The organism is Glutamicibacter sp. NPDC087661 (assembly GCF_044743275.1).
GTDB lineage: Bacteria > Actinomycetota > Actinomycetes > Actinomycetales > Micrococcaceae > Glutamicibacter.
This window is the reverse complement of the sequence record NZ_JBIUWE010000003.1, coordinates 54998-112668: the sequence shown is the minus strand read 5'-3', so window position 1 is coordinate 112668 and position 57671 is coordinate 54998. Positions and strand designations below refer to the sequence as shown.

At 61.2% G+C, this 57671-nt stretch carries 48 protein-coding genes, 1 pseudogene and 3 riboswitches (2 of these 52 running past the window's edge); of the genes and pseudogenes, 26 read left to right on the top strand and 23 right to left on the bottom strand.

The window, feature by feature from the left end:
- The 5 genes in view from ACIOTN_RS09815 to ACIOTN_RS09795 are tightly spaced (each overlapping or abutting the next) and all read right to left on the bottom strand, a layout consistent with a single transcriptional unit that may run on beyond the window.
- Positions 1 to 1141: the 5' portion of a hypothetical protein gene (locus ACIOTN_RS09815; protein ID WP_402735253.1), read on the bottom strand. 176 nt of this gene lie to the left of the window's left edge; only the first 1141 of its 1317 coding nucleotides appear in the window; its start codon is at positions 1139 to 1141; its stop codon lies off the left edge, out of view.
- A complete protein-coding gene (locus ACIOTN_RS09810) occupies positions 1138 to 2523 on the bottom strand; it encodes a hypothetical protein (protein ID WP_402735252.1) in 1386 nt (461 codons plus the stop codon). The genes ACIOTN_RS09815 and ACIOTN_RS09810 overlap by 4 nt, the downstream gene beginning before the upstream one ends.
- Complete coding sequence (locus tag ACIOTN_RS09805) at positions 2520 to 3338, bottom strand: heme ABC transporter ATP-binding protein (protein ID WP_402735251.1); 819 nt, start codon at positions 3336 to 3338, stop codon at positions 2520 to 2522. The genes ACIOTN_RS09810 and ACIOTN_RS09805 overlap by 4 nt, the downstream gene beginning before the upstream one ends.
- A complete protein-coding gene (locus ACIOTN_RS09800; RefSeq protein WP_134781187.1) occupies positions 3335 to 4474 on the bottom strand; it encodes an iron ABC transporter permease in 1140 nt (379 codons plus the stop codon). Before ACIOTN_RS09800 ends, ACIOTN_RS09805 begins: the two co-directional genes overlap by 4 nt.
- Positions 4471 to 5577 carry a hemin ABC transporter substrate-binding protein gene (locus tag ACIOTN_RS09795; RefSeq protein ID WP_402735250.1) on the bottom strand — a complete coding sequence of 369 codons (1107 nt, stop codon included), beginning with the start codon at positions 5575 to 5577 and terminating at the stop codon, positions 4471 to 4473. Before ACIOTN_RS09795 ends, ACIOTN_RS09800 begins: the two co-directional genes overlap by 4 nt.
- A 378-nt stretch (positions 5578 to 5955) precedes the next feature.
- Between ACIOTN_RS09795 and ACIOTN_RS09790 the strand changes: the two genes are divergently transcribed.
- The 3 genes from ACIOTN_RS09790 (at position 5956) to ggt (ending at position 9637) form a co-directional block, all read left to right on the top strand.
- Positions 5956 to 6624, top strand: coding sequence for a heme oxygenase (biliverdin-producing) (locus ACIOTN_RS09790; protein WP_402735249.1), 669 nt, complete (start codon positions 5956 to 5958; stop codon positions 6622 to 6624).
- Positions 6625 to 6733: 109 nt separating this feature from the next.
- Positions 6734 to 7597 (top strand): NAD(P)H-binding protein, encoded by an 864-nt coding sequence (locus ACIOTN_RS09785; RefSeq protein ID WP_402735248.1) that lies wholly within the window; start codon positions 6734 to 6736, stop codon positions 7595 to 7597.
- Positions 7598 to 7813: 216 nt separating this feature from the next.
- Entirely contained in the window at positions 7814 to 9637 is a 1824-nt protein-coding gene (gene ggt, locus ACIOTN_RS09780; RefSeq protein ID WP_402735247.1) for a gamma-glutamyltransferase, read from the top strand.
- Positions 9638 to 9721: 84 nt separating this feature from the next.
- Here ggt and ACIOTN_RS09775 read toward each other — a convergent pair whose 3' ends face one another.
- Positions 9722 to 11125, bottom strand: coding sequence for an LLM class flavin-dependent oxidoreductase (locus ACIOTN_RS09775; protein WP_402735246.1), 1404 nt, complete (start codon positions 11123 to 11125; stop codon positions 9722 to 9724).
- 57 nt (positions 11126 to 11182) lie between these two features.
- Positions 11183 to 12514 carry an acyl-CoA dehydrogenase gene (locus ACIOTN_RS09770; protein ID WP_402735245.1) on the bottom strand — a complete coding sequence of 444 codons (1332 nt, stop codon included), beginning with the start codon at positions 12512 to 12514 and terminating at the stop codon, positions 11183 to 11185.
- 15 nt (positions 12515 to 12529) lie between these two features.
- Positions 12530 to 12621, bottom strand: a riboswitch (SAM riboswitch).
- Positions 12622 to 12888: 267 nt separating this feature from the next.
- Positions 12889 to 12990, top strand: a riboswitch (SAM riboswitch).
- Between the two features lie 5 nt (positions 12991 to 12995).
- Between ACIOTN_RS09770 and ACIOTN_RS09765 the strand changes: the two genes are divergently transcribed.
- The 4 genes from ACIOTN_RS09765 to acs all read left to right on the top strand — a co-directional run bounded on the left by ACIOTN_RS09765 (position 12996) and on the right by acs (position 17777).
- Positions 12996 to 13817, top strand: a complete 822-nt coding sequence (locus ACIOTN_RS09765) for an ABC transporter ATP-binding protein (protein ID WP_402735244.1) — start codon at positions 12996 to 12998, stop codon at positions 13815 to 13817.
- A gap of 85 nt (positions 13818 to 13902) precedes the next feature.
- Positions 13903 to 14925, top strand: a complete 1023-nt coding sequence (locus ACIOTN_RS09760) for an aliphatic sulfonate ABC transporter substrate-binding protein (protein ID WP_402735243.1) — start codon at positions 13903 to 13905, stop codon at positions 14923 to 14925.
- 69 nt (positions 14926 to 14994) lie between these two features.
- The gene (locus ACIOTN_RS09755) at positions 14995 to 15759 is read left to right on the top strand and encodes an ABC transporter permease (RefSeq protein ID WP_402735381.1); all 765 of its coding nucleotides are present in this window, start codon (positions 14995 to 14997) and stop codon (positions 15757 to 15759) included.
- Positions 15760 to 15815: 56 nt separating this feature from the next.
- Positions 15816 to 17777: an acetate--CoA ligase gene (acs, locus tag ACIOTN_RS09750; protein ID WP_402735242.1), complete on the top strand. Its 1962-nt coding sequence runs from the start codon at positions 15816 to 15818 to the stop codon at positions 17775 to 17777.
- An 80-nt stretch (positions 17778 to 17857) separates the two neighbouring features.
- Here acs and ACIOTN_RS09745 read toward each other — a convergent pair whose 3' ends face one another.
- A complete protein-coding gene (locus ACIOTN_RS09745; protein ID WP_402735241.1) occupies positions 17858 to 19729 on the bottom strand; it encodes a BCCT family transporter in 1872 nt (623 codons plus the stop codon).
- 663 nt (positions 19730 to 20392) lie between these two features.
- Here ACIOTN_RS09745 and ACIOTN_RS09740 point away from each other — a divergent pair.
- Positions 20393 to 20821, top strand: a complete 429-nt coding sequence (locus ACIOTN_RS09740) for a Fur family transcriptional regulator (RefSeq protein ID WP_402735240.1) — start codon at positions 20393 to 20395, stop codon at positions 20819 to 20821.
- A gap of 103 nt (positions 20822 to 20924) precedes the next feature.
- Positions 20925 to 23108: a catalase/peroxidase HPI gene (katG, locus tag ACIOTN_RS09735; RefSeq protein ID WP_105657950.1), complete on the top strand. Its 2184-nt coding sequence runs from the start codon at positions 20925 to 20927 to the stop codon at positions 23106 to 23108.
- Between the two features lie 98 nt (positions 23109 to 23206).
- Here the strand turns inward: katG and ACIOTN_RS09730 are convergent, their stop codons facing one another.
- The 3 genes from ACIOTN_RS09730 to ACIOTN_RS09720 form a co-directional block, all read right to left on the bottom strand.
- The gene (locus ACIOTN_RS09730) at positions 23207 to 23836 is read right to left on the bottom strand and encodes a methylated-DNA--[protein]-cysteine S-methyltransferase (RefSeq protein WP_402735239.1); all 630 of its coding nucleotides are present in this window, start codon (positions 23834 to 23836) and stop codon (positions 23207 to 23209) included.
- Entirely contained in the window at positions 23833 to 24330 is a 498-nt protein-coding gene (locus ACIOTN_RS09725) for an RNA polymerase sigma factor (protein WP_402735238.1), read from the bottom strand. Before ACIOTN_RS09725 ends, ACIOTN_RS09730 begins: the two co-directional genes overlap by 4 nt.
- Positions 24331 to 24442: 112 nt before the next feature.
- Positions 24443 to 25003, bottom strand: coding sequence for a histidine phosphatase family protein (locus ACIOTN_RS09720; RefSeq protein ID WP_332595233.1), 561 nt, complete (start codon positions 25001 to 25003; stop codon positions 24443 to 24445).
- A gap of 111 nt (positions 25004 to 25114) precedes the next feature.
- A riboswitch (SAM riboswitch) is annotated at positions 25115 to 25209 on the top strand.
- A gap of 115 nt (positions 25210 to 25324) precedes the next feature.
- On the opposite strand from ACIOTN_RS09720, the gene ACIOTN_RS09715 reads away from it, so the two are divergent.
- From ACIOTN_RS09715 to ACIOTN_RS09705, 3 genes are all read left to right on the top strand, one after another.
- Positions 25325 to 26698, top strand: coding sequence for an O-acetylhomoserine aminocarboxypropyltransferase/cysteine synthase family protein (locus tag ACIOTN_RS09715; RefSeq protein WP_402735237.1), 1374 nt, complete (start codon positions 25325 to 25327; stop codon positions 26696 to 26698).
- Positions 26698 to 27192, top strand: a complete 495-nt coding sequence (locus tag ACIOTN_RS09710; protein WP_105657946.1) for a CoA-binding protein — start codon at positions 26698 to 26700, stop codon at positions 27190 to 27192. The genes ACIOTN_RS09715 and ACIOTN_RS09710 overlap by 1 nt, the downstream gene beginning before the upstream one ends.
- Before the next feature lie 587 nt (positions 27193 to 27779).
- Positions 27780 to 28007: a hypothetical protein gene (locus tag ACIOTN_RS09705; RefSeq protein WP_146112981.1), complete on the top strand. Its 228-nt coding sequence runs from the start codon at positions 27780 to 27782 to the stop codon at positions 28005 to 28007.
- A gap of 44 nt (positions 28008 to 28051) precedes the next feature.
- Here the strand turns inward: ACIOTN_RS09705 and ACIOTN_RS09700 are convergent, their stop codons facing one another.
- The 5 genes and pseudogenes from ACIOTN_RS09700 to ACIOTN_RS09680 all read right to left on the bottom strand — a co-directional run.
- Positions 28052 to 28315, bottom strand: coding sequence for a hypothetical protein (locus ACIOTN_RS09700; RefSeq protein ID WP_332488338.1), 264 nt, complete (start codon positions 28313 to 28315; stop codon positions 28052 to 28054).
- 557 nt (positions 28316 to 28872) lie between these two features.
- Positions 28873 to 29181, bottom strand: a complete 309-nt coding sequence (locus tag ACIOTN_RS09695; protein ID WP_402735236.1) for an ATP-binding protein — start codon at positions 29179 to 29181, stop codon at positions 28873 to 28875.
- Entirely contained in the window at positions 29178 to 29573 is a 396-nt protein-coding gene (locus tag ACIOTN_RS09690; protein WP_402735235.1) for a hypothetical protein, read from the bottom strand. The genes ACIOTN_RS09695 and ACIOTN_RS09690 overlap by 4 nt, the downstream gene beginning before the upstream one ends.
- 33 nt (positions 29574 to 29606) lie before the next feature.
- Entirely contained in the window at positions 29607 to 30323 is a 717-nt protein-coding gene (locus ACIOTN_RS09685; protein ID WP_402735234.1) for an amidase domain-containing protein, read from the bottom strand.
- Between the two features lie 26 nt (positions 30324 to 30349).
- Positions 30350 to 31424: pseudogene (locus ACIOTN_RS09680) on the bottom strand (IS3 family transposase); the annotation flags it as partial.
- A gap of 111 nt (positions 31425 to 31535) precedes the next feature.
- Here ACIOTN_RS09680 and ACIOTN_RS09675 point away from each other — a divergent pair.
- From ACIOTN_RS09675 to ACIOTN_RS09615, 13 genes are all read left to right on the top strand, one after another.
- A complete protein-coding gene (locus ACIOTN_RS09675) occupies positions 31536 to 32012 on the top strand; it encodes a GNAT family N-acetyltransferase (RefSeq protein WP_402735233.1) in 477 nt (158 codons plus the stop codon).
- Between the two features lie 249 nt (positions 32013 to 32261).
- Positions 32262 to 33029, top strand: coding sequence for an AraC family transcriptional regulator (locus ACIOTN_RS09670; protein WP_402735232.1), 768 nt, complete (start codon positions 32262 to 32264; stop codon positions 33027 to 33029).
- A gap of 162 nt (positions 33030 to 33191) precedes the next feature.
- Positions 33192 to 33989, top strand: a complete 798-nt coding sequence (locus ACIOTN_RS09665) for an ABC transporter ATP-binding protein (protein WP_402735231.1) — start codon at positions 33192 to 33194, stop codon at positions 33987 to 33989.
- Between the two features lie 220 nt (positions 33990 to 34209).
- Complete coding sequence (locus tag ACIOTN_RS09660) at positions 34210 to 35103, top strand: ABC transporter substrate-binding protein (RefSeq protein ID WP_332595362.1); 894 nt, start codon at positions 34210 to 34212, stop codon at positions 35101 to 35103.
- 12 nt (positions 35104 to 35115) lie between these two features.
- Positions 35116 to 37257, top strand: a complete 2142-nt coding sequence (locus tag ACIOTN_RS09655; protein WP_402735230.1) for an iron ABC transporter permease — start codon at positions 35116 to 35118, stop codon at positions 37255 to 37257.
- A 165-nt stretch (positions 37258 to 37422) separates the two neighbouring features.
- Entirely contained in the window at positions 37423 to 38409 is a 987-nt protein-coding gene (locus ACIOTN_RS09650) for a peptidase C39 family protein (RefSeq protein ID WP_332595360.1), read from the top strand.
- A 1177-nt stretch (positions 38410 to 39586) separates the two neighbouring features.
- On the top strand, positions 39587 to 40363 hold the full coding sequence (locus ACIOTN_RS09645) for a DeoR/GlpR family DNA-binding transcription regulator (protein WP_402735229.1): 777 nt from the start codon (positions 39587 to 39589) through the stop codon (positions 40361 to 40363).
- Complete coding sequence (locus ACIOTN_RS09640; protein ID WP_402697482.1) at positions 40360 to 41340, top strand: 1-phosphofructokinase family hexose kinase; 981 nt, start codon at positions 40360 to 40362, stop codon at positions 41338 to 41340. The genes ACIOTN_RS09645 and ACIOTN_RS09640 overlap by 4 nt, the downstream gene beginning before the upstream one ends.
- Positions 41337 to 43355: a fructose-specific PTS transporter subunit EIIC gene (locus tag ACIOTN_RS09635; protein WP_402697480.1), complete on the top strand. Its 2019-nt coding sequence runs from the start codon at positions 41337 to 41339 to the stop codon at positions 43353 to 43355. Before ACIOTN_RS09640 ends, ACIOTN_RS09635 begins: the two co-directional genes overlap by 4 nt.
- Positions 43352 to 45040, top strand: a complete 1689-nt coding sequence (ptsP, locus tag ACIOTN_RS09630; protein ID WP_402735228.1) for a phosphoenolpyruvate--protein phosphotransferase — start codon at positions 43352 to 43354, stop codon at positions 45038 to 45040. The genes ACIOTN_RS09635 and ptsP overlap by 4 nt, the downstream gene beginning before the upstream one ends.
- 52 nt (positions 45041 to 45092) lie before the next feature.
- Positions 45093 to 45371, top strand: coding sequence for an HPr family phosphocarrier protein (locus ACIOTN_RS09625; RefSeq protein WP_402735227.1), 279 nt, complete (start codon positions 45093 to 45095; stop codon positions 45369 to 45371).
- 129 nt (positions 45372 to 45500) lie between these two features.
- A complete protein-coding gene (locus ACIOTN_RS09620; RefSeq protein ID WP_402735226.1) occupies positions 45501 to 46805 on the top strand; it encodes an MFS transporter in 1305 nt (434 codons plus the stop codon).
- Between the two features lie 103 nt (positions 46806 to 46908).
- Positions 46909 to 47670 (top strand): polysaccharide deacetylase family protein, encoded by a 762-nt coding sequence (locus ACIOTN_RS09615; protein WP_332488359.1) that lies wholly within the window; start codon positions 46909 to 46911, stop codon positions 47668 to 47670.
- 19 nt (positions 47671 to 47689) lie between these two features.
- On the opposite strand, the gene ACIOTN_RS09610 is transcribed toward ACIOTN_RS09615, so the two are convergent.
- The 5 genes from ACIOTN_RS09610 to ACIOTN_RS09590 form a co-directional block, all read right to left on the bottom strand.
- Positions 47690 to 48121 (bottom strand): SRPBCC domain-containing protein, encoded by a 432-nt coding sequence (locus tag ACIOTN_RS09610; protein ID WP_166650869.1) that lies wholly within the window; start codon positions 48119 to 48121, stop codon positions 47690 to 47692.
- A gap of 142 nt (positions 48122 to 48263) precedes the next feature.
- Positions 48264 to 48638, bottom strand: coding sequence for a hypothetical protein (locus ACIOTN_RS09605; protein WP_105657927.1), 375 nt, complete (start codon positions 48636 to 48638; stop codon positions 48264 to 48266).
- A gap of 132 nt (positions 48639 to 48770) precedes the next feature.
- Positions 48771 to 50399 (bottom strand): hypothetical protein, encoded by a 1629-nt coding sequence (locus tag ACIOTN_RS09600; protein ID WP_402735225.1) that lies wholly within the window; start codon positions 50397 to 50399, stop codon positions 48771 to 48773.
- Positions 50400 to 50422: 23 nt separating this feature from the next.
- Positions 50423 to 51706, bottom strand: a complete 1284-nt coding sequence (locus ACIOTN_RS09595; protein ID WP_105657925.1) for an AAA family ATPase — start codon at positions 51704 to 51706, stop codon at positions 50423 to 50425.
- A 135-nt stretch (positions 51707 to 51841) separates the two neighbouring features.
- Positions 51842 to 53497 carry a thiamine pyrophosphate-dependent enzyme gene (locus tag ACIOTN_RS09590; RefSeq protein ID WP_105657924.1) on the bottom strand — a complete coding sequence of 552 codons (1656 nt, stop codon included), beginning with the start codon at positions 53495 to 53497 and terminating at the stop codon, positions 51842 to 51844.
- A 368-nt stretch (positions 53498 to 53865) separates the two neighbouring features.
- On the opposite strand from ACIOTN_RS09590, the gene ACIOTN_RS09585 reads away from it, so the two are divergent.
- Positions 53866 to 55395 (top strand): sodium:solute symporter, encoded by a 1530-nt coding sequence (locus ACIOTN_RS09585; RefSeq protein WP_388024616.1) that lies wholly within the window; start codon positions 53866 to 53868, stop codon positions 55393 to 55395.
- Between the two features lie 93 nt (positions 55396 to 55488).
- Here the strand turns inward: ACIOTN_RS09585 and ACIOTN_RS09580 are convergent, their stop codons facing one another.
- Complete coding sequence (locus ACIOTN_RS09580) at positions 55489 to 56469, bottom strand: TIGR00730 family Rossman fold protein (protein WP_388024617.1); 981 nt, start codon at positions 56467 to 56469, stop codon at positions 55489 to 55491.
- A gap of 192 nt (positions 56470 to 56661) precedes the next feature.
- Positions 56662 to 57671 carry the 3' portion of an adenylosuccinate synthase gene (locus ACIOTN_RS09575; protein ID WP_402735224.1) on the bottom strand. It continues 280 nt past the right edge of the window, so 1010 of the gene's 1290 nt are visible here — the last part of the coding sequence; the start codon falls outside the window, past its right edge; its stop codon occupies positions 56662 to 56664.

The following is a 57671-nucleotide window of genomic DNA, read 5'->3' as shown; positions in this document are numbered from 1 at the left end:
TGTGGTTCGACGCTTGAAGCACCGTGGTGCCCAGCCCGGGTAGTTCTGCCAGCGGGGCTTGGAGTGCCGCCGCTGCTTGTTGCAGGATGTTCGTCGTCGTGGTGTCCGACAGCGAACTTCCCCCGCCCAACGTGGTGTCGTTGGAATCCTCTGTGCTCCCGGCGGTTTCGTCTTGCGCCTCGGGAGTGCTTTCCGTGCCGGCTTCCGGTTTCTCCAGCACCAGGTTCTGCGGCGTGTAGCTGATGTACACGTCGCTGGCGACTTTCGCCGCATCGCGCTTGCCGCCGGTGGAGAACCAATATCCGGCCTGACCGGTCTTGGCGTTGAAATCGATCCAGCTTTCAGGGAAGGAACCCCACCAGTCGCCGGTGCGCGACTGCGCGGCATCGGCCGTGCCATTCGTGGCCACCGACTTGTACGCTGGCGTGGTGATGATCCCCTTCTTGCCCAGGACCACCTGGGGAAGGTCTGCCATGGTGATGCTGGTGTCGGCGAGCTTGGTCCATTTGGAGGTGTCGTTCATGTCCGACCCGAAGCCGCTGGCCGTGGCGGTCAATTTGCCCTGGCCGTTGGACACGCTGAGCACCGGGTCCGAAAGCGACCAGTAGGTCATGCCGCCGTACATCGCCAGCGTGAAGGAGCCCTTCCAGGAGATCCGTGCGGTGCCTTTGGCGGTGTCGACGCTTCCCTTGCCCTTCTCGATGACCACTTGGGCGCCGGTGCCGGACTCGTCGTAGCCGGTGCCGACCTCGCGCCCCGAGGCATCCTGGCATTTGGTGTCCCAGGAATCGAGCGCCCATTCGCCTCCGGCATCGGGCGCTTCGATGCGCGAGTTGCCGTCCTTGGACTTGTAGAACCCGTCGGATTCAGCCCAGGTCCGGCTCGTCCCGGCATCCCCGGCGATCCCGGCAGACAGGAAATTGCAGCCGCCGAAGAACGAACCGGAGGTCATCTCGGTGTTGACTCCCCAGCGGAACTGGGCATCGGTCACCTCGAAGGTGCCAGCGTCCGGGATGACTACCTGGACATCGATCTGTTCTTCGCCGCTGCCGTGGCCAGCGTGGGCCGCCACCGGTGCGAACAGCGAGCCCAGCAGCAAGGGTGTTGCCATGACGGCGGCCAGCCGGCGTCGCACGCTCATACGTGTTCCTTGTGAGGGGATTCTTCCAGCCGGTCCAGTGCTGTGGTCTCGGGATCTGCGTGCTGCGCCGCGGCGGGAGCCTTGATTGCCCGCGAAGGCTTAACGCGCCGCTTGCGGGTTGCCGGGCGCTGGGCTGGCGCGGCAGTTGCCGACGTGGCCTTCTTCCGTTGCCCCTTGCGGGTCAAGGTCGTGATCAGCGAACTGAGCACCAGCAGGAGCAGCACCGCGGCGGTGGCGATGACTGCGATCATGGCCCAGCGCATCCCTTCCTGGTTTCCTTTATCGGCCACGGGCAGCAACGCGGAATCAGCCATCACGCTGAATTCAGCCTCGACGCTGTTGCCTGAACCGGCGCCGGTGAGCTTGAGCTTGTGCGTGCCTGCGGTCATGTCGGAAGGAACCTGCACGGCACCTGCGATTTCGCCGAACTGGCCCGCCGTGATCGGCCCGGCGGCCGTCAGCCCGGAGGACAGGGTGGCCACGACCTGCTCGCCGGCGGCGAATCCCCGGCCGGTGAATCCCAACGATCGGCCGGCGATGACGGTCTGCTGTTCCAGGCCCAAGGCCGGTTCGCCGGCGGCGACGGCCGTCAGCGGCTCTCCGGCACCAGTTTCCTGCGCTTCCTTGGACGTCCCTGGGGCTTGGGATCCTGCTGCGCCGCTGCCCTGGCCTTCAGCGCCGGGGTTCTGCGTGGCGGTTCCTTCCGGGGTCCTGGTGGTTGGCACAGAATTCTGCGTGGAATTCTCCCGCGCGGCACCGTTCTGCGTACCACTGTTCTGCGCGGCAAAGGCGGAAGCCGCGAAGGAAATCGGCTGGAATGATTCATTGCGGCCATTGGACACCCCGTGGGCGCCGAAGGTGATGATGCCGCACTGCACCTCTCGGCAGTCGACAGTTGTGCTGCCGCCGGATGCGCTGGCGGCGGTGAAGGTCGGTCCGGGGATCACCATGGACAACTTGAAGGTGCCATTGGCGGAGAGCACCCCGCCGTTGGCGCTGTCTGCGGTGCTGGATCCGGGGAAGGCGACGAAGCGCTGGTAGCCCTTGTTGTTCTTGGACTGGGAGTCGGCCACGTAGAAGAAATCCTTGTCTGCCTTGCCTCCCTTGCTCGGCTGCCAGGCAGAGCTGGCCACATAGCCGAAGACCACGTAGATGCCGCCGAATCCCTTGTCGATGGACTGGAACCCCGACCCGCTGACGCTGAGCGTGGTGGGACCGCTGGCCGAAGCCTTATTGGTCCCCGCGGAGGAGGTGACGCTCAGCCGCGCTGCAGAGTCCGCAGGCGTGGCCACGGTGCCCCCAAAGCCCTGCGTCAGCACCAGAACGGTGGCCAGCAGGGCAATGAACAGCCCGCGGGTGCGCGGTGCCTGCATGCTCGTCATATCAGTTCCTTTTCACGAATGGAGATTGGCTGCAGGTGCGGGCGCAGCGGGGTGATGACCAGGGCTCCGTTCTCCGGGTGCCGCATCACGCTCAGCGGATAGCGGTAGACCCGTTGCAGGTTCTCGGCGGTCAGCACCTCGTCGGGTGCGCCGGCCGCCGCGACGCGGCCGTCCTGCAGCAATACGATGCGGTCCGCGTAAGCCGCGGCAAGGGACAGGTCGTGCAGCACCACCACGGCGGTGGCACCGTCCCGGGCGCGCTGGCGGACCATGGTCATCAGCTGTTCCTGGTACCGGATGTCCATTGGCGCGGTCGGCTCGTCGAGCATGATGATCCGGGTTTCCTGGGCCATGACACGAGCGAAGGCGATGCGTGCCTTCTCCCCGCCGGACAGCGTCTGCACGGTGCGGCTGGCCAGGGACTGCGACTCGGTGCAGCGCAGCGCGGCGGCCAGCACCTGGTCGTCGCGGTATTCCTGCTCCGTCCCCACCCAGGGAGCGCGGCCCATCCGGACCACTTCTTCTCCGGTGAAGGCGAAGGACACCCGGGACTCTTGAGTCTGTACAGCGCGCACGCGGGATAATTGGCGCACTGACCACGATTCCAGCGGCTTTCCGGCCACCATAATCTGGCCGGATTCCAGGGGTTCATCACCGCTCAGGGCCGCGAGCAGGGTGGACTTTCCTGCGCCGTTGGGGCCGACCAACGCCACAACTTCCCCGGTGAACAGCTCGAGGTCGATCTCCTTGAGAATCGGTGCTCCACCCAGCTGCACCTGGGCTCCGCGCACCTGGATCACAGGGGTCGCGCTCATGACCAGCCCCCTGCCCCGCGGCGGGTGCGGCGGATCAGCCAGAAGAAGAACGGCCCGCCAACCAGCGCGGTCAGCATGCCGATGGGCAGGTCAGCGTTGGCGACCAGCGTTCGGGCGGCGGTGTCTGCAGCAAGCATCAGCAGGGCGCCGCCGAGGGCCGAGGCCGGAAGCAGCAGGCGGTGTCCCGGGCCCAGCGCCATGCGCAGGATGTGCGGGACCACAAGCCCCACGAAACCGATAATGCCGGCGAAGGCCACGGCAGCAGAGGTCAGGAACGCGACGATCACGATGATCCGGCGGCGCAAGGATTCCACGTTCACGCCTAGGTGTCGGGCTGGCCGTTCACCCAGCGCCAGCAGGTCGAGCTTGCGGGCCATGGTATATGCCAACAGGATGCCGGCCAGCGCAATCGGCCCTGCAATCGCGACGTTGATCCACAATGTCCCGTTCAGCGAGCCGAGCTGCCAGAAGACGATTTCCTCGCGGGCAGATGAATCGCCAACAAAGGTCATCAGCGCGATAACCGCTCCGGCGATGGCGTTGATCGCCACTCCTGTCAGCACCAGCGTGACCACCTCGGTGCGTCCTGCGTGCCGCGCGGTCAGGTAGACCAAGCAGGTCGCGATCAGCCCGCCGAGGAATGCCGCCACCACCGTGGTCCACTGTCCGAAGAATGTCAGCCCCAACGCAATGGAGGTGCAGGCGAACGCCGCGGCTCCGGCTGAGACTCCGACGACGCTGGGTTCAGCCAGCGGGTTGCCGAAGACTCCCTGCATGATCACGCCTGCCGACGCCAACGCGGCGCCGACCACGATGGCCATCAGCACCCGCGGGAAGCGGATCGCCCACAACGCGGACTCCGCATGCTGGTGGGCCGGCAGCTCGCCCCAGTCGAGCCCGAGGCGATGGAAGATGCTGGCCAGGATTTCAGGCACAGAGATCTGCATCTGCCCTACGCCGGCGCTGGCCAGCGTGGCAATGGCCACCGCGGCGGCCAGGGCTACGAGCACAATGGCATTGCGCACTGAGCGGCCTGGGCTCTGCCTCGCGGCCGGCAGCTGGGTGTCCGGAGACTTGGCGGCCGAAGGCGCGTTCTCCTCTAGTCGCAGCGGCCGGGTTATCTGCTCCAAGCTCATGGGGCGACCGCCATTTGCGGCGCGTAGATAGCTACCGACAAGGCTTCCAGCACGGCCGCGGAATTGGGGCCGAAACTGAGCAGTTCCGCGTCGGCCATGTCCACGATTCGCCGGTTCTGTCCCGCAGGAGTATGGGCCAGCGCCGGAACGGTGTCTGCGATGCCGTCAATCCCGCCGAGGGATTCAAGCCCGCCGGTCATCATGATGACCAGATCCGGAGCCGCTTCCACCATGGCTTCGTCGGTCATCGGGCGCATGCCTTTCCATCCGATCTCGGTGGCCACATCGATGCCGCCCAGAGAGGTGATCAGCGAATCTGCACCGGATTCCTTGCCGAAAATGTAGTAGATCCCCGATTGCCCGCGGGCGTAGAGCAGCAGCATGCGCAGGCGCCGGTCCCCCGTGGGTGCGATCCCGGCGATCTGCTCGGTGATCTTCGCCATTTCCGCCGAGGTTCTTTCGGCGAGTTCCTCGCCCTGTGCAGGTACGCCGAGCGCTTGCGCAACGGTGTTGATCATCTCGGCGGTAGTTTCGAGACTACGCGTGGAATCGAGTGTCACGACGGGGATTCCGGCCTGGCGAACCTGCTCGATCACGTCCCAAGGGCCCAGTGATGAGTCAGTGATGATGACCGTGGGGGCGAGTTGCAAGATCGCCTCGGCGTTCAGTTCGTGCCCGTTCTGCGTCACCAGCGGAAGGCCGGCGGCTTCCTCGAAAGTTGTCGAGGTGTCACGTCCCACCACGTTCTCTCCCAAGCCCAGGTCGAAGACGATTCGCGAGGTCGTTCCGTAGAGATCCAGCGGCAGGATCCGCGAGATGTCGGTGACCGTGACTTCGTTGCCCTGCGCGTCGGTGACGGTTGCCGGCAGCGCCGCTTGCGGGTTCTTCGCTACGGGATTGACCCCGGCTTCGGCCAGAACCGCGGTCGACGGCCCCTCATGGGACTTGGGGTTTTCCATGACCTGGACCTCGGACAGCGCTTTGCCATCGCCGCTGGCTTCACCTCCGACAGCAGCCGAACTGCAGGAAGACAGGGCCATGGCGACGGCAAGGAGCAGTGCCCCTAAGCGGATCGGCGCACGAGTGAATAGATTGCGAAGCACGGGAATCCTAGATGCGAGTGTGAGTTGCGCTTTAGGTAAAGGTTACCTAACTACTGGATCCTAGCTTAACGAATCCATCTGTTGGCAAATTTTCTCGATCGCGAACTCAATTCAGAAATCTCTTTAGGGCACTGCTTCATAACTTTATTCACTACCGGAAGTTTCAATTCCACTTATCGGCAATTTATATCAACCCTTGTCAATCAATAATTAATTTCACTTTTAATCTGAAAGCGTGACTCTCGAAACATTTCTCAACTCACAGCTTCACAAGAATTTTTTCAGCTTCTTCTTCGAGGACACTCGTCAGGGCATCAATTAATTAGGTTAGCCTTAAGAAAATCTCGCAACTACTATCCACCAAGGACCATGGGGAACATGACCATCACCGACACCTCGCAGTTTTCAGCCCAGCTTCGCAGCGTGACCCAAGAAGACCACCACGCAGCCGAATCCAGTGACTTCATTACGACGCTCATGGGCGGGGAGCGCTCGGCACGCGACTACACCCTGCTGATTTCCCAGTACCACTACATCTACGAAGCGCTAGAAGAGGAAGTCCGGGCGCTTGCCTCGCATCCGGCGCTCACCGATATCTTCGATCTGCACCTTGAGCGCGGCGCGCAGATCATTAAGGACCTGGAGGTCCTGTTGCCGATGCACGACTGGGAGGAGATTCCCGCCGCACTGCCTGCTACGGAGGACTACGTTGCCGCTCTGCGGGCAGCGGCAGCGGACCCCGCGCGGCTCGTCGCCCACCACTACCTGCGCTATTTGGGTGACCTCTCCGGCGGCCTGGCGATTGGCAAGCTGGTCTCGCGCCACTACTCCATCCCTGACGAAGCATTGAACATGTGGAAATTCGACGCTATCGAGAAGCCGAAGCTCTACAAGGATGCCTACCGCGAAAAACTTGATACTTTCGGGGCCAACCCGTCGTATGCCGAAGCGGTGCTGGATGAAGCGAAGCGCGGGTTCCAGTGGAACAAGGCGATCTTCGAGGATCTCCTGCGCGCGACGTCCCGCAAGGTACCGGCAGCTTCGTAACTGACCCCGACGCAGCGTAATACGCTACTGCCCGGCCTAGTTTGCCGAGCACGGGAATGCATTCGGCTGGAGCGTCGTTGGCAACGGTAGACGCCAACGAAGGAATTTCATGAAAATAGCAATTACCGGTGCCACCGGACAGCTCGGGAACCTTGTCATCGACGCGTTGCTGGAGCGCGGGGCCGATCCCGCGCAGCTGGTGGCCATCGGCCGTTCGGAGGAGAAGCTGGCCCCGTTGGATGGCAAGGGCTTGGAAACCCGGGTTGCCGATTACAACGTCCAGCCAGAGCTGGTTTCCGCACTCGAAGGCGTGGACAAGCTGCTGCTGATCTCGTCCAGCGAAGTAGGCCAGCGCGTGGCCCAGCATGAGAACGTCATCAACGCCGCCAAGCAGGTGGACGTCTCGCTAATCGCCTACACGTCCATCGCCAACGCGATGACCGGCGGCATGGAGCTCGCCGAAGAGCACATCACCACCGAGCGGTTGCTGGCCGGATCCGGCATCGGCTACGTGCTGCTGCGCAACGGCTGGTACATCGAGAACTACACCGACCAGCTGATGGGCTACCTCAACAGCGGCGTGATCCTCGGAGCGGCGGGCGAGGGCAAAATCAGCGCCGCGGCCCGTGCCGATTTTGCTGAGGCCGCCGCGGCGGTGCTGCTCGCCGATGAAGAGCAGAACGGCAAGATCTACGAGTTGGGCAGCGACAAGCCATTCACCCTCGCCCAGCTCGCTGGAGCTGTCGGCGCCGCCGCTGGCCAGGACGTCGCCTACCAGGATATGGATCCCGAGCAGCTGGAAAAGATCTACGCTGATGCTGGCGTGCCAGGACCTTTCGCGCACCTCCTCGTCGATACCGACGTACGCATTCGCGAAGGAGCACTGGAGGTCAATACAGGCGATCTGGCCACGCTGATCGGCCGCGCTCCAGCATCCTTGGGCAAGGTCATCAAGGACAATCTGGCCAAGTAGCCCCTTCGCATCGAGGGCCCAGCGGGCCGGTATCCGCGGCGGTCATTGCCGCGATGCCGGCCCTGCCGCTCTTAAACGTCATGTCCGCGAATATTCGCGCGACAAGGGATAAATTAGCGCCCAAACGGATTGTGCCGCGTGTCACAACCATGCAGGCAGTGCCCGCTCCCGTAAATTTGCGCATACTTCATCCCCACCTGAAGAGGAGATCAAAGTATGCCACGAGCACGATTGAGATCAGTTGCCTGCGCGGCAGCCATCGCCTTGGGCTTAGGAGCCTTCTCGGCCCTCCCGGCGAGCGCGGATCCGCGCCATACCGAAAAGGTTCCGACTGCCATCGGCACCGGAGGCGCAGTGTCTTCGGTCGACCCGGAGGCCACCGCCGCCGGCATTGAAATCCTGCGCAAGGGTGGCAACGCCGTGGATGCGGCCGTGGCCACCGCGGCGGCACTGGGCGTCACCGAACCCTACAGCGCGGGCATTGGCGGTGGCGGATACTTCCTCTACTACGATGCGACGTCGGGCAAGGTCAGCACCATCGACGGGCGCGAAACCGCCCCGGCGGCCATGGCCCATGACGCATTCATCGATCCGGAAACCGGCGAGCAGTACAACTTCACCCCGGAGCTGGTCACCAGCGGAGTGGCAATAGGCGTGCCTGGAACCCTGGCAACGTGGCAGCGTGCCCTGGATAACTGGGGTTCGCAGAACCTGAAAAAGGTCCTGCAGCCGGCAACCAAGATCGCTTCGCGCGGTTTTGTCATTGATGAAACGTTCCGCGAGCAGACCTTGGATAACAAGGAACGATTCGCCGCGTTCCCGGCCACCAGCGAATTGTTCTTGCCCGGCGGAGATGCTCCTGAGGTCGGGACCATCTTCCGGAATCCGGATCTCGCGCACACCTACCGGATGCTGGCCAAGCAAGGCCTTGATGGATTCTATGAGGGAGAGCTGGCTGCCGAGATCGCCCACACGGTGCAGGCACCGCCCAAGAGCACTGGCACCGACCTCCCGGTTCCCGCAGGCCAGCTGTCCACCGCGGACCTGGCCGGCTACGACGTGGTGGAACAGGAACCGACCCAGGTGGATTACCGGGGCTACGATGTCTTCGGCATGGCACCTTCTTCCAGCGGCGGGACGACCATCGGCGAATCGCTGAACATCCTGGGGCAGTTCGATGTGGCGGCCATGGATGAGGCCGATGCCCTGCACCATTATTTCGAGGCAACGGCGCTCGCCTATGCTGATCGCGGCAAGTTCGTCGGAGACCCGGCGTTCGCCGACGTTCCGACCCGGACCCTGACAGACAAGCTGTTCGGCGCAGATCGCGCGTGCGCCATCGACCCGGATCAAGCCGCGGCCAAGCCGGTCGCTCCAGGTGATATCGAAAACTATGATGGCCGCTGCCCTGCTGCCACCAGCGAACCGGTTGAAGAGCAGGACACGGAGAACATCTCCACCACCCATCTGTCGGTGGTGGACCGCTGGGGCAACGTCGTTTCCTACACGTTGACCATCGAGCAGACCGGCGGCTCGGGCATGGTGGTTCCCGGCCGCGGCTTCTTGCTGAATAACGAACTGACTGATTTCTCCACGGTCTACGATCCGCAGGATCCCAACCGCATCGGACCTGGCAAGCGCCCGCGCTCCTCGATGGCGCCAACCATTGTCCTGCAGGACGGCGAACCGGTGCTGGCCATCGGCTCCCCCGGCGGTTCCACCATCATCACCACGGTGCTGCAGACCCTGGTGAACCGCATCGATTTGGGCATGAGCATCAGCGAGGCCATTGCCGCACCACGGGCTTCGCAGCGCAATACGGCCACGGTCACGGCGGAACCTGAGTTCATCGATGCCTACGGCCCGGCTCTTGAGGCCTTCGGCCACAAACTCACGCCAGCTGGCGATTCCTTCACCCCGCAAGCGGAAATCGGCGCCGTTGAAGCGGTGGAAATCGCTGCCGACGGCACGCTCACCGCGGCAGCCGAGCCGAGCAGGCGCGGCGGCGGTTCAGCCATGGTGCTGAAGCCAAGCAAGTAGGCGCGCAGCGAAAACGGCGGCCTGCGGCAACATTCTTTCGAAGTTGCCGCAGGCCGCCGCCTATTGCGCCAGCGGGCCGGATGCTCAGGCTTGGGTGGCCATCCGGTTGGCGATCTTGTACTGGGCTGCGCGGTGGGTGTCCTTCACCCGGTCGCCGGCGCCGAACAGCTTGTTGCGCAGCGTGCCCTCGGTGTACTCGGTCTTGTAGACCCCGCGGGCCTGCAGCTCGGGAACCACGTACTCGACAACGTCCTCGAAGGTGCCAGGGGTGACCGCGTAGGCGAGGTTGAAGCCATCCACGTCGGTGTACTCCACCCAGTCGATGAGCTTCTCGGCAACCTCGGCACCCGAACCGACGGAGACCGGGCCGAATCCGCCCACGCCGATCCATTCGGCCAGCTGGCGGATGGTCCATGGCTTTCCGGTATCGCCGCTGGCCTTCTTGAAGGTCTCCACCGAGGACTGGATGGCGTTGGACTTCACGTCGTCGCCGATGACATCGTCTGGTCCGTAGACGGACATGTCGATGCCGGTCCACCCCGAAAGCAGTGCAAGCGACCCCTCGATATCCACGTAGGAGCTGTAATCCTCGAACTTCGCCTGGGCAAGTTCCGAGGTTTCCGCGGTGATGATGGTCTGCATGGCGAAGACCTTGATGTCGTAACGGCCACGCCCAGCGGCCTCGGCAGCGTCGCGGATCTTGCTGACCGCTTCCTTGAGCAGGTCGCGGGTAGGGCAATTCACGAAGATCGCTTCGGCGTTCGACGCGGCGAATTCGGTGCCGCGCTTGGATGCGCCGGCCTGGTAGATCACCGGGGTGCGCTGCTTCGACGGCTCGGTGATGGCGATGCCCGGGACCTTGAAGTACTTGCCCTCGTGCTCGATCGGGTGCACCTTGGCCGGGTCGGTGTAGACACCGGTTTCCTTGTTGTTCTGCACCGCGTCGTCTTCCCACGAGCCCTCGAGCAGCTTGTAGACCACCTCGAGGTACTCATCGGCGTGGTTGTAGCGCTCGTCGTGCTCCATCTGGTCTTCCTGGCCCATATTGCGGGCGGCCGAGGGAAGGTAGCCGGTGACGACATTCCAACCCACGCGGCCGTTGGTCAGGTGGTCCAGGGTGGCCAAGCGGCGGGCGAAAGCGTACGGGTGCTCATAGGCGGTACCTGCGGTGACGCCGAAGCCGAGGTTCTCGGTCACAGCGGCCATGGCGGAAACCAGCATCATCGGGTCGTTGACGGGCGCCTGCGCGCCGGAGCCCAGCGGGGTCACGTTGGTGCCCTTGTACACGTCGTAGGTGCCCAGCACGTCGGCAAGGAACAGCCCGTCGAACTTCCCCTTTTCCAGCACCTTGGCCAGGTGGGTCCAGTAGCCCAGGGTGTTGTAGGTCGAGGCCTTGTCCTGCGGATGGCGCCACAGGCCCGGCGACTGGTGCACCACGCAGTTCATGTCGAATGCGTTGAATAGGATCTCGCGCTTGTTCTCGCTCATGGCTTTGCCCCCATAGGTTGGTAATCGTGGAAAGTTGCTGGTGTGCGTCGCAGGCCCTCAGGTCCGCTGGGTCGAATCTTCGCCGGTGACGGACAGCCGCTGCGGCTGGACCCCGTTGATCTCGTAGTCCCCGACGATGCGCGCCTTGTAGATCGCCGGGTTATGGGTGGCGATGGTGCGCGCATTGCGCCAATGCCGGTCCAGGTTGCAGCCGCTTCTGGTGGAAGAGGCTCCCAGTGCGTCGAAGAGCTTGCTGGTCACGCCGATGGCCAGTGGCTGCACCACGGTTTGCGCGCGGTTGGCGGCCAGCTCGCATACGGCGTAGCGTTCCTCGTCGTTCAGTCCCGGATCGCCCAGGGCCGCCTCGACTTCGAGCACCGCGCCGATCACCACCGAGTCGGCGGCGAAGGATTCTGCGGACACCTCGCCCACCAGCTGCAGGACCTGAGGTTCCTGGTAGACCGGAACCCCGGTCCCGGTGGTGAAGATGCGGGTGCGCGCCTGCACCGCGCTGCGCAGGTCGTTCAGTGCGGCGCGGGCAATGCCTGCCTGCACGGACATGAGCACCAGCTGGAAGATTGCCGCTTCGGAGTCGTTGCGTTGCTGCGGCATGAAGCAGTCCACCGGGACCTGGTGGAATTCTGTGGTGCCGGTTCCGGTGAGGCCCTGGCCGAACCCATCCCAGTCGTCGAGGATCTTGACGCCGCTGCGCTGGGTGGAGACCACGGCGATCTGGCGGCCGGCGAGCTCCGGGTGGGCCACGGCAACGGTGGTCCAGTCGGCAAAAATGGTGCCGGTGCAGTAGTACTTTTCACCGTCGATCACCCAGCGCCCGTCCACGGTGCTGGCCTTGGTGTTCAAGGTGCCCAGGGCGTTGCCACCGCGTTCGGTGTAGGCGTTGCCGATAATCTGCCCAGCAGCGATGCGAGCGACCCACTTCTTGCGCAGCTCTTCGTCCTCCAGCGCCAAGACGTTCTCGACGAATGCGATATGCGCACGCCACAGCTGGCCTACGTGGGAGTCCGCCTCGGACAGCTCGATGAGCAGACGGAAGACATCCACCAGCCGTGCGCCGTAGCCCCCGTCGGCAACGGAAAGGCGAAGCGCACCGAAACGCTCGCGATTCAGCAGGCCTACCTGCTCGAAAGGAAGCACGCGGTTCAAGTCGCGGTCCTTGGCTGTCGCGGCGATCTGCGCAAAAACGGGACGGAAAATTTCGGCCAGCCGGTCGTATTGCTCATCCGCACTTGGTCCGGGGGTGATTTTCAGCAATTGCCTGGTCGGCAGCTGTTCTTCAAACTTGTCCAGGTCCATTGCGGTGGCCTGCGAAGGGTCACTGACCTGGTTGAAGTCCAGTCCGAGGGCATTGTGCGATTCACCAATAGGCATCAGGGTTCTCAATTCTTTCCATCGGTCCTGGCGGTAGCACCGTCCCGCTATTGGGGTGGTTGCTGCGGCGTCGTGGAGCCAGATCTCTCAGCCGCTCTGGATGGGTCGTAATTCATTTGTAACGGTAATAAACCGGCGTTTCCAACCCGCGAAGTCACATTTCGTCCTAGTGCCGGCAGTGCCCATCTTCAAATTTCACAGCCTAATCCGCGTCCTGCCGAAGATGAGTTGCAAAGTTTTGCTTAATGTCGAGCAAACCGGCCTGCAATAAAATAAATAACGAAATTTCTGGGCAATGTGAGGTAGTTGTCGAAGATTTTTTCATATTACGCAAGATTTGCGTTCAAATCGTTCGACTCGTTGTAATGGACACGTAACCATCCCGAGCGGCCGAGAGATCTGGCTCCACGACGCCGCAGCAACCACCTTTGGAGTTTTGCTCTGCAGGCCGGTGCTACCGCCAGGAACGATGGAGATGAACATGACTCTTTCCTTTGCAGCGCCCGAGGCAGCTCCCGTTGCCTCAGCTTCAAGCGCCCTGGACGTGCAGTTCAGCAACGTGTCGCGAACCTTCACCACCAAGATGGAAAGCCGGACCGTCCTGGCCGATATCAACCTGCAAATTCCAGCAGGTCAAGTCGTGGCCATTCTTGGAGCCAGCGGTTGCGGAAAATCCACGCTGCTGCGTTCAGTATCGGGCTTGGACCACCCCACCACCGGCACCATCCGCACCGGCACCCGCGAGGTCACCGGCATCAACGAGTTATGCGCCGTTGCCTTCCAGGAGCCCCGGCTGCTGCCATGGCGCTCGGTTCGCCAGAACATTGCACTGGGCCTGGCACCGGAAACCGATAAGCGCGCCGGCAACTCGCTGATCGATGAGTTGATCGAGCTGACCGGTCTGAGCCATGCAGCCAGCTTGCGCCCACGCGAGATCTCCGGAGGCATGGCGCAGCGGGTTTCGCTGGCTCGCGCGCTGGCTCGGCGCCCGGGTGTATTGCTTCTTGATGAACCCTTCGGCGCCCTCGATGCGCTGACACGCTTGAAGATGCAGGATCTGCTGCTCTCGATTCACGCATCGTTCCCCACCACTGTTCTCATGGTGACCCATGATGTGGACGAGGCGTTGACTTTGGCTGACCGCGTGATTGTTCTGGGGCGAGGCGCTGGGCATAGTGCAGCGGGCGTCATCGAGGATCTGTCCATCTCAGCTGTGCATCCACGCCGGCATACCGATGAAAAGTTCGTTGCAGATCGCCTGCACCTATTGCGCCTGCTCGGCGTCGACCCAACCAACCATTAGTCCCGGCCACGCCGTGGGTCCCGAACCATTCGTCCCCTTTACCTTTTCACCTACACCGCTTGCACGCACAATTCTAGGATTCTCCATGCTTTTGAACCGTCTCACCCGCCGCACTGCATTGTCCGCCGCCGCCTTGATCGTTGGCGCAGTTGCCCTGACCGGCTGTGCTGGCGAAAACGCTACAGCCTCCTCGGATGGTCAGACCCTGTCCATCGACTTTGCCACTTACAACCCGCTGAGCCTGGTACTCAAGGAAAAGGGATGGTTGGAAGCAGCCGCCAAGGAGCAGGGCGTAAATGTCGAATGGATCCAGTCCGCTGGTTCCAACAAGGCCAATGAAGCTCTTCGCGCCGACGCAATCGATGTTGGTTCCACAGCCGGTTCCGCTGCGCTCCTGAACCGTTCGAACGGTGCACCCATCAAGACCATCGCACTGTATTCGCAGCCGGAATGGGCGGCCCTGGTAGTGGATAAGGACTCGAAAATCGAGTCCGTTGAAGATCTCGCTGGCAAGACCGTGGCCGCTACAAAGGGCACCGACCCATACTTCTTCCTGCTGCAGGCGCTGGAATCCGCGGGCTTGAGTGAAGCTGACATCAAGCTGCAGAACCTCCAGCATGCCGATGGACGTACCGCCCTGGCCAACGGCTCGGTTGATGCCTGGAGCGGTTTGGATCCGATCATGGCCGCTGCCGAAAAAGACGGCGCGCAACTGGTTTACCGGAACTTGGATTTCAACACCTACGGTGCGCTGAACGCTCGCGAAGACTTCATTGAGCAGAGCCCCGAACTCGCCCAGCTCGTTGTCGATGCCTACGAAAAGGCTCGTGGCTGGGCAGCTGACAATCCCGAGGAAACCGCAGAAATCCTGGCCGACGTAGCAGGGCTCGAACCAGGAGTTGCTGCCACCGTCATTGAGGAACGCTCCAATCTGGACGTTCCGGCAGTTCCCGACGCCAAATTCACTGGAGTCCTGAGCAAGATTGCTCCCACGCTGGTCGCTAGCGGCGATGTCTCGGAGCAGGAATCCGTTGATGAAGCTCTGGAAACCCTCATCGATGACCAGTTTGCCGTCAAGGCAGACGCAACAAAGATCTCCGGAAAGTAACCAGCCATGAGTCCCACTAACGTGGCTGGAACCCGCGGAAGCCAAACACCTGCCAAGCAGAAGGCCAGCATGGCCGCAACGATCCTGCGTGCCCCGAAATGGCTGCTTGCGCTGGCCTTGCCGCTGACCACCCTGGCTGTGTGGCAATTTGTCACCGTTACCGGAATCGTTGCTCCGTGGACACTGCCAACTCCGGGTTCAGTGGTTTCTGCTGCCATTGAGCTCTTCCAGGATGGCGAACTCGGAAAGCACATCGGCATCTCCACTCAGCGTGTTCTTCTCGGTTTCGCCTTCGGATCATTGCTGGGCTTGGCGCTGGGTGCGCTTGTCGGGCTGTCCAAATTGGCAGATGCATTTCTGGGACTGAGCATCAGCGCCCTGCGTGCAGTCCCTTCCTTGGCTTGGGTTCCGCTGCTGGTGCTCTGGATGAAAATGGGTGAAGATTCCAAGGTCACACTCGTGATCATTGGTGCCTTCTTCCCGGTCTTTACCACCGTCGCCTTGGCGTTGCGCCATGTCGATGCCCACCTGGTCGAAGCAGCCCGCGCCTTCGGGTTGAAGGGATTGAAGCTGCTGCGCACCGTCCAGCTGCCCGCAGTGGTCCCTTCGATCTTCTCCGGACTGCGTTTGGCACTAGCCCAAGCTTGGCTCTTCCTGGTCGCAGCCGAACTCCTCGGCGCGTCAATGGGCCTTGGCTTCTTGCTTACCGACTCGCAGAACAACGGCCGATTGGACCGCCTAATCATGACCATCGTGCTGCTGGCCGTCTTTGGAAAGATCACCGATGCCCTGCTGTCGATAGCAGAACGCTGGGCTATCAAGCGCTGGACCTGAAACCGGACCAGCTAGTACCCGCTGACAAAACTACCCCTCACCAAAGAAAGTTTGCGATGACCACCGAATTGGCAACAACCTCAACTCAAGTTTCAGAGGCAGCACGCCAGGAATTCTGGGACGAAGCGGCGAACCTCTTGGATTGGGACATCCCGTGGCACACCACCAGCCGCATCATTCCGGCCGATCCGGATGCCAAGCGCGGACCGGAAATTTCTTGGTACCTCGGCGGCAAGCTGAACGCCGCAGTGAACTGCGCCGACCGCCATGTAGCTGCGGGACGCGGCCAGAAGGTCGCACTGTATTTCGAAGGCGAGCCCGGTGACCGGGTAGCCGTCACCTACAAGAATTTGCAGGAGCGGGTCTCCCAGGCAGCCAACGCCTTGGAATCCCTGGGTGTGGTGAAGGGCGACCGCGTGGTCATTTACCTGCCGGTGCTCATTGAAACAATTGTCATCACCTTGGCTTGCGCCCGCATCGGCGCCATCCACTCGCTGGTCTTCGGCGGGTTCTCCGCCGAGGCGCTGAGGTTCCGCGTGGAGGACACCAAGGCAAAGGTCCTGGTCACCACCGACGGCCAGTTCCGCCGCGGCACTTCGGTTCCGGTCAAAGGCAACGCCGATGCGGCCGTTGCCGGAGAGAACGAAATCGAAAAGGTCCTGGTTATCCGCCGCACCGGCGACGAAATCCCGTGGACCGAAGGCCGCGACATCTGGTGGCATGAGGTGGTTGATACCCAGTCCACCGAGCACCATGCGCAGGCATTCGATGCGGAAACACCGCTGTTCATCATGTACACCTCGGGAACCACCGGCCAGCCGAAGGGCTTGGTTCACACCACCGGCGGGTACCTGACGCAGGCGGCCACCAGCTACAACCTGCTGTTCGCCAACCCGGACGAATCCCAGCGCGCCAAGGACGTGCACTGGTGCACCGCCGACCTCGCCTGGGTCACCGCGCATACCTACGAGATCTACGGCCCGTTGGCCAATGGCGTCACCCAGGTAATCTACGAGGGCGTCCCCAACGCCCCGCACCCGGGCCGCCACTTCGAGGTCATTGAACGCTACAAGGTCACCAGCTACTACACCGCTCCCACCTTGGTCCGCTCGTTGATGGGTTGGTTCCCAGACGGCATCCCCGCTCAATACGATCTGTCCTCGGTGAAGATCGGCGGCACTGTGGGTGAAGCCGTCAATCCCGAGGCATGGAAATGGTTCCGCCAGCAGATCGGCCGGGACAGCGAAGCAGGACTACCGATGGTTGACACCTGGTGGCAGTCCGAATCCGGCGCGACCGTGCTTTCCCCCCTGCCGACCGATGGACATTTCAAGCCAGGCTGCGCCGCACGCGCGCTGCCGGGCATCTCGGTGGACATTGTCGACGACGGCGGCCTGAGCGTGCCGGCCAACCAGCAGGGCAATATTGTCATCACGCGCACTGGCCCGTCGATGGCCCGTACCGTATGGGGCAACCCGACGCGCTACTACACCAGCTACTGGGAACAATACGTAGAGCAGGGCTGGTTCTTGGCTGGCGACGGGGCCCGCTTCGATGAGGACGGCGATATCTACATCCTGGGCCGCACCGATGACGTGATCAATATTTCCGGCCACCGGCTTTCCACCATTGAAATCGAATCGGCATTGGTCACCAACCCCGGCGTGGTGGAAGCCGGCGTCTGCCCCACCCCGGATTCCAAGACCGGGCACGCTGCAACCGCCTTCGTGGTACCGCTGGACAAGACGCTGGTTGCCGAGTCGTCTGACGAGCAGCTCGTTGCACGGCAGGCCGAATTCATTGCTGAACTCCGCAATACCGTCGCGGTGCAGATCGGCCCGATTGCCAAGCCGCGGGAAATCGTCTTGGTTCCAGATGTGCCCAAGACCCGTTCGGGCAAGATCATGCGCCGCCTGCTCACCCAGCTGTTCGAGGGCACCACGCTCGGCGACACAACGAGCCTGCAGAATGAGCCGTGCATTCCGGAGATCAACGCGATCTGCCGCGCGCGCGGCTAATCGCTGCTCCCAGGCCCCTTGGGGTTAAACAAATGAAGCTTCTTCCCCGGCGGGGGAAGAAGCTTCATTTGATTTGCCGGTTAGGAATCCCCGGTCGTTGGCTTCTGGCTCTGGCCATCGGCCGCAGTGTCCTTGCCGTCCTTCACCGGGTCAGCGGCGGCTTCGGTGGCGAAGAGCTTCACTTCGGAGGCCTTGCCCTCGGCACTGACCAAAGGAATTTCGGTGGTCATCAAGCTGAACTGGCTGCCCTCATGGCGGTCAACCGCTTGGCCCACGGACTGCTCCAGGACCTTTCGAGCCACCTTGCCGCGAAGCACCAGCGGATCCTTGCTCAGGTCCTTCCACAACGCCACGCAGAGCAGGAGCATCACAATCACGAATGGCAGCGCCGAAACAATGGTGATGTTCTTCAGCCCGGTCAATGCCTCCGCCGGATGATCGCCGCCAGCCAGCAGCATCACCGCGGCCACAGCGCCGGTGGCCACGCCCCAGAAGATCACGGCCTTCTTGGATGGCTCTTCAGCGCCGCGTTCGCTGAGCGCACCCATCACGATCGAGGCCGAGTCTGCGCCGGTCACGAAGAAGATTGCAATCAGCAGCACGGTGACGACCATCAGCACGGTAGCCATCCAGCCCGACAGCGGGAGGCGCCCAAGCATGTCGAAGAGGATCAAATCGAAGTCGATGTCTGGTACGCCGTCAACAATGCTGGCCAGCTTTTCCCCGGTTTCCCCGGAGCGTTCAGCGCGTTCCTGAATACCGATTGCGCCACCGCCGAAGATTGCAAACCAAATCAGGGTGACACTGGATGGAACGAGCAGCACGCCGGTGACGAACTGGCGAATAGTGCGGCCACGAGAAATGCGGGCGATGAACAAGCCTACGAATGGGCTCCAAGAGATCCACCATGCCCAGTAGAAGACAGTCCACGAGGACAGCCAATCAGACATTGCGCCATCGCCGGCAGCCGTACGCGAAGCCATCTCCGGCAAGTCGCCGATGAAAGCGCCAATGGCATTGGGAATGACGTTCAGGATGAACAGAGTTGGGCCGCCAATGAAAACGATCAATGCGATGATCAATGCCAATACCATGTTGGTGTTGGACAACCACTGGATACCGCGCTCGATGCCGGAAACGGCAGAAGCGACAAACAATGCGGTCAGAATGCCAATGATGATAATCAGAACGCCGGAGCCGACCTTCTCCATCATCCCGGTGGCCTGGATGCCGCCGCCAATCTGCAATGCGCCCAGACCCAGCGAACAAGCCGAGCCGAAGAGGGTGGCGATGATGGCCAGGATATTGATGGTGCGCCCGCCCCAACCATGGATGGCGCGGTCGCCGAAGATCGAGCTGAACATGGCTGAGAAAAGCTGGGGGCGTCCCAGCCGGAAGCTGCCGTAAGCCATGCCCAAGCCAACGATGGCGTACATGGCCCATGGGAATAGGGTCCAGTGGAAGAGCGTGGTGCCCATGGCGGTGCTCAGGGCATCACTGGTGGAACCTTCCACCGTGCCCGGAGGAGGCGACATGTAGAAGTACAGCGGCTCGCCTACGCCGTAGAAGACCAAGCCGATGCCCATGCCTGTTGCGAACATCATCGAGATCCACGAGACCGTGGAGAACTTTGGCGTCTCGCCGTCCTTGCCCAGCGGGATGCGTCCGAAGTTCTTGGCCGCTACGACGATGGCGAAGACCGCGAAAACCGCGGCAGCGATGACAAAAAGCCAGCCAGTGTTGGTGATAACCCAATCAAGGGCCGCACTGGAGGCCTTGCCCAGCCCTTCCGGGGTAGCGAAACCCCAAATGATAAATGCCAGCGCTAGAACGCCGGCAATTCCGAATACCCAGTAATCCGTACCGGAAAGTGAGTACTTCTTAGGTCGTCTGTGACGAACTGAATGCAGTTCCTCGACGAGGTCTACGATTGATTGATCCGTCTGCTTCATTGCGTTCTTCCTTCACTGGTGAGATCCCGCGGAGAAGATCCGGGCGGAATCTGCCGAGCCATCGCCTCTCGAGTAAACGATCGCCATGCAGTGTGATTGATTGCGAATTGCTTTTCGGGTGTCGGTCCGTTGTGTCTAAATCTAGCGTTGGAGCAGCCTGAAAGAAACAGCTATTCTCCGCTGATATCCCGCGAATTATTTCTGCGAGTTGACCCGATTTAGCACGAATTTGACACGATAAATCCCAAAATGGGCCTTTTCAAGCATGGTCGACATCTCATCAAGGGTCAAATCTGTTCCTTGATTTCTCGCTATTTTCGGACCTCCACCGCCCCAGGATCACGTTGTTTACGCTGGCATCACCATCCATGTGAGCTTCCTCGCCCCATGGAGATTTCCACTCCTTGCCCCCGCGAAATCATGAAATGACCGGAAATATTCTTGGAGTCAAAATCGCCCATTATTGCCTTTCCTATTTCTGGTGAAATCTCTATGATTCCGCAATTTTCTCCCCGGAAGCACGTCACGCTTGAACATGCCGGTTAAGGAATATCTACTAATGAGCCATTGATTCAACCAGCGAACCGGGGTCCACCAACTTTTAACGTGAAATACACTGGAACTTATCTTGACTGATTCAAAATAAGCAGGCATGCTGGGTACATGACATCACAGGCAGGGATCGAGCAGGTGCTGAAGGCGGCATCGATGCGGGTCACGCAACCGCGCGTTGCGGTACTTTCCGCCGTCGCGGCGCACCCGCACGCGGATACCGAAACCATCATTTCGGCTGTCCGTGAAGATCACCCCAATGTGTCGCACCAAGCTGTCTACGATTCACTCAGGCTCTTCACGAAGCTGGGTGTCATTCGGCAGATACAGCCACAGGGCCATACCGCCCGCTATGAAGCCCGCGTTGGCGACAATCACCACCATGTGGTGTGCCGCCAGTGCGGAAAGCTGGCGGACGTCGACTGCGCTGTCGGCGGCGCCCCGTGCCTGCATGCTTCCAATGACCACGGGTTCAGCATTGATGAAGCCGAAGTGATCTATTGGGGCACCTGCCCGGATTGCCAGGCTGCGAACGCATAGTTGCTGTCTAAGTAAACCCCTAGATTTGCCATCGTCATCAGCGCAGCTGCTGCGCGATGGATAAAACCAGATAAACCCTAAACAATCCGGAAGGAAAGAGCACATGTCTGAGATGACTGCAGGTCAGTGCCCAGTAGTTGGCGGCGCGGGTCGAATTCACCCTACCCAGGGCAATGCCAACACCGAATGGTGGCCGAATAAGCTGAATCTGAGGATTCTGGCCAAGAACCAGCAGGTTTCCAACCCGCTGGACGAGAACTTCGACTACATTGAAGCCTTCAATGCCCTCGACTTGTCGGCAGTAAAAGCCGACCTGACCGAAATCATGACCCAGTCGCACGACTGGTGGCCAGCAGACTTCGGCCACTACGGCCCGTTCTTCATCCGCATGGCTTGGCACTCCGCAGGCACCTACCGCTCGCACGACGGCCGTGGCGGCGGCGGCGCAGGCCAGCAGCGCTTCGCTCCGCTGAACTCGTGGCCTGACAACGTTTCGCTGGACAAGGCTCGCCGCCTGCTGTGGCCAGTGAAGAAGAAGTACGGCCAGTCGATTTCCTGGGCCGACCTTATCCTGCTGGCTGGCAATGTGGCTCTGGAAGACATGGGCTTCGAGACCTTCGGTTTCGCCGGCGGCCGCAAGGACGTTTGGGAAGCAGATGACGATGTCTACTGGGGCCCTGAAAAGGTCTGGCTGGACAGCGAACGCTACACCGGCAAGCGAGACCTGGATGCTCCTCTGGCAGCAGTGCAGATGGGCCTGATCTACGTGAATCCTGAGGGTCCTGACGGAAATCCGGATCCGCTGGCCTCGGCCGTAGACATCCGCGAAACCTTCCGCCGCATGGGCATGAACGACGAGGAGACCGTCGCGCTGATCGCCGGTGGCCACACCTTCGGCAAGACCCACGGCGCGCATGCCGATGACAAGATCGGCCCGGATCCAGAAGCAGCTCCGCTCGAAATGCAGGGACTGGGCTGGAAGAACGGCCACGGCACCGGCAAGGGCGCGGACACCGTCTCCTCGGGTCTTGAAGTCACCTGGACCTACCACCCAACCCGCTGGGACAACGAGTTCTTCCACATCCTCTTCGCCTACGAATGGGAACTGTTCGAATCCCCAGCAGGCGCCAAGCAGTGGCGCCCGGTCAACAATGGCGGAGCCGGCTTGGTCCAGCCTGCATTCGAGACCTTGGAACACCGCGAGCCACGCATGCTTACCAGCGACCTGGCCCTGCGCTTCGACCCGGTCTACGGCCCGATCTCCAAGAACTTCAAGGAGAACCCTGACCAGTTCGCAGACGCCTTCGCCCGCGCATGGTTCAAGCTGACCCACCGTGACATGGGCCCGAAGTCCCGCTACTTCGGCCCAGAGGTTCCTGCTGAGGACCTGCTCTGGCAGGATCCACTGCCAGCAGCTCCGCAGACCACCTTGGGTGCAACTGAAGTTGCCGCACTTAAAGCCCTGATCAACGATTCGGGACTGACCGTCCAGCAGCTGGTATCCACGGCTTGGAAGGCCGCTTCGACCTTCCGCACCTCGGATAAGCGCGGCGGCGTCAACGGCGGCCGCATCCGCCTGGAACCACAGGTCTCCTGGAGCGTGAACCAGCCTGAACAGCTCAAGCCGGTAATTGCCAAGCTGGAAGAGATTGTTGACAACTTCAACGCCACTTCCGGGATCAAGGCTTCCTTCGCGGACGTCGTTGTCCTAGCCGGCAACGTCGGAGTCGAGCAGGCAGCCCTGGCAGCTGGCCAGCAGGTCGAGGTTCCATTCACCCCGGGCCGTGTAGACGCAACCCAGGAGCAAACCGACGTTGACCAGTTCGCATGGCTGGAACCAGTTTCCGACGGATTCCGCAACTACGACTCGGGCTTCGTCAAGCTGCCAAGCGAGTACTTGCTGATCGACCGCGCGAATCTGCTGGGCCTCTCGGCACCGGAAGCTACCGTACTGCTCGGTGGACTGCGCGTCATCGGCAATAACTGGGACGGCTCCAACTTGGGCGTCTTCACCGACACCCCAGGCGCGTTGACCAACGACTTCTTCGCGAACCTGCTGGAGCTGGGGTTGGAATGGACCCCGTCCGCTGACGAGCAGACCTACACCACCACCGATGGCCGCTGGACCGGCAGCCGCGTGGATCTGGTCTTCGGTGCCAACTCCGAGCTGCGTGCACTGGCCGAGGTTTACGCTTCGGATGATGCCAAGGAGAAGTTCGTCAATGACTTCGCCTCCGCTTGGGCCAAGCTCATGGACGCAGATCGCTTCGAACTGCGCAGCAAGTAGCAGCTGCTGGGCTGCAAGCCCGTAGCAATTAGTGCTGGGCTGCTGCTTCCCGCAAGGGAGGCAGCAGCCCAGCACTTGTTTCATGCGGGAACTGCCCGTCAGAACAGCGTCGCGGCGCCGCTGGCGAAGTCCGGGTTCTCCAGCTTCAGCAGCTCGGACTTGGCTTCCAAGCCTCCCAGGTAGCCGCCCAATGAACCATCGGTGCGCAGCACCCGATGGCAGGGCAGCACGATGGGAATCGGGTTGGTGGCGCAGGCTGAACCGACGGCCCGCACCGCCTTCGGCTTGCCGATCTGCTGCGCCAGCTGGGCGTAGCTCAGGGTACGCCCGTAATCGATAAGACCCAGTTCCAACTGCACCTGGCGGCGGAACTCGGTGGAGAGCTGCAAGTCCACCGGAAGATCGAAGCCATGCCGTTGGCCCGCGAAATACTCATCCAGTTGCCGGACGGCACCATCCAAGCTCGACTTGTCGCGCAGGATCCGCGGGCTGAGCTTTTCCGAGAGCACCTCCAGAATCCGGTCGTGGCCTTCGGATTCAAAAGCGACCCGCACCAGCCCGGCATCGGTACTGGCCAGCAGCAAGGCCCCCACGGGGCTATCGACCACGCGATAGGCAACATCAACAAGTTCCCGTGCACGGGCCCGTTCAACGAGCCGGCCCTGCAGCGAGTCGAGGATTTGCGCTTCAGCGGCCGTAGCCTGCTGCCGATAATTTTTTCCGTTCATGGCTGCTCCCGCCATAGTTCTTGGTCATCCATCCGGGCCCGCAGATTCTTGATCCCATCGGCGCCCGAACGCCGGGCGGCAGCTTCGGTGCCGGAAAGGATTCCGGCAATTTGCGCGTAGCTCATTCCGCCCAGGTAGCGGTAGGCCACCACCTGCCGCTGCTTGCCAGGAAGCTGGTTCACCTCATACCACAGCTGCAGGTTTTCCAACTGCAGATCCGGCCGTTGGGCCGATGGGGCCAGGCTGTCCACGTCTTGGCCGATGAGGATTTCCGGCTTATTCCTGCGCAACTCGTCAATGGCTTTATTCCGGGCAATACGCACTAGCCATGCCAGGACATTGGCGTCCTCAGGCAGTTGCGGGTACGCCTTGAGCGCGGCGAGGAATGTTTCGGACCAGGCGTCTTGCGCGCGATGCTCATCAAGCAGGGCACGGCAAACGCGCAGGATGTTGAGTCCATAGTCCTGGACTATCCGCTCGAACGGTGCTTGCATGGCTCTCCTGGAATTTTGCGCCTTCATGGCTTCTCACCATGTAAACGTACGAGGAGACCATTTTGTGAGGCGTGAACGAAAAAAATTCCTTCACGCAGATACCCATGGATTCCTAGAATGCCACCAGATCCAATTCGCTGGCGATCTGCTCAAGGCGGATCAAGTCCAGGTGGAGCATTTCGCCATTTTCCACGCCTTGGGGATCCGTGGTTCCGGCCAATGCGTCGCGGATGGTGCGCATGGTGGCCCCATGGCTGACAATCATGACCTTGCGCCCGGCATGCCTGCTGGCCAAGTCCAGCAGCGCTGGCACCGCACGGCTCAAGATCTGGGCACGCGGCTCACGCAGGTCCTTGGCAGCAGCCGATTCCGCTTCGCTGACCTCGGCCATGATCCGGCCTTCCAGCGGGCCGAAGCCGCGTTCAATGAGTTCCGGAACGGCGTTCCCCGTCTCGGCCCCGATCTGCTGGGCAATCAGCGCGGCAGTTTCCCGGGCACGTTCCAAGGGCGAAGCAAGTACCAGCGACCAGTTCTGGCCGATCAGCTGGCGCCCGACCTCGCGAGCTTGCTCGCGCCCGGTGTCGTTCAACGGGATATCGGTACGCCCCTGCAGGCGCCCTGCAAGGTTCCAATCGGTCTGCCCGTGTCGCACCAGTGCCAGCGAAGTATCCATGGCTCCAGCCTAACCGGGGTAACAGGTATCGAAGAATCTCCGGCATTACGTCCAATACGCAACGTTACGACTCATAGTTGGGTCACGAACGGTCATGTTGCGAAGATTATTACACCATCCCGAGCGGCTGAGAGATCTGGTTCGATGACGCCGCAGCAACCTGCCACATCCGGTGGTTACGGTGCTACCGCCAGAAACGATGCAGCCGCCTACCCGTTGGACCACAGCAGGAAGCGACATTGATTCCGGGATTCCTGCCTCGATCGCGACCCGCCCTGCGGTGCCCGCGAAACCCCAATCGACAAGGAGTCGTAAGCCACCATGGCAGATCACAAGTTTGGATTCCGCACCCGCGCATTGCATGCCGGAGGCACCCCCGATGCCGAGCATGGCTCACGCGCAGTGCCGATCTACCAGACCACTTCGTTCGTCTTCAAGGACGCTGACGATGCGGCCAACCTCTTTGCCCTGCAGAAGTACGGCAACATCTACTCGCGTATCGGCAACCCGACCGTAGCGGCTTTCGAAGAGCGCATGGCTTCGCTGGAAGGCGGCATCGGAGCGGTAGCCACCGGCTCGGGCATGGCCGCGGAATTCGTCACCTTTGCGGCCTTGGCCCAGGCAGGCGACCACATTGTGGCTTCCTCGAAGCTCTATGGCGGCACCATCACCCAGCTCGATGTCTCGCTGCGCCGCTTCGGCATCAACACCACTTTCATCGACTCCAATGATCCCGCCGACTTCGAAGCGGCGATCCAGGAAAATACCAAGGCCGTCTACACCGAGGTGGTGGCCAACCCGTCCGGCGACATCGCTGACCTGGAGGGACTGGCCGAGGTGGCGCACCGCCACAATCTCCCGCTGGTGGTCGATTCGACGCTCACTCCCCCGTACATCCTGCGCCCTATCGAGCACGGCGCGGACATCGTGATCCACTCGGCCACCAAGTTCATCGGCGGCCACGGCACCACCCTGGGCGGCGTGGTCATCGAGTCAGGCAAGTTCAACTGGGGCAATGGCAAGTTCCCCACCATGACCGAACCGGTTGCCAGCTACGGCAACGTCTCCTGGTGGGACAACTTCGGCGAGTACGGCTTCCTGACCAAGCTGCGCAGCGAACAGCTGCGCGACTTCGGACCGGCTCTGCCGGCCCAGTCCGCATTCCAGCTGCTGCAGGGCCTGGAGACCTTGCCGCAGCGCATGGACAACCACCTGTCCAACGCGAAGCAGGTCGCTGCCTGGTTGCAGGCCGATGAGCGCGTGACCTACGTGAACTACGCCGGCCTGGAATCCCACCCGCAGCACGCGCAGGCCAAGGAGCTGCTGCCCATGGGCGTCGGCTCGGTCTTCAGCTTCGGGGTGAAGGGCGGGCGCGAAGCCGGCTCGAAGTTCATCGAAGCCCTGCAGTTGGCCAGCCACCTGGCCAACATCGGCGATGCCCGCACCCTGGTGCTGCACCCGGCCTCCACCACCCACCAGCAGCTGAGCGTCGAGCAGCTGGTCTCCGCTGGCGTGCCAGAAGATCTGATCCGCCTGTCGGTAGGACTGGAAGATGTCGAGGACATCCTCTGGGATCTGGACCAGGCGCTGGCCGCTTCGCAGGAAGCGATTGCCGCTTCCGCCGCAGGGTTCGAGGCTCCGGCCTATGACGGTTCCGCCTGCGCATTGCCAACCGCTTCGAAAGGAGCAATCTAATGACTGCCGTTGATACCGCTTGGGAAGGCCCTGGAGCCGCACAGCGCCTGGAGATCCTGCGCGACACCAAGTCCATCGCCATTGTCGGTGCCTCGAACAAGCCATCGCGCGCCAGCTATTTCGTGGCTACCTACCTGCTCTCCTCCTCCAAGTACAAGGTGTATTTCATCAACCCGGTACTCGATGAGATCCTGGGCCAGCCGGTGTACAAGTCGCTGGCCGATCTGCCGGAGACCCCGGATCTGGTGGAGGTTTTCCGCAAGCACGATGACCTGCCTACCGTGTTGGACGAGGCCCTGGCCGTAGGCGCGAAGACCCTGTGGCTGCAGCTGGGATCCTGGCACGAGGAAGTGGCCCGGCGCGCCGAGGCCGCGGGCATGAATGTGGTCATGGACCGCTGCGTGAAGATCGAGCACGCGCGCTTCCACGGCGGCCTGCGCCTGGCTGGATTCAATACCGGCGTCATTTCCTCCAAGCGCCAGGTACTTGCCTAGGGAGTCCAAGATTCCAGGAAATGGGTGCATGCAACATTGCGTTGCATGCACCCATTTTTCTGCGGCAATTCCCCGGAATCGGCCGGTTTGGTCAACGACGCTGAACTTTTGCACGGAGCATTCCGAAGGAAGAACAAGACCTCTGACGAACCATGGTCGACGCAATTGGCCCACGGCATGCCGTGGGTGTGGCCCCGAAGTGCTCGACGCGTTCAATCACAGATCGAAAAATCTGCAAACCACAGCACTGCAACGCAAGGCCAAACGACCCAAACCCTAAAACAGGCAGAGAGAATCGATTTCGATTCGCTACGAGCGCGAACGAAAGAAGAAAAATCCCGCCCGCACTGCTATATGAAAACTCAATTCCCCTGGCCCGAGAACATTCCAGCATCTCGCAATAGCATTGCGCCGCACCCTCAATGCTGCACGGAGTTGAAATTTCTCTGGGCGAGGATTCCCTCTGCGGCACCCAGCTAAGAGGCATCGGAGACAGTACTCTGGGTTGACGCACTATTCAGAATTCTCCGGAAGCAGAAGCTTCCTTGGAAGTGCGCCAGTTGACTGGAGATACGAAGGAGCAGACAGTGGATGCAAATCGAAGAACCCTATGGTCCGTGGCCCTCGGGATGAGCTTGACTGCCTTGGTATGCAGCGGGATTGCCCTGTATTCTACGGGGGTCATCATGGATGAGAACAACCTGGACTCATGGCCTGCCCCGGCTCTTTGGGTGGTGGCGATTGTTGGTGTCGTGGGGCTGCTGATTAGCTTGCCCGGCTGGTTTGCTACCAAGGAAACCAAAAAGGCTTCCTAGCTGTTGCTTCCCTTGTCCATAATCGGAGCGTTCTGCCGTACGGCCTAGTTCTTTTGACCAGTTACGTCGCCTTCCACGTAGGTGGTGTATCCGCACAGCTTCCCGGTTTCATCGGTCGTCTTCGTCGCGGCGAAGATGATGTAAGGCCAGGATCCCAGGTCCCATCCGTCGCGTCCCCACCCTGGAACTTCGTACCACCCGGTACCGGCCAGCGATTCCATCCAGTCATACACTTCGCCGTACATATCGCGCTCGACAGTTGCCGGGACGGTAACGGTTTCGCGGCTGTCTTTGGTCGTGGTCTGCATAGGTTTTTGCATCCTTTCGCTTCACGGAAAGTGGGGCAGATTGCCAGCCTCCCGTCGAAGCCCTCCCCCGGTTGTTTTTCTGCCTGCTGGCGAAAAGAAATGAAGCGGGGCCAGCCGGAAACCCATCAACCCGTCAGGGGTGCGCAATCCACGAAAATCTTGGGCCGAAAAAGCGACGAAGGAGCGCGGACCAAGAATTTCTGGTGGAGCACGCCCGAAGCGCAGCGAGTGGCTTGTGGGTTTGGAGGTGGCCCATACACTCCGAAGGACAGCAACAAAAACAGGAAAAGACCGGACGAAGTCCGGGCCACCAACCGGACACGCCAGCGGACGCCCGACACACCCTGGAGACGAGCTTGCGAGGACCCAGGGTGTTCAACGGGACGAGAAACCTCATGGCATACCTAGCCTGCGTCTAACGTCCACGACTATCCTGAACGGGGAATGCTCGCATGTTCAGAACCCACAGCGGGATTTGTAGCCAAAGTTTATCAACGCTAACTGAAAATTGCCCCCTACCGCCAATCGAAAATTGACCCCTCCACGCCCAATTTGTTCTATACCTGCTCAGCGTTGCGCAGCAGATCCTGACGGTTCTTCACCCGATATGAATCCCCAGCCAAAGACAACACCTCCGCATGATGAACCAAACGATCAATCATCGCCGAAGCAACAACATCATCACCGAAAACCTCACCCCACCGGCCAAAAGGCATATTCGAGGTCGCCAGCACCGACCCCTGCTCATATCGATGAGCAATCAGCTGAAAGGACGCAGACCCTGAATGAGATTCAGGGTCTACGTCCTTATCGCGGGGCTTGATAATACGGTAGTGACTCAGTAGTTTTCGCCAAATACTATTCACGATCCTTTGCCAACGTCCATGAACGTAAGGTCCACGGACTTATCAGGCTGATCAGCATACACATGGTAGAAGTGTGCTGGACCGCCGCGCTCGAACTCGACCATCGTGAAGTTGGATGAGGTGACTTCTACCGAATCCATGTCGGTCTTCAGCGCAGCTAGCTGTGTGTTCATGACTGTTTCGTCAAATTTGTCCATGATCACTGAACACGCTTTGTCATGGTCAGTTGTTTCTGCAGCCTCAAGTAGTACTCGAACTGCTTCCTGTGGATCGCTGACGGGTTTTCCTCCGTCACAATCCTGCTTCCTATCGGCTGAACACCCTGCTGCCGAAAGAGCTAGCGGAAACAGCAGTAGTGGGGCAATAATCTTTGAGATGCGTTTTTTGTACACAAATGACCTTTGCAAATCGAATGAGCTGTACGACTAGATCCTATGCGCGTACCAAGTTACATTCAGTTGTTTCAGCTGAGTGAAGGGCTTATTCAAAGTAGCGTTGCTGTGGTGCGAGAGGTATGGGACACCATTGATTTTCTTAGTGGTCACCATGGTGTGCGTCATATTCTTAATCTTGGCACCGTTCGTTTTGTACTGAAGGATATCTCCAGGAACGAGGCTGTAGACACTGGCAAGACGTGAAGCCCGCTTTGATTCATTCCGGGCAAAACGATAGAAATTTTCAGCACCGCTCCAAGTCCAGCTGGTCATGACACCATAGCCAAACCATTTCGAGTTGCTCTTGTAGTAGCCTTCAATTTTCTTCCATCCACCTGCATAAAGCGCTTGGGAAGCGAAATTAGTACAGTCGTAGCCGTGCCTCTTATAGGCAGGATTGTACGACTTAGCCCACTTGATTGCGTAGTTTGCAACTTTCGTCTTGTTGGACGAACTAAGCTTTGAAGCCGCCATTTCGGCGACGTTCAGGGGGAGAGGATTGATTAATGCCCCACTGTCCTCCTCGCTGCCAGGGACAGTGGGGTCAACTTCGATTTCCTCTTCTTCGGTAGTTAGAGCTAGTGCCGCAGACTGCGAGACAAGATACTCATCATCCTTCACTACGATGTTTTGGATCTTGCCAGTGTCGTCGATTGTTAGCTCATAAGGGATGAGCTCGCTCCTGAGCTGGTCAAGTTTTTGGGACACGAACTTTGATCTTTTTGTACATTTCCTCAAGCCGTCAAAGCTAGAGGATCCCTTTCCTGATATGAGTCCAGAACCGCCTGGGGCTAACTCCGCCATTTGCCGTATACGGGCGCTTCCGGTTGTACCAAACCGCGATGCACTCCTTCACTGCGGCACACGCAGCCACCCTGCTACTGAAGAACCTGTGGTGGAACATTTCCTTCTTGATCGTCCAGAAGGCTGACTCGGCGACGGAATTATCCCAGGGACACACCGGCGCGTCCCGTCGACTACTGCACCCTGTGCGCAGCACACCACCTCTGGAACGCGCCGAGGTACATTGGGGCCTCGGTCTGAATGGAACACACTACCAAACTGGATGAACGCCTGCGACGCAGCAAGCCCCCTCGCGTCAATGGCCAACTACGTTTACATGTTCTTACCCGTTGACCAGCCCACGATCTGTCGCGAATTCAAATCGATCACCGTCGCCAAATACAACCAGCCTTCACCGGCGCGCAGGCAGGCAATATCGCCTAACAGTTTCGCCGCAAGCCGCGAGGAGCGGAAGTCACGCATACCGAGATTGTCGACCCTATGGTTTTCTATACGCACCGTCCGGGATTGGCGCTCACGCACGGTCGTGGTTTTGAAGGCGCTCATCCGCCTGGCCCGGATTCTCAGCTCTTTCATGAGCGACATCACCGTGGATGTCGAGATGTCTTCCTCATGGTTTTTGCGGATCAAATCCACTAATTGTCCGCCACCGGCGACCTGGTTGGACGCCTCACACTCGTCCTGGAGCAGTTTCGTGCGGTGTGCTCGCAGGACTTAGGCTTCGCTCAGCTCTTGGCAGGCGTTCAGACATCGGTAGTGACTGCCCCTGGAATTCTGGGTTTCCTGCCCATCCAGTTCACTGGATACTCGCCTATGTGGGCTTCGATGAAGTCTAAGACCGCGCTTACTCCTTACTGTTCGAGGCGCGATAGGCGCCGACAACTTTTATGAAGCCGTTCTCCCGTTTCACCTTCAACAGTTCTTTGCGCAGGTTCTCGTTGTGGACCGTTTCACTGGGCCGTGTTCTTCGGTTTCCGCTATGGGACGCTCGGCGCGGTCGGCGCGGGATTCTGAGCGCTCATTGACCTCTATTTGAAATAAGAGCGCCATAGGTAGGTCTAGTACTGTTTAATGCATTTAAGAGTTTTTTAAATTTACGACATCGAAAGGCTTTGGATGTCGCGCTCACAATCAATTACCCTGCGTCCATTTCGCAGCGCAGACACCGAATTCTTTGCCAGCATGGCCTCGGATGAACGTGTAGCTCGTTTTATTGGGTATGGGGAGCCATGGGACCGGCAAACCATCAACGCCTGCGTTAAGCAATCCCTCCAACATGAACCACTCGACACTGTGGGGGGCTCTCGATGGTTCCTAGCTACTGAAGCAAATGCAGCCGTGGGCCTCGTGTTTTGCACCCGGCAGGAAAGTTGCGTGGAGGTCGGTTACTGGGTATATCCAGATCAATGGGGGCGAGGAGTTGGTGGAGCCGTGCTCGATAGCACCCTGATTTCAATTCCCAAGATATACGGAATTACGAAATTCAGTGCCCGCGTAGCTCCGGCTAACACTGCTTCAACCCGACTGCTCACCAGTCGAGGATTCAGACTGGAAAAACGTGATGACATGCTTGAGTACTACACACTGGAATAGCCTTCTGTGGGTAACCGAACGCAGCCTAGATTCCTGATTGAACCAGTTGGGGGTGAAATGTATTTGGTTTAGTAGCCGATCCGTAGAATTTTGGCACGCGATTATTGAACCGTTCTTCAAGGGGTTCGGTAGATCTAACATGAAACCTGCTATGTCATGCCGAATACTTTCTATACTGCAAATATGACTTCCCCTCCTACCTCGACCATCGGGCTTGGTACTTGGTCCCGTGAACCAGGTACTGCTCTAGTGCAAGCAACTGCCTTGCCTAGCGATGCGACCTCATCATTTGTGATTCTGAGCGAAACGCACACCATTGATGTCTCTACGGAGTGGGAGCCTCATTCGCACCTGGCCCATGAGCTCTTATGGACCCAAGATGGGACACTCACCGCTCGAATCGAAGGACAGATTTTTACGGTCTCCGAGGGTCATGGTCTGTGGATTCCGTCCGGAGCGCTGCACGGTGGACGCCTGACCGCAAATGTAGAACTTTTCAGCGCGTTCTTTTCCCCTGAACGAACCACCACCCCATTCAGTACCCCTACAGTGATCGACATGAAACCGTTGCTTAAGTCGTTGCTGGTCCATTTATCCAGTCGGGAACTGAGCCAAGAAGCCAGAGCGCGTGCGGAGGCTGTAGTTTTCGACGTACTCAAACCATCAGCTCATCAGCTAGCGCTGCGCTTGCCCGATGACCCTCGTATCCATGGCATTGCCAACCGTTTACTAGCCAACCCTGCGGATAACCGATCTCTCGAGCGATGGGCGGTAGATGCTGGAATCAGCTCACGAACCATCACGCGAGTCTTCCGCGAAGCAACCGGCTTATCCTTTGCCCAGTGGCGTCAAGCGGTGAAAATTCATCGCGCCCTGGAGCTGCTCACCAACGGTGAAGGCGTCCAAGACATCTCTGAAATGCTGGGCTACGCGCAGCCGAGTACTTTTATCGACGCTTTTCGACGCACCTTGGGCTCCACACCTGGCACATTCGCCTTAGCAAATGTGAATAGGTGACCGAAAAGCCGGATGCACTGTCAGAAATCATCGATTGCTGACATCGATTAGTTAACTTAGACTTACCTAAGTGAAAATACCTATTCAAATCGGACGTATTCAATCCGTTCCTTACGCATGCTAGACGTGGCGTCCGGAGCAGCATCCGCCGCAGCCGGAACGATGCTCGCCCACGAGGTAGTACTGCGCTACGGCAAAAGCACTGTAGTGGACGGTGCTTCCATCCGTTTATCCCCGGGTGAAGTCACCGCACTCATTGGACCCAATGGCAGCGGGAAATCCACACTTCTCCGTTCCATGGCAAGGTTGCATGAGCGCGCCGCGGGGGTGATCACGCTCTCCAATTCTCACGGGGAGGCCCGCGAAATTAGCACGCTGAATGGACGAACATTCGCCCACGAAGTTACGCTCTTCGCGCAGTCCCACGCCACCCCGGAAGGGTTAGCCGTGGCAGATATCGTCGCCTTCGGTCGCCATCCATATCGGCGCGGTTTCTCGGGGCTATCCGATGCGGATCATGCGGCGATTGCCTCGGCCATGGAACTGACTGGCACTACCTCGATGTCCCGGAAGGCAGCTGGGGAATTATCCGGTGGAGAACTTCAACGTGTCTGGTTGGCCGTGTGCTTGGCACAGCAAACCAATGTGGTGCTTCTCGACGAGCCGACCAATCACCTCGACTTGAGATATCAGGTCGAGACCCTAGATCTGGTCCATGATCTGGCCCGTCAAGATCGGCTAGCCATCGGCATCGTCCTGCATGACCTGAATCAAGCCGCCGCGTTGGCTGATCGGCTGGTGCTGATGAAACACGGCCGGGTATACGTCTCAGGAACCCCCGCTGAGGTCCTCACAGCAGATAACCTCTCGGAGGTCTATGAGATCCCTGTGCAGGTCCTCTCTGATAAGCAGAATGGATTGTTGCGCATCGAACCGGTTAGCCGCCACCGGATGAGCTGACCACTTTCTTTCTACCACCGAAACATATAATTACAAGGGAAAACCTATGCCTACACTCGCTCGAAATGCAGTCACTTCAGCGGCCGCTCTAGCACTGTTGTTCTCAGCCACCGCTTGCGGTACCACGGACATTAGCAGCGCTGGTGCCGAACGGAGCCCCGCTGCCGCATCCGCAAGTTGCGCGAATGACACCACCGCCACTAGCACAGATCCGGTATCTATGACCGATGATCTGGGTCGCACACTTGAATTGGATAAACCAGCCGAGCGCGTGGTGGTGCTCGAATGGCAGGAAATTGAAGATGTACTGACCTTGTGCGTCACTCCGGTGGGCGTCGCTTCCCCAGATGGATATAGCACCTACGTCACTGCAGAGGAGCTGCCTGAGGGTGTCGCTTCGGTGGGTGAACGTGGCGAGCCAGATCTGGATTCGATCTACGCGCTGGACCCCGACTTAATCATCGTGGACGCTTTTAGTGAAGAAGACCCCGTGCTGTCGCAGCTTGATAAGGGCGACGTTCCCGTATTGGCGGTCAAGGGCAACGATTCTGCGGATCCCATCGGCAACATGAAAAATGTCTTCTCACAGGTCGCCGAAGCCACCGGCCGCACCGAGCGTGCTGCCTTAGTGCTCAACGAATTCGACGCCCACTTGGCGCAGAAAAAACAGGAAGTCTCCGAGGTGAAGTTGGAAACCACCGACTTCCTCTTCTTCGACGGTTGGGTTGACGGCTCCAACCTGACGATTCGCCCATACACTGATGGGGCTCTGTTCACAGAGCTTGGCAAGGAACTGGGCCTGAGCCCAGCTTGGAACGATGACATCAACAAGTCCTTCGGATCCGGCGGCGTGAACAAAGAATACGGGCTGGCCCAGACGGACATAGAAGGCCTAGCGGGCGTTGGCGACGTCAACCTGTTCTACTCCAACGACGCAGGCACCGGGTGGACCACCGAGCTGGAATCCAGCGAGATCTGGAACAACTTGACCGCAGTCAAGGAAGGCCGGACCTTCCAGTTCCCAAACATCTGGGGTGCCGGCGGGCCGAAATCCACCAGTCAAGCGGTAGATGCCTTCACCGATGCACTAACCTCCGCATCGGAAGCCAAGTAGCGTACAACTGAAATGAAAACCGCTGAAAAATCAGCAGAGCGACACATCGTGGACAGCGGGGTCGGCATCCAAATGACCGGCCTTGGTTATTCCCCCGCGCCGGTCACCGGTACCCGTCTCGCCACTGGCCTAGGTCTGCTAGCCGCCTTAGCGGCAGCGGTACTGCTGGTGGGTGCTTGGCACCTCACCCAGGGGACCTCTGGTATTGGTTTGGGTGAACTGCTACGCGCACTCACCGGAGATGACACCCGTATCGGAGGGGTGGGAGCCGCCGAGATCTTCACCGGCTCCCGGCTACCGCGCCTCTGTGCGGGTGCCGCCGTTGGTCTGGCTTTGGGGGTAGCAGGTTCACTGCTCCAATCCGTCACCCGCAACCCGCTGGCCTCGCCGGACACATTGGCTGTCACCTCAGGTGCATTCTTCGCGTTGAGCGTGGCTGCTGCCTTGGGAATAAGCATGTCCACGCTGGCTTCCAGCACTCTCGCATTCGCTGGCGGGCTGCTCGCCGCCGGGATCGTATTGGCTATCTCTGGGCGCAGCGCGGGAACCGCCACCACCCGGTTGATCCTCGCTGGCTCAGCCATCGCCATGGCGTTGGAAGCAGGCAGCGGAATCATCTTGCTGCTGTTCAAGGAAAATACGACTGGACTGTATGCCTGGGGTTCAGGGTCGCTGGCCCAACTAAATCTCGATGCATTCTTGCGCAGTCTGCCAGTGATCTTGGTGGTGCTGGCCATCTGCCTCTTGCTCTCTCGCCGACTGGATGTCCTGTCCTTGGGTGATGAAAACGCTGCGGTGCTCGGCATCCCGGTGCGCTCAACCCGCACTCTGGCCGTCCTTTGTGCTGCGCTGCTCACCGGCGTTTCCGTTTCGCTGTCCGGCCCGATTGCTTTTGTAGGGCTTGGCGCCCCCGTGCTCGCCCGACTGCTGTCGCGCCGCCTGGTAGTGTTGCGCCGTCAACTGTTCTTGCTCCCCGCCACCGGCCTGATTGGTGCGCTACTGATCCTGCTGGCCGATGTTTCGCTTCGTGCCTCGCTCGGTGCGCAAGGTGCGGCTTCCATTCCTACTGGAGTTCCCACCGCGATCCTGGGTGGCGTGCTGATCATCATCTTGGCAATGCGACTGCCCGAAGCTTCCAGCTCTCGCAACCCGGTACAGGTAGCAAGCAAATTGCGTAGCAACCGCCGATTCATTCTCACCATGACGCTGGGATTCAGTTTGCTGTTGGGAGCGGTGATTCTAGGCCTTTTGGCCGGGAGCATGTTACTCAAGCTGGGAGATCTCGCCTTGTGGTTCCAGGATGATGCGCCCAAGCTCATTGCCCGCGCCTTCTCCGAACGTGCACCACGGACCAGCGCGGCGCTGGGTGCCGGAGCCGCCTTGGGACTGGCTGGTTGTTTGGTGCAGGGCGCCGTGCGCAACCCATTGGCCGAGCCCGGAATCCTGGGTATTACTGCGGGGGCAGGGCTGGGCGCGGCTGTAGTGGTCACCGCCTTTGGCGGTTCCCGCTCGCTACTGGTGATTTTTGCGGTGATTGCCGGGCTCGCGACCTTCGCTGCCATCACCGCCCTAGCCTGGCGTCGAGGATTCTCCCCTGAACGTTTTGTGCTAATCGGCATCGGTGCAGGCTACACGCTCTCTGCGGTCACCACCTACCTGCTGCTGAGCATTAATTCGTGGGAAACTCCGCGCATCTACACCTGGCTGTCTGGCTCAACTTATGGACGTCAGTTCGCAGACGTGTTACCTGTTCTGACGGTGTTGGCATTAGCTCTTCCGGTCGTACTGCTCATGGGACGCAAACTGGACCTGCTAGCCATCGACGAAGACCTGCCCCGGGTGCTGGGCGTCAAGACCATTCGCATCCGATTAGTCTCATTGTCCATTGCCGCGCTGCTTGCGGCACTCAGCGTCGTGGCCGTAGGTGTGGTTGGCTTTGTCGGACTCATCGCCCCGCATCTGGCGCGGTCGTTGGTGGGTTCCCGCCATCACCGGGCGATCCCGGTGTCCATGGTTTTCGGAGCCTTGCTAGTTTGCCTGGCCGATACCTTGGGCCGTACCGCAATCGCGCCGGCACAGATTCCCGCCGGTCTGATCGTGTCGTTGCTCGGCTCCCCGTACTTCATTTGGCTTTTGTACCGATCACGCGGCTAGGTGTTAAGCGAGGATCCTAACCGACTCCGCCTCCACCCCACCTAATAGTAAGGAATCATGGCGAAACGCTCTGCCCGGCAAACGAGAATCCAGGCCTTTGACCCCGAGCAGCACCCGGCGCAACTACGGCATCTGGGTTCCATATCAGGTCCGTGGGAAAGTCTCATGGCAACGGTCAACGCTCGGCTGCTCACGATACAGTCATCAGATGCCACCATACTCGGTGCCGCATTGCTTACCGCCCGTTCGGCGACTGCATACGTGAAGATCTCTGGGGTTCTTGCCCGCGACACAGCTGCATATGAAGAGCTCGTCCGTGCGGTGCTGGACTATGCCAGGGAAAAAGATCTGGCCTGCGTGAAATGGGAAAGCTGGTCGGGAGAACCGTGGCTAGCAGACCTGGCTGAACAAATGGGTTTCCAGTCGTTGCCTGCTCCACGCTTCACCACAGATGCTTCGGTATCGATTCCAAAATTCGGCTATGTGCACTGGTCACATCCAGCCCGATATCTGCGTACCTCGCACTACCAGCAAAGCGAGAACTTCACCTGCGCGGCGGTTTCCGCGCTGGCCGCGCACGGGGAAACGATGAGCATTGCAACGATGGATCGCCTGCGTACCGCCGAGTTGTTACTGTGGCGTCAAGCGACTAATTTCATGGCTTGCGAACCCGTGGGGCTCGGGCTGGCCATCGCTGAGCGCTGGCCAGCAAGCTCAGTTCAGGTGTCTTTGGATACCGATAAGCCAGTAATCGTCGACTATTATCCCGAGGTTGAACGTGGTTGGCGGGGCATCTTGCAGGCTGACTCGCGCCGCCGTGCAGAAGCTACCGGGTTGCCGGTGACCTCTATGCGTATGGAAATCTCACAGATTCACAAAGTATTAAGTCAGGGTGCCCGCGTCTTGTTGCTGGTGTCATTGCAGCAGATGCTCGGCTACGATGTTCCGCACTGGCTACTCTGCCATGGAACGGCTGGTTCCACGGAACGTCCCGTCATTCTCATCGAGGACTCTTGGGTCGATGTTAGTAGCGGGGAGAGCTGGGTGGATGCTACCTGCCTACCGATAGCTTTCCAGCAACTAGAAGCAATGTCTTGTCTCGAGTCAGATGGCTATCGAGCTGCGCTAATTCTGACTGAGAGTGCTCAGTAATCACCAATCAAGTTCGTCAATGACAAAAGAATTCGACACCCATCCAGAGACATCTTTCAACTCCATGGTTGCGAGAAGTCTCGCCGGGCACCGCTCCCCAGCCGAGAATCCTTGAGAACTCACTAGTCCTAGAATCTCCCAACTATGTGTCGCACTAATATCGTTGGATCATGCGGGCCCCATTAGTCGCGAGAGGCTTTTCAAGGACTCCATAACCAGTCTCTTCGGATCCCCTCGCGGATCAATCAAGGCTAAGGCCGCCGATCGCCAAGTCCAGGGCTTCCTCGTCATTCGATTCCGCTGCGATGACCACTGGATTCATCACGAGCTATTCGGTGCTCTGGTAGGCCGGCCCGAATTCGATACAGCCCTCGACGCGATACTTCCCCGATGCTACTCCGGTGATCACGAACTTGGTTTGGGAGGAACGCTCGAACTAGATAACAATCGAACTCTCCGACGAAGTTCGCGAATACAACCTCGAGCTGCGGGCCTCTGGCTTCGACGGCAGTGACGCCGATCCGAGATTGCCGGTGGGCCCCATGGTTTTCACCGTCATGGTAAATTCGACCCCAATGCAACTAGGAAGCCTGCAAGAACGCAATAACGAATCCATCGCCAAATGCCAATCCAACGGAAAGACTTTAACAGACGCCCACTAGTGCAAATATCAGAGCTGACCTCAGATCGCCCCCACGCTGTTCCGGTCGAAGGTATACCTTGGCAGAGTAACATCCGAGGAGAAAAGGAATGCACAAAGGGCTGTTGCATTTCAGTCAACTCGACCGAACGCATTCAAGCGCGGAGAGTGGCATGGCTTGATCCAGGCACGTCGTCCTGCCGCAACTCATTCGCCCAGCAACCTATGATTCCTGTCGAATTCATGAACTGCCCGCCCTGGTTCCTGGCCGTACAGACGTCTTGCTCATTAGCTGGGTTTCCAGTCAACTGAGGCCGCACAGATGGCGATTTCCGGAGGACAGAATCAAGTCGCACGCTGCTTGGGTTGCGCGAATCTCCCACCGTTGATTCTGCATAACCCCTAGCAAACCCACTCAAAACCAACTAAAGCCAAATATTCCCCGGATTTTCACTTGACGATGCCACACAATCGGGCATAAAGTCATGGAAACACAGATCAATGTGTTGCAGGTCATGAGGAATTGCGGAGGCAAGAATGTTCGCCGAAGAACGACACCGGCTGATCGTTGAGCAGTTGGAAGCTGACGGGAAAGTAACCGTCGCCCAGCTCGCGCAGCGCTTCGATATCACCCGGGAAACCGTGCGGCGGGATCTGGCCCAGCTGGAATCCGAGAACTACCTGCGCCGCGTCCACGGCGGAGCGGTCACCATCACCGAAGCCAGCACCCGCGAGGAAAGCTACGTGGTGCGCACCGCCATCCATTCCGAGTCCAAGGCCCGCATCGCCCAGCGCGCCCTGAGCCTGCTTCCAGTCTCCGATGCCTCGGTCATCATCGACGCGGGAACCACCACGGAAATCCTGGCCGAGCGCATGCTCAAGAGCACCGCGGGCACCGGACTGGTGGTCATCACCCACGCCCTGCCCATTGCCTCGGCCCTGGTCCACAGCCCGGATATCGCCTTGGAGCTGATCGGCGGGCGGGTCCGCGGCATCACCGGCGCCTCCAGCGGGGCCCGCACCGTGCAGGAGTATTCCCAGTACCGGGCCGACATCGCCTTCATCGGCACCAACGGGCTGCATGCAGGATTCGGCCTAAGCACCCCGGACCCGCTGGAAGCTGCCGTCAAGCGCGCCCTGGTCGCCAGTGCCCGCCGCGTGGTGCTGCTGGCCGACGAATCCAAATTCGACCAGGAAACCCTGGTCTGCTTCGCCCGGCTCGAAGACATCGACACCCTGGTCACCGACCAGCAACCCGGCACTGAACTTGCCGCTGCGCTGGAAGCGGCGGATGTCGAGGTGGTGATCGCATGATTATCACTCTGACCGTCAACCCGGCGCTGGACAAGACCATCGAGCTAGGCGCGCCACTGGCCCCCGGCGCCGTGCAGCGCGCGGCTTCCAGCCACGTCCAGGCGGCAGGCAAGGGAGTGAACGTCTCGCGCGCCATTGCCGCGGCCGGTGTTCCCACCCTGGCAGTGCTGCCCGGAGCCGGCACCGACCCGCTGATTACCGCGCTGTCCCGCGACCAGCTGGCGCACCGGAACCTGCCGATCACCGAAGCGCTGCGCACCAACACCACCCTGACCGATCCCGATGGCACCACCACCAAGATCAATGAGCCAGGCCCTACCCTGGACGCCCAGCAGCTGGCCGATCTCGGCGACCTGGTCGCCGAGGCCGCCGCCGGCGCCAGCTGGATGGTGATGGCCGGTTCGCTGCCGCCGGGAGTTCCTGCCAGCTTCTATGCGCAGCTGACCGCAAAGCTGAGGGCGGCCCTGGGCGGGAAGTGCCCGAAGATCGCCGTGGACACCTCCGGCGCACCGCTTCTGGAGCTCTTCGCCCACAGCCAGCAGCACATCCCGGATCTGGTCAAGCCCAATGCCGAGGAGTTGGCGCAGCTGGCGGGCGGCTACGGCGAGGCGGCACTGGAAGGCTCCCGCGAGCTGGCCACCGGCTGCGCGCAGCAGCTGCTGGACCGAGGCGTCGGCGCGGTACTGGCCACCCTCGGGGCGCAGGGCGCACTGCTGGTCACCAAGGCCGGTGTCTGGCACGGATCGCACACCCCGATCACCCCGCGCAGCACCGTGGGGGCTGGCGATTCCTCGCTGGCCGGCTACCTGCTGGCCGATGCTGCAGGGGCCAGCGCCCCTGAACGGCTGCGCAATGCCGTCGCCTACGGGGCCGCCGCCACGCAGCTGCCCGGCTCCACCATCCCGACCCAATCCGATCTCACCGTTGGCGCCGTCACCGTCCACGAACTTACTTCAACGCAAGGAACCGAGTCATGAGTGAACTAATCACTGCAGAGCTCGTGCTGCTCGATGCCGACCTGGGCAACAGCACGAGCGAGGTCATCGAGAAGCTGGCCCTGCTGGTGGCCAACCAGGGGCGCGCCACCGACGCCGCCGCCCTGGCCGCCGATGCCAAGGCCCGCGAAGCCAAGACCGCTACCGGGGTGCCCGGAGGCATCGCCATCCCGCACTGCCGTTCGGCTGCGGTGACCGAGCCGACCCTGGCCATGGCCCGCCTGGAACCGACGGTGGACTTCGGCGCCAAGGATGGCGAAGCCGACCTGGTGTTCTTCATTGCCGCCCCCGATGGCGCCGACCAGGCCCACCTCAAGCTGCTCTCCAAGCTCGCCCGCGCCCTGGTGAAGAAGTCCTTCACCGCCTCCCTGCGGGCAGCAGCCAGTGAAGCCGAGATCGTGGAACTGGTGCGCGCGGTGGTTTCCGATGCTCCGGCCGCGGCTCCTGCCTCCCTTGCTCCGGCCGCCCCCAAGAAGAAGTCGATCGTCGCGGTCACCGCCTGCCCCACCGGCATCGCCCACACCTACATGGCCGCCGATTCCCTGGCCCAGACCGCCGAGCAAATGGGTGTCGGCTTCGCGGTGGAAACCCAGGGTTCCTCGGGTTCCACCCCGCTGGACCCGGCGGTCATCGAAGCCGCCGACGCCGTGATTTTCGCGGTAGACGTCGATGTGCGCGACCGCGGCCGCTTCGCCGGCAAGCCGGTGATCCAGGTTCCGGTCAAGCGCGGCATCGACGAGCCGAAGAAGCTGATCAATGACGCCATCGCCGCCTCCGAAGATCCCAAGGCGCGCCGCGTTCCCGCCGGTGCCGCCGCATCCGGCGAGGAATCCGGCGGCAGCGAATCCTTCGGCGCAGGCCTGAAGCGCGCGCTGCTCACCGGCGTCTCCTACATGATCCCGTTCGTCGCCGGCGGCGGCTTGCTCATCGCGCTGGGCTTCCTGCTCGGCGGGTACTCGATCAGCAACGTGGCCGATGGCGTGCTGGGTTCCAGCACCCTGTTCAACTTGCCAGGTGCCGAGATCATGGCGCAGCTCGATACCCCGTTCGGTCCGCTGGGCGCCTATCTGGGCGCCGTCGCGTTCAAGATCGGTTCCCTGTCCATGTCCTTCCTGATTCCGGCGCTGGCAGGCTACATCGCCTATGCCTACGCCGACCGTCCGGGCATCGCCCCGGGCTTCACCGCGGGTGCCGTGGCAGGCTTCATGGGTGCCGGATTCATTGGCGGCATCATTGGCGGACTCATCGCTGGCCTGGCCTGCCGCTGGATCAATTCCTGGACCGTGCCACGCTGGCTGCGCGGGCTGATGCCAGTGGTCATCGTGCCGTTGCTCGGTTCCATCATCGCTTCGGGCCTGATGTTCCTGTTCCTTGGCGGGCCGATTGCCCAGCTCACCGAAGCCCTCAACGGCTGGCTGGCAGGCATGTCCGGCACCGCGGCGGCGATCCTCGGCCTGGTCCTGGGCCTGATGATGGCCATCGATTTGGGCGGGCCGATCAACAAGGTCGCTTATTCCTTCGCGGTAGCCGGCTTGGGCGCCGGTTCGGTGGCCGAGAACCCGGCCCCGCTGATGATCATGGCAGCCGTGATGGCTGCCGGCATGGTTCCGCCGCTGGCGATGGCCCTGGCCACCGCGGTGTCCCCGAAGCTGTTCACCGGGGCGGAACGCGAAAACGGCAAGGCGGCCTGGCTGCTGGGTGCCGCGTTCATCTCCGAAGGCGCCATCCCCTTCGCCGCGGCCGACCCGCTGCGCGTCATCCCGGCCTCCATGGTGGGTGCCGGGGTCACCGGCTCGCTGATCATGAGCTTCGATGTGCTCTCCCAGGCACCGCACGGCGGCATCTTCGTCTTCTTCGCGATGGACAGCACCTGGCCGATGTTCCTGGTGGCCACCGTGATCGGCACGCTGGTTTCCGCGGCGCTGGTGATCATCCTGAAGAAATATGTCCGCAAGGCCCCCGCACGGGCCGCTGAAGAGGCAAAGGCCGCAGCATGAGCCAGAAATTCACCGGAGTAGGCGTCAGCGCCGGACGGGTCATCGGATCCGTGCGCCGCATGCCCGACCCCATCCTCCCGCCCGCCGACGGCGCGCCCCTGCCAGCAGGTTCCAGCGCGGAAGCCGAATCCCTGCGCCTGGCCGAGGCCACGCAGGCGGTCGCCGCGCAGCTCAAGGAACGCGCGGCGCAGGCCACCGGCGATGCCCAAGCCGTGCTCAAGGCCACCGCGCTGATGGCCAGCGACCGCACGCTGCTCAAGTCGGCCACCAGGCTGGTGGCATCGGGCACCTGCGCCGAATCGGCCATCTGGGAGGCCGCCGACGCGGTCGCCACGCAGCTGTCGGCCCTCGGCGGCTACATGGCCGAACGCGCCGGGGATGTGCTCGATGTGCGCTCGCGCATCGTCGCCGAGCTGCGCGGCGTGCCCGCCCCGGGCATCCCGGACTCCGACCAGCCCTTCATCCTCGCCGCGGTGGACCTGGCTCCGGCCGATACCGCGACGCTGGATCCGGCCAAGGTCCTGGCGCTGGTCACCTCCGATGGCGGGCCGCAATCGCATACCGCCATCATCGCGCGCTCGCTGGGCCTTCCTGCCATCGTGGCCGCTGCCGGCACCACGGCGCTGGCCGATGGGGACCATGTCTTCGTGGACGGCATCGACGGGCTGGTCATCACCGGTCCCGGCGAGGCCGAAGAGCACCTGGCCGCCACCTACGCCAACCGCGAGGCGCTGCCGGAGTTCTCCGGCACCGGGCAGCTGCGCGACGGGCACCGCGTGCCGCTATTGTCCAATGTCGGCAGCGGCGACGACGCGCAGCTGGCCGCCGCGGCGGGCGCCGAGGGCGTGGGCCTGCTGCGTACCGAGTTCTGCTTCCTGGGCAAGGACAAGGAGCCTTCCCATGACGAGCAGGTGGCAGCCTACGGTGCGGTCTTCGCCGCCTTCCCCGGCCGCAAGGTCGTGGTGCGCACCTTGGATGCGGGAGCGGACAAGCCGCTGCCCTTCCTGACCGATGCCAGCGAGCCGAATCCGGCCCTCGGCGTGCGCGGCTACCGCACCGACCTGTCCAGCCCGGGCGTGCTCGAACGCCAGCTGCAGGCCATCGCGCAAGCCGCCGGCGAGCACCAGGCCGAAATCTGGGTGATGGCGCCGATGATTTCCACTGCGTCCGAAGCGCAGGAATTCGCGCAGCTGGCCAAGGCCGCTGGCCTGGCCACCGCCGGGACCATGATCGAGGTCCCTTCGGCGGCGGTGCTGGCAGGCCAGATCCTGCAGCGCTGCGATTTCGTCTCCATCGGCACCAACGACTTGACCCAGTACACCATGGCCGCGGACCGCCAGCTCGGTGCCCTGGCCGAGCTCAACGACCCCTGGCAGCCGGCAGTGCTGCACCTGGTGGCCGCCACCGCCACCGCCGCCGGTGCGCAGGCGGCCGGCGGCAAACCCGTCGGGGTGTGCGGCGAAGCGGCCGCCGACCCGGCGCTGGCCGTGGTGCTGGTGGGCCTGGGCGTGGACACCCTGTCCATGAACAAGCGGGCGTTGGCACCGGTTGCCGCGGTGCTGCGCACCGTGGACCTGCCCACTGCGCAGCGCCTGTCCCAGCTGGCCTTGGACGCCGAGTCAGCCGAGGCGGCACGCACTGCCGTGCGCGCGCAGTTGGGCGAGCTGGACCGATTTGGCCTCTAGGCCCCCCGAATTTACCGCAATCAACCGTTCAATAGATCCTGAAGGAGCCATCATGGCAGAACGTACAGCAATCATCGGCAGCCGCGTCGGCCTGCACGCCCGCCCGGCAGCCATCTTCGCCGAGGCCGCGGCCGAGGCGCCGGTCGAGGTCACCATCGCCCTTCAGGGCGAGCCCGTGGACGAGGCGCTGGACGCGTCCAGCATCCTCTCGCTGATGGGCCTGGGCGCGGAATACGGAACCACCGTAGTGCTGCGTGCCGAGGGCGAAGGAGCCGAAGCTGCCCTGAAGCAGTTGGCGGCCATCCTGGAAACCGACCACGACGCCGAGTAGCACGAAGCCGAGCTCCGGGGACCACGCGCCATCGCGTGGTCCCCGGAGTTATTTAATTACCATCCACTGATTGACAAAGCTCAATCAGTGGATGGATGATAGTTCCTACGCACTACCGCAGGAGCTTCCATGAGCGCGCTCAAAACCTCTGCACTGCGCCTCATCAAGCCGTTCGCCTACCGCGACTACGCCCTGCTGGCCAGCGCACTTGTCCTCTCCACCTTCGCCGCCGGCATGTGGGCCGTGGCAATGGTCTACCAGGTGCGCCAGCTGGGCGGCGGGCCCATCCAGCTTTCTGCCGTGGCCACCGCCAGTGCCGCCGGGCTGCTCTGCTTCGTGCTGCTCGGCGGGATCATGGCGGACCGCCATTCCTGCCGGCGCATCGTGATGCTGGTCGAGGCGCTGTCGCTGGCGGTCATGGGCATCACCGCGGTGCTGGCCATGGCCGGTGCCCTGGAGCTGTGGCACCTGATGCTCGCCGGCTTCTGCGGCGGGGCCGGGTCGGCCTTCTTCTACCCCGCCTACTCCGCACTGCTGCCCAAGATGCTGCCCGCCGAGCAGCTGCTGGCCGCCAACGGATTGGAAGGGACAGCCCGGCCGGTGGTGCACACCGCCCTGGGCCCGATGGCCGCCGGATTCGTGGTGGCGGGACTCTCGCCGGCGCACGCCATCGTCGGCATCTGCGTAATCCACCTCGCGGCGCTGCTGATGCTGCGCCGGATCCCCAACCGCCAGGCGTACAGTGCGCCAGGCCCCGTTGACGGCCAGGGACAGCCGGGGATGTTCCGGCAGCTGCGCGAAGGCATCGGCTACACGGTGCGCACCCGCTGGCTGCTGTGGACGCTGCTGTTCTCGGTCATTTCGGTGTTCACCTTCATCGGGCCCTTCGAGGTGCTGCTGCCCTTCATCGTCAGCGGCAACCTGCACGGGGACGCGAAACTGTTCAGCTTCGCACTGGCCTTCTTCGGCCTCGGTTCGGCGATCGGCTCGCTGCTGGTCGCGTCCGCGAAATTCCCTCGGCGCTACTTGAGCTTGATGACCGCCTGCTGGTGCCTGGGCACCTTGCCCCTGGCCCTGGTGGGCTACGTCGATGCCGCGTGGATGCTCTTCGCGATCCTGCTGGCCTTCGGCATCACCGACGCCGTGGGCATGGTCATCTGGGGCACCTTGCTCCAGCGCCGGGTTCCCGGACACCTGCTCGGGCGGATCTCCAGCCTGGATTTCTTCGTTTCGCTGGCGCTGATGCCGCTGTCCATGGCGGCGGCGGGACCTTTGACCCAGGTGCTCAGCTTGCAGGCGATATTCGTCATTGCCGGCCTCGCCTCGCCGCTGTTCGGAATCATCGCATGGTGGGCCGGGAAATTTGCCCGCGACGAAATAGCGCATCCGCTCTCGGACCCCGTTCCGGCGGAGCTGGACGGCGAGCGCAGTTGACCGGTTGCGACCAGCTGGCGCTGGGCCGGCACTGATCAAACTCCCAGCAGATTTTCGCGTGTAGTTCCCGGGCACGGACCGGGCATGACGGGAAGGTGGAAGGATGACTTCTCGATTGCCCGACATGGCGCGCCTGGCCCTGTTGGCGCTGTTGGCGCTGGGCCCGGCATTCCTGGTTTCCTGTTCCCCTGCACCAGCGCCTGCTCCCGATGCGCAGCCCACGGGCTCCGCGGCAAGCGAACAGGTGGATTGCGCCGTGGCTCGATGCGTGGCGCTGACCTTCGATGACGGACCTGGCCAGTACACCGGGCGGCTGCTCGACGAGCTGAAGGCCGCGGATGCGCCAGCCACCTTCTTCATGGTCGGGAAGAACATTGCCAAATACCCCGACGCGGTCAAGCGCATGGCCGCCGAAGGCCACCAGCTGGGCAGCCATACCTGGGACCATGCGGATCTCACGACGCTGACCAGAGAACAGATCCAGCATGAGCTGGGATGGACCAGCGAAGCGGTAGAAAAGGCCTCCGGCCACGAGCCCACCGTCTTCCGCCCGCCCTATGGGAATCACGGTGCCGTCTATGACCGGCTGGTGCCCTACCCGTTGGTGCTGTGGGATGTTGACACCCTGGATTGGAAGCACCACGATCCGGAGAAAACGGTGCGCATCGCCATGGACGAAGTCCATCCGGGCTCCATCATCTTGATGCATGACATCCATGAGAGCTCAGTCAAGGCACTGCCGGATCTCGTGGAGAAGCTGAAGGCCGAGGGCTACACCCCGGTCACCGTGGACCAGCTATTCAATGGCCAGCTGGAGAATTCGACGGCCTATGCTTCGGCTCCTGCTCCCGGCGCGACGAAATAGTCTTGCGCCGCGCAGGTGCTCAGGGGGCCTGCTCTGCGTACAGCCGCAGCTGGTCCAGCTTGTCCCCTTCGCTTTCGCGGATATTTGCCGCCAGCTCCTCGCACTGCTCCACCGTCAGATCCGGGTTGATGATTGCCACCTGCAGCACTACCTCGGTATGCCCCGCGTCGTCCTTCAGGTCGTAGCGGTAGGAGAGCCCATCGGGATTCTCCGAGGTGTGCAGGATCAGCAAGCGGTTCTCGATCAGGTCATGGACGCGATACACGCGTTCATGGCCGGCAACGCGGTATACCAGCTGGGTGCCGACCTTGAGCTGCGGGTCGTCCGAATGCATGGAGCCGATCCCATGGATCCACAAGGGTGTTGCTGCCCAATCGGTAAGCAGCTCCCAGACACGGTGCACCGGCAGGTGAATGACCACGGTGCTCTCGAAAACGCTGAACTGGCTCATATCCGCATAGTGCCACCCTCGGCGGCCAAATGGAATAGCTTCATGGCTGTTGGCATGCAATCCGGTTTCCGGCCGCCTGCAGCAAAGGCCGGCACCCAGCGCGCGTACGCTGCTGGGTGCCGGCCCCTGGGCGGCAGAAGGCTTACCAGTCTTCTTCGTCGTCGCCATCCGCCTCGGAGATACCGAGTTCCGGCTCATTCTCGAGGTCGAAGTTGTACCAGGCCTCGGTGAAGTCAACCATCGCATCCAACGCGTCCTGCGCATCGGAATCCAGGGCTTCCAGCGCCTCTGGGCTGTTGAGCACTGCGGTCACCGCGAGGAATGGGTGATTATCGAAGTAATCGGTGGGGGTGGCCTCCCCATTGAACGTCAAGTTCTCGCTCTGAGCGAAGAGGTCGACGTACTGAGCCACTGCCTCGGGCAGACGGCTCAGATTAATGCCAGTCAGGGACTCATTGTAGATTTCAGCAGTTGCGTCAGCCCACTGCTCAATGAGCTCTTCGCTCATCTGTGCCATCAGATTATCCACCTCGTGGTTGGGGTTCTAGTGCTCACGGGATTCGGTAGCAATTCATCTTATTTCTTCAGCGGGCGCGTGCCAAGACAGAATGGCCCAAGGGGTTGTGATCTTTTCCGCGAAGATTGCTGCTCACTGGTTCGGGATGCCGGCAGATGGGATATCGGGCATGTCCGGCAGGGAAGGGATCGAGTATTCGCGGGGCTGCGAATCCCGGGTTTCCAAATCGTTGAGCTGATTCAGCACGTCTTCGTCGATGAGGCTATCCTGGCTTGGAGTCCGGGGCCCAGGGGTCGAATCCAACGAACCATCCACCCCAGATACGAGCAGCCCCAGCGAAGCAGCTGCGGCAAGCAGTCCGGCGAACAGATGCACTCCGATGAAATACAGGCCGCCGATATTGCCGCGCAGCATGGCCCAGTTCCGGTTTTTGGCCGAGGAGCTGACAGCCAGCCCGTAGGCGAAGGCATTTTCCTTGAACCCCAGGCGGACTTGGGCTGCCAGCAAGGAGACTCCGGGTACCAGCAGTCCGGCGGCCACCGATCCGGCTGGCACGGCAGCGATCCTGCTTTCATTGGCCAAGCAAATCCCTAAGAGCACTAGCTGGATGAGCGCCAGGCACGCCCGCTTCCAGAAGCCAGCCGCGTGCAAGCCGCTGCACCGGACCAGGTACCGGCGTTGCTCGTGGCGGTCGGAGCCCTTTCTTGGCGGGCCAGCATTTTCTTGCAGGATCCACAGTGCTCCTAGCTGGCTTGCCAGCACACCGAGCAGCATCACGATGATGCCAGCCACCGGCAGGAAACAGCCCAGGGCCGCTCCGCTCGTGCTCAGGAGCCAACCAATCCGGTAGGAGCGAATAGCTCGGGGCAGTTTGGGGAAGCGCGCATCAATGTCCTTGGCGTAGCCGGCGGGCAACGACCTGGCCGCCTTGCTGTACGCCTTCTTGTTCCACCATCCAAAGAGCCCGGCCACGATGGCAATGGCGGCAATCGCCAGCAGTGCCCCGGTTCCACCAGCCCGCTGCCCCAGGGCGGCGGCAACTGCCAGCACCGGAGTGAAAAGCCAGAACCGATTAGCGTAGGCAGTTTGCTTCGCAACGAAGGTTTCCGCGTAGTCCTGATGCAGGCCTTCGTTCATCGGATCCATGGATATCAATCCACGCAGCACATCGCCTTGTTCCCCGACGATTTTTTCGCCATTGCCGATACTTCCGGCCGCCCGCAACAGCCCCTGGTGATTGGGGTCGATCTGCAGCCCGGATTGGAGGAATCCGAGAGCCGCCAGGTTGTCATCTTGGGCTTCGGCAGCAATTGCCGCGCCCTGGTAGTAATCGGGGTTCCCCGGCTCCAGCCGAATCGCGTGCTCGATGGCTTGGCGGGCCAGCACCCTGTCATCGTTGCTCCGAATATCGCTGAGCGTGATCATGCTCAGCCAGTAGTGCCCGTTGCCGTATTCCGGTTCCGTTTCGATTACCTGCCGGATCGCCAGCAGCGCCTCCTCCCGTCGATGCTGGCGCATCAGGGCGATGGCCAGGCACTCCCCGGCCACCGGGTTGGCAGGATCCAGATTCAGCCCGGCTCTGGCAGCGGACTCCGCTTCGGCCCACTGCTTGAGGCTCAAATGGCATGACGAATAGAGGATCCAGAAGGCAGGGACCTGATGGTGCTCGTTGAGGTTATCCTTCAGCAAGGCAATCGCTTCGGTTTCCCGTCCGATCGCCAGGTGGTGGGTGATCCGGTGATGCAGTCGCTCGAATTCCATGCGGTGTACTCCCCCGGTGCTTTCTAGAGCATGTTCTGCGAAACCAGATACTCGGATAAATCATCGTAGCGGCCATGCTGGTTGCTGAAGCGCACCACATTTCGCGCGGATTCCAGCCACGGCAAAGTCGACGCCTTGATTTCCGCCAGGGCAGTTCTGATATGGCCCATGTCCAAGGGGAGAACCTCGTTGCGCTCGATGGATTGCATCATTGCCTTCTCGGCGGCAGTGGTGCACACGTGCTCCAGGTCCGCGCCCGAGAATCCGTCGGTCTGTGCCGCAATCCATTCCAGGTCGATTCCGGCAATCGGGCGGTTCTTCAGGTGGTACCGCAAGATGGACTCACGTGCCGGCGCGTCCGGCGGAGTCACCAGCAGGGTCCGGTCCAACCGGCCTGGACGCAGCAGTGCTTCGTCCAGATCCCATGGGTGGTTGGTAGCCCCCAGAACGTAAAGGCCATCGTTGTTTCCCGCAAGCGAATCCATCTCGATCAGCAGCTGATTGACCATCTGGCGCATCCACGCGCCCGATCCAGTCAGCGAACCGCGGCGGATGCCGATGGCATCAATCTCATCGATGAAGAGAACCGTTGGAGCATTCTTGCGGGCCTGGTCGAAAATCGCCTTGAGCCGCTTTTCCGTTTCACCGATGTAGGAGTCAACCACATCGGTAATGGTGACAGACATGAAATTGGCTTTCAGCTCACCGGCCACCGCGCGAGCCAGGAAAGTCTTGCCGCATCCCGGTGGCCCATACAGCAGCAGCCCGCCGCGCAATGATTTGCCAAAGGCCTTGGCAATTGCGGCGTTGCGCATCGGTGCCAGGAAGGATTCGTGCAGGCGGTCCTTGACCGCCTGCAAGCCACCCACATCATCCAGGGTGACACCCTTTCCGGCCGGGTTCTCGATGGGAGCTTCCGGGGCATCGGACCCCGCATCTGAGCGCAGTGGGACCCGTCCTTCAATAAAGGGCGCCGGCAGCGAACTGCCGAGTTCCTTGGAACCCGCTTCCCAGTCGTAGCCTGGTGGCGTATCGTTCTGCTGGTTTCCAGCCGGCGCGGCATCCGCTGCGGGTTCGACGGGCGCCTGCGGGGCCATCGCTGCCGCCATCGACGCGCTGATCGTTCCAAGCCTTCCCAGCGCGGACGCGTTCCCCGGATCCTGCTGCAGCACGATGCTGACATGGGACAGCGCTTCGGCGGATCGACCGGCACCATCGAGCTGTTCAGCCAGGTGCAATCGCAGGGCATGGTCGTCCGGCGCTGCTTCTACGGCCCGGAGAAGGCTAGCAATAAGGGCATCGTTCATTCTAGGGCCGCTCCACGGTTGAAGGTCTCGGTCTGTTGCCTCTGCTGGTTAAAGCATCCAGCGGGTATCGCTAGAAACGATACCCGCTGGAATTATACGTCGCAGACCCGACTGTTCGCTGAGCGCACCCAGTGCCTAGTAGGCCTTGACTCCCTGCTCTACCACCAAATGGATCAACGCGAATTTCTTGTTTTCGTCAATGGCCTTCAGCGCATTTTCCAGGGCAGCCGGGACATCTGAATCATTCTCGACGCGGACGCCGAACCCGCCGAAGGACTGCGCCATCAGCGCGAAGTCGGGGTTGGCCAACTGGGTTCCGGAAACCCGTTCCGGGTACTGGCGTTCCTGGTGGGTGCGGATGGTGCCGTACTGCTGGTTGTCCATGACGATCACCAGCGGGGTGGCGCCGTACTGGGCAGCGGTAGCCAGCTCCTGGCCATTCATCAAGAACTCGCCGTCACCTGCGATGGTCACCACGCGGCGCCCCGGGTAGTTCAGCGAAGCGGCGACGGCGGAAGGAATCGAGTAGCCCATGGAACCGTTGCGTGCCGAGAGCATCGAAGCGTAGCCGTTGGTTGGGAAGTAGCGGTGGGCCCAGTTGGTGTGCTCGCCAGCGCCGAAGGTCACCAGGGCGTCTTCGGGCAGGGATCCAACCAGATTAGCCATCATGGTCGCCATCCTCGCCTGGCCCGCGGAAGGCTGCGCTGGTGGAAGTTCGGCGAACTTCTCCTGCTCGCCGCGCATCCGGGAAGTCCACTCCTTCCAGGATTCCTTGACCGGCAAATCCATCAGCAGCAGGTCGCGAACGAAGACATCGGGCTTGGCGACAATCTGGTGCGATACCGGGCCGGAACGTCCGCGCAGCGACGGGTCGATGGTGACCAGGAAGTTCTTCTTGTCCCAGTTCTGGCGGACATTGAAGCCGTCGGTGATGACGTCGCCTGGAACCGTGCCGACGAAGATCAGCAGATCAGTCTCTTCCAGCAGGTCATAGGTCGGCTTGGGGCGGCCGTAGCCGATCGGGCCAACATAGGATGGCGAGTTGAAAGGCACGGTACCCTCGCAACGCCATTCGGCAGCGGCTGGCAGGTCGTGTTCCTCGAGCCAACGAGTGAAGTCCGCTGCGCCTTCGTGGGACCAGTCGTTGCCGCCGAAAATGAACAGCGGCTTATCCGCTTCCTGCAAGGCAGTATTCAGCGCCTTCCAGTCGGTCACGGTCATGCCGCCGGTAGCCACCGGGATTTCCGGATGGACTTCGGCGGAAACTTCGTTGCGGATGATGTCTTCTGGCAGGCCGACGACCACCGGGCCCGGGCGTCCGGACATGGCAGCGAACATGGCCTCGGCGACGACTTCGCTGGCGCGATCGGCGTGGTCCAGGATCATCACGCGCTTGGCGCCGGTGCCGAACCATGCCTTGGGATCGAATTCCTGGAAGGCTTCCTTTTCACGGTGCTCGAACGGGATCAGCCCCACGAATAGCACCAGCGGGGTCGAATCCTGCCATGCGGTATGCAGGCCGACGTGGGCGTTGGCAGCTCCCGGGCCACGGGTCACCATGGCAATGCCGGGGCGCTGGTGCATCTTGCCTTCGGCTTCGGCCATGTAGGTGGCTCCGCCTTCGTGGCGGCAGACCACGGTTTCGATTGGCGAGTTGTGCAGCCCATCAAGGACATCCAGGTAGCTTTCACCCGGCACCACGTAGGCGCGTTCCACGCCGTGCGCGGCAAGCGTGTCGACAATGACGTGTCCGGCCGACTTCTTTGTCAGGCCCTGACCATTTTCACTCATCTTCTAGGCGTCTTTCTGGTTTCGAGAAATCGTCTGACGCAACGGCGGAGAAAACGGCCCTGCTGGCCAATGATGCAACGCTGCGTCAACGTGAAACAGTACTAAACAAGCTGCGATTGCACACATTGCCGATCGAATGCTACGCATATGTGACACGATGCCGTATGTGAATCATATTTGAGTGCAAAATGTCTAGAAAGTTTCACTGAATGGAACGGTTTGCTTCGTCACATTGCGGCTGGCCAGAGCAGTGCGGTGGGCAATGTTCGCGATTTCCATTGATCGGCAGCGCCAGCGCTAGTAGCCTGTGATGCAACAAAAGTTTACTTAAGGTAAGCGCTGCTTTTATCCGGACATCGAGGTTCTCCATGGAATTCATCAACGGCGCGATTGTCGCCGCCTACCTGGCCGCAATGCTGGCCTTTGGCTGGTGGGGCAAATCCCGCACCAAGAACAGCAGCGACTATCTGGTGGCCGGCCGGCGCCTGGGCCCCTTCCTCTACACCGGAACCATGGCGGCGGTGGTGCTCGGCGGAGCCTCGACCGTGGGCGGCGTTGGCCTGGGCTACAAGCACGGGATCTCCGGCATGTGGCTCGTGGTGGCTATTGGCGCAGGCGTGATCCTGCTGTCGCTGGCTTTCGCCCCGACGCTGCAGAAGCTCAAGGTCTTCACCGTTTCGCAGATGCTGACCCTGCGCTACGGCAGCGCGGCGGCAACCAATACCTCCGGCATCGTCATGCTGGCCTACACGCTGATGCTCTGCGCCACCTCAACCAGCGCCTACGCCACCATTTTCGTGGTGCTCTTCGGCTGGGAGAAATGGCTGGCCATCGCCATCGGCGGCGCCATCGTAGTCATCTACTCCACTATCGGCGGCATGTGGTCCATCACCCTGGCCGACCAGGTGCAGTTCGTCATCAAGACCGTCGGCATCTTCGCCCTGATGCTGCCATTCTCCATGAATGCCGCAGGCGGCATGGATGGCATCCGCGAGCGCGTGGGCGCCGAATTCTTCAGCTTCACCGGCATGGGGCTGCAGTCGATCATCACCTACTTCGTGGTCTACACCTTGGGCTTGCTGATCGGCCAGGATATCTGGCAGCGCGTTTTCACCGCCAAAACCCCGAAGGTCGCCCGCTGGGGCGGGATGACCGCCGGCATTTACTGCATCTTCTACGGTGCTGCCGGCGCACTGATTGGCATGGCCGCGAAGGTGGCGCTGCCGAACATCGCCGGCGCGGCGGATAACAAGGACGTGGTTTATGCCGAGGTCGCCACTCAGTTGCTGCCCGTTGCGGTGGGCGGATTGGTCATGGCCGCGGCCGTGGCCGCGATGATGTCCACCGCCTCCGGTGCGCTGATCGCCGCCGCCACCGTGGCCCGCACCGACGTCACCCCATTTGTCGCCAGCTGGTTCGGCAAGCACTTGGAAGTGAATACCGATGAGAACCCGGAGCATGACGTGCGCGCAAACCGCATCTGGGTCATGGCCTTGGGCGTCGTGACGGTCGCGCTGGCGATCTTGGTGGATGACGTGGTCGCAGCATTGACCATTGCCTATGACATCCTGGTGGGCGGATTGCTGGTGGCAATCATCGGCGGCCTGCTGTGGAAGCGCGGCAACGGCCTTGGCGCTACGGCCTCCATGGCTGCCGGATCGATAGCTACTTTGGGCACCATGATCATCTTGGAGATCCAGGCCGAGAACAAGTTCGACGGCGTCTATGCCAATGAGCCGATCTACTATGGCCTGATCGCTTCGGCAGCAGCGTTCATTGCTGTTTCGCTATTGACCAAGTCGACGGACCGACAGGTGATTGAGCACTGGAACCTGCGGGTTGCGGGCAAGATCCAGGACGCTCCGATCAATGCCACGGCACAAGAGCCTACGCTCTAGTCCGCCAGGAATACCGAGTCGAGCAGATAGATTCGAGCCCTGTGCCCAGCGGTGAAAACCGCTGGGCACAGGGCTCGTTTGGTTCATCGAGCTTCAGTTCTTGGAACCGGCGCCCCATTTTGCCGCTGGCGCTTCCCACGAGGATAGGGCATCCAAAAGCGCTTCCGGTTCGCTGGCGACCACCAATGAGTCACGGAACTTCGGGGCCAGGAACCCCTGATCCGTCATGTGATCCAGCATGCTCAGCAGCGGCTGCCAGAATCCGTCGACGTCCAGGAGTGCTACCGGTTTTGCGTGGATTCCAAGCTGTTGCCAAGTCCATACTTCAAAGAGCTCTTCCAACGTTCCGGCGCCACCAGGCAGGGCGACAAAACCATCAGCCAGTTCTGACATGCGGTGCTTGCGAGCATGCATGTCGGGCACAACTTCCAAGCTCGTTAATCCTGGATGCGCCAGTTCACCATCAACCAGGACCTGCGGCATAACTCCGAAAACGTCTCCACCGGCCGCTCGGGCAGCATCAGCAATTGATCCCATCAGGCCTACCCGTCCGCCGCCGTAGACGATGGCTCGACCCGAGGCAGCAACAGTGCGCGCGAAGTTTTCTGCCGCCTGCTCATAAATAGGTGAATTGCCCGAAGCGGAGCCGGTGAAAACTGCCAGCCTTCGAATCTTTCGGTGCTGGGCGGCCAAGACTGGGAAGACCACGTCTTTGAGCAAAGGAGCGAGCTCATCCAGTTCCGCTAATGGGTCAATCCACCGCAGCTGTTCAATTTCGGCCAGAGGTTCAGCAATCGGTACCAACGGATGTTCAAATACGGTGGCTTGAACGCTATGCCCTTCTTCGTTAGCCGCCGGGGCCGTGAAGGTTCCAATGAGACGCAGCAATGCTGAATCCAAGCTCACTCCCAGCTCTTCGCTCACTTCTCGCATCGCTGCATCAATAGCCGCTTCCCCTGGCTCTGGCTTGCCACCAGGGAACATGAATGATGCCGTACCCCGTTTGCGGACTGTCAGAACCTGCCCCGCATCGTTTCTGAAAATGACGGCGCTGACAATAATCTGTTCTGGCATTCGAGTTCCTTCTTGGTACATCCGCATACTGGTTGCGCCTGTTCGGCACAACCGGCAGGCACCATTCAATCCTAGAGTTTCATCTGGGTGTGACTGGATCTCGTGGCCAACATGCTTTGGCGCTACGCAAACGAAAAGGAGCCGCCGCAGTTCATCAGCTGATGAACTGCGGCGGCTCCTTGGCTACAGGAACTAGTCCTTGATCAAATCGTGGCGCACGATCGTCTGATCGCGGTCCGGGCCTACGCCGATGGCGGAGATGCGGGTGCCGGAGATCTTCTCCAGGGCCAGGATGTAGTTGCGGGCGTTCTCCGGAAGCTCCTCCATGCTCTGCGCACCCGAGATGTCCTCGGTCCAGCCCGGGAAGTACTCGAAGATCGGCTTCGCGTGGTGGAAGTCGGTCTGCGTCATCGGCATTTCGTCGTGGCGCACACCGTCAACGTCATAGGCCACGCACACCGGGATCTGCTCGATGTTGGTGAGCACGTCCAGCTTGGTCACGAAGTAGTCGGTGAAGCCGTTCACGCGCGAGGCGTGGCGGGCCAGCACGGCGTCGTACCAACCGCAGCGACGCGGGCGGCCGGTGTTCACGCCGAACTCGCCACCGGTCTTCTGCAGGTAGAGGCCCATGTCGTCGAAGAGCTCGGTCGGGAATGGACCGGCACCCACGCGGGTGGTGTAGGCCTTGATGATGCCGATCGAACGGGTGATGCGGGTCGGGCCGATGCCCGAGCCGACCGATGCGCCGCCGGCGGTCGGGTTCGAGGAGGTCACGAATGGGTAGGTACCGTGGTCCACGTCCAGGAAGGTGGCCTGGCCGCCTTCCATCAGCACGACCTTGTCCTCGTCCAGAGCCTTGTTCAGCTCGTAGGTGGAGTCGATGACCAGCGGGCGCAGGCGCTCGGCGTAGGAGAGGAAGTACGAGACGATTTCCTCGACCTCGACGCTGCGGCGGTTGTAGATCTTGACCAGCAGCTCGTTCTTCTGGCGCAGTGCGCCTTCGACCTTCTGGCGCAGGATGGACTCGTCGAAGACGTCCTGCACGCGGACGCCCAGGCGTCCGACCTTGTCCATGTAGGCGGGGCCGATGCCGCGGCCGGTGGTGCCGATGGCCCGCTTGCCCAGGAAGCGTTCGGTGACCTTGTCCATGGTCTGGTGGTACGGGGCCACCAGGTGGGCGTTGGCCGAAACGCGCAGCTTCG

Excerpts from the sequence above, each read along its gene's own strand:
- ACIOTN_RS09785 (WP_402735248.1), top strand. The coding sequence starts at position 6,734 with ATGAAAATAGCAATTACCGGTGCCACCGGACAGCTCGGGAACCTTGTC.
- ACIOTN_RS09730 (WP_402735239.1), bottom strand. The coding sequence starts at position 23,836 with ATGAACGGAAAAAATTATCGGCAGCAGGCTACGGCCGCTGAAGCGCAA.
- ACIOTN_RS09655 (WP_402735230.1), top strand. The coding sequence starts at position 35,116 with ATGAAAACCGCTGAAAAATCAGCAGAGCGACACATCGTGGACAGCGGG.
- ACIOTN_RS09775 (WP_402735246.1), bottom strand. The coding sequence starts at position 11,125 with ATGAGCGAGAACAAGCGCGAGATCCTATTCAACGCATTCGACATGAAC.
- ACIOTN_RS09770 (WP_402735245.1), bottom strand. The coding sequence starts at position 12,514 with ATGCCTATTGGTGAATCGCACAATGCCCTCGGACTGGACTTCAACCAG.
- ACIOTN_RS09800 (WP_134781187.1), bottom strand. The coding sequence starts at position 4,474 with ATGAGCTTGGAGCAGATAACCCGGCCGCTGCGACTAGAGGAGAACGCG.
- ACIOTN_RS09610 (WP_166650869.1), bottom strand. The coding sequence starts at position 48,121 with ATGAGCCAGTTCAGCGTTTTCGAGAGCACCGTGGTCATTCACCTGCCG.
- ggt (WP_402735247.1), top strand. The coding sequence starts at position 7,814 with ATGCCACGAGCACGATTGAGATCAGTTGCCTGCGCGGCAGCCATCGCC.
- ACIOTN_RS09660 (WP_332595362.1), top strand. The coding sequence starts at position 34,210 with ATGACCGATGATCTGGGTCGCACACTTGAATTGGATAAACCAGCCGAG.
- ACIOTN_RS09810 (WP_402735252.1), bottom strand. The coding sequence starts at position 2,523 with ATGACGAGCATGCAGGCACCGCGCACCCGCGGGCTGTTCATTGCCCTG.
- ACIOTN_RS09710 (WP_105657946.1), top strand. The coding sequence starts at position 26,698 with ATGACTGCCGTTGATACCGCTTGGGAAGGCCCTGGAGCCGCACAGCGC.
- ACIOTN_RS09615 (WP_332488359.1), top strand. The coding sequence starts at position 46,909 with ATGACTTCTCGATTGCCCGACATGGCGCGCCTGGCCCTGTTGGCGCTG.
- ACIOTN_RS09620 (WP_402735226.1), top strand. The coding sequence starts at position 45,501 with ATGAGCGCGCTCAAAACCTCTGCACTGCGCCTCATCAAGCCGTTCGCC.
- ACIOTN_RS09590 (WP_105657924.1), bottom strand. The coding sequence starts at position 53,497 with ATGAGTGAAAATGGTCAGGGCCTGACAAAGAAGTCGGCCGGACACGTC.
- ACIOTN_RS09665 (WP_402735231.1), top strand. The coding sequence starts at position 33,192 with ATGCTCGCCCACGAGGTAGTACTGCGCTACGGCAAAAGCACTGTAGTG.
- ACIOTN_RS09805 (WP_402735251.1), bottom strand. The coding sequence starts at position 3,338 with ATGAGCGCGACCCCTGTGATCCAGGTGCGCGGAGCCCAGGTGCAGCTG.
- ACIOTN_RS09585 (WP_388024616.1), top strand. The coding sequence starts at position 53,866 with ATGGAATTCATCAACGGCGCGATTGTCGCCGCCTACCTGGCCGCAATG.
- ptsP (WP_402735228.1), top strand. The coding sequence starts at position 43,352 with ATGAGCCAGAAATTCACCGGAGTAGGCGTCAGCGCCGGACGGGTCATC.
- ACIOTN_RS09595 (WP_105657925.1), bottom strand. The coding sequence starts at position 51,706 with ATGAACGATGCCCTTATTGCTAGCCTTCTCCGGGCCGTAGAAGCAGCG.
- ACIOTN_RS09720 (WP_332595233.1), bottom strand. The coding sequence starts at position 25,003 with ATGGATACTTCGCTGGCACTGGTGCGACACGGGCAGACCGATTGGAAC.
- ACIOTN_RS09740 (WP_402735240.1), top strand. The coding sequence starts at position 20,393 with ATGACATCACAGGCAGGGATCGAGCAGGTGCTGAAGGCGGCATCGATG.
- ACIOTN_RS09580 (WP_388024617.1), bottom strand. The coding sequence starts at position 56,469 with ATGCCAGAACAGATTATTGTCAGCGCCGTCATTTTCAGAAACGATGCG.
- ACIOTN_RS09725 (WP_402735238.1), bottom strand. The coding sequence starts at position 24,330 with ATGCAAGCACCGTTCGAGCGGATAGTCCAGGACTATGGACTCAACATC.
- ACIOTN_RS09715 (WP_402735237.1), top strand. The coding sequence starts at position 25,325 with ATGGCAGATCACAAGTTTGGATTCCGCACCCGCGCATTGCATGCCGGA.
- ACIOTN_RS09755 (WP_402735381.1), top strand. The coding sequence starts at position 14,995 with ATGGCCGCAACGATCCTGCGTGCCCCGAAATGGCTGCTTGCGCTGGCC.
- ACIOTN_RS09790 (WP_402735249.1), top strand. The coding sequence starts at position 5,956 with ATGACCATCACCGACACCTCGCAGTTTTCAGCCCAGCTTCGCAGCGTG.
- ACIOTN_RS09640 (WP_402697482.1), top strand. The coding sequence starts at position 40,360 with ATGATTATCACTCTGACCGTCAACCCGGCGCTGGACAAGACCATCGAG.
- ACIOTN_RS09760 (WP_402735243.1), top strand. The coding sequence starts at position 13,903 with ATGCTTTTGAACCGTCTCACCCGCCGCACTGCATTGTCCGCCGCCGCC.
- ACIOTN_RS09765 (WP_402735244.1), top strand. The coding sequence starts at position 12,996 with ATGACTCTTTCCTTTGCAGCGCCCGAGGCAGCTCCCGTTGCCTCAGCT.
- ACIOTN_RS09700 (WP_332488338.1), bottom strand. The coding sequence starts at position 28,315 with ATGCAGACCACGACCAAAGACAGCCGCGAAACCGTTACCGTCCCGGCA.
- acs (WP_402735242.1), top strand. The coding sequence starts at position 15,816 with ATGACCACCGAATTGGCAACAACCTCAACTCAAGTTTCAGAGGCAGCA.
- ACIOTN_RS09675 (WP_402735233.1), top strand. The coding sequence starts at position 31,536 with ATGTCGCGCTCACAATCAATTACCCTGCGTCCATTTCGCAGCGCAGAC.
- ACIOTN_RS09650 (WP_332595360.1), top strand. The coding sequence starts at position 37,423 with ATGGCAACGGTCAACGCTCGGCTGCTCACGATACAGTCATCAGATGCC.
- katG (WP_105657950.1), top strand. The coding sequence starts at position 20,925 with ATGTCTGAGATGACTGCAGGTCAGTGCCCAGTAGTTGGCGGCGCGGGT.
- ACIOTN_RS09625 (WP_402735227.1), top strand. The coding sequence starts at position 45,093 with ATGGCAGAACGTACAGCAATCATCGGCAGCCGCGTCGGCCTGCACGCC.
- ACIOTN_RS09605 (WP_105657927.1), bottom strand. The coding sequence starts at position 48,638 with ATGGCACAGATGAGCGAAGAGCTCATTGAGCAGTGGGCTGACGCAACT.
- ACIOTN_RS09645 (WP_402735229.1), top strand. The coding sequence starts at position 39,587 with ATGTTCGCCGAAGAACGACACCGGCTGATCGTTGAGCAGTTGGAAGCT.
- ACIOTN_RS09600 (WP_402735225.1), bottom strand. The coding sequence starts at position 50,399 with ATGGAATTCGAGCGACTGCATCACCGGATCACCCACCACCTGGCGATC.
- ACIOTN_RS09745 (WP_402735241.1), bottom strand. The coding sequence starts at position 19,729 with ATGAAGCAGACGGATCAATCAATCGTAGACCTCGTCGAGGAACTGCAT.
- ACIOTN_RS09635 (WP_402697480.1), top strand. The coding sequence starts at position 41,337 with ATGAGTGAACTAATCACTGCAGAGCTCGTGCTGCTCGATGCCGACCTG.